The 56,853-nt window shown below is 72.0% G+C and carries 49 protein-coding genes and 1 pseudogene (2 of these 50 cut by a window edge); 23 read left to right on the top strand and 27 right to left on the bottom strand.

Features of this window, described 5'->3' with window-relative positions; all coding sequences use genetic code 11:
• Positions 1-956, top strand: the 3' portion of a protein-coding gene (xseA, locus tag ACFYR0_RS16835) for an exodeoxyribonuclease VII large subunit (protein ID WP_389327712.1). 283 nt of this gene lie to the left of the window's left edge; 956 of the gene's 1,239 nt are visible here — the last part of the coding sequence; its start codon lies beyond the left edge, outside the window; it ends in the stop codon at positions 954-956.
• Positions 957-1,006: 50 nt separating this feature from the next.
• The gene (locus ACFYR0_RS16830; RefSeq protein WP_389327709.1) at positions 1,007-1,246 is read left to right on the top strand and encodes an exodeoxyribonuclease VII small subunit; all 240 of its coding nucleotides are present in this window, start codon (positions 1,007-1,009) and stop codon (positions 1,244-1,246) included.
• A 258-nt stretch (positions 1,247-1,504) separates the two neighbouring features.
• Here ACFYR0_RS16830 and ACFYR0_RS16825 read toward each other — a convergent pair whose 3' ends face one another.
• On the bottom strand, positions 1,505-2,029 hold the full coding sequence (locus ACFYR0_RS16825) for a DUF4245 domain-containing protein (protein ID WP_389327706.1): 525 nt from the start codon (positions 2,027-2,029) through the stop codon (positions 1,505-1,507).
• Positions 2,030-2,157: 128 nt separating this feature from the next.
• Here ACFYR0_RS16825 and glpX point away from each other — a divergent pair, with 128 nt between their 5' ends.
• On the top strand, positions 2,158-3,192 hold the full coding sequence (gene glpX, locus ACFYR0_RS16820; protein ID WP_386383044.1) for a class II fructose-bisphosphatase: 1,035 nt from the start codon (positions 2,158-2,160) through the stop codon (positions 3,190-3,192).
• 270 nt (positions 3,193-3,462) lie between these two features.
• On the opposite strand, the gene ACFYR0_RS16815 is transcribed toward glpX, so the two are convergent.
• A complete protein-coding gene (locus tag ACFYR0_RS16815; RefSeq protein WP_386383041.1) occupies positions 3,463-3,840 on the bottom strand; it encodes a WhiB family transcriptional regulator in 378 nt (125 codons plus the stop codon).
• A 114-nt stretch (positions 3,841-3,954) separates the two neighbouring features.
• The gene (locus ACFYR0_RS16810; protein ID WP_389327703.1) at positions 3,955-4,647 is read right to left on the bottom strand and encodes a DUF1707 domain-containing protein; all 693 of its coding nucleotides are present in this window, start codon (positions 4,645-4,647) and stop codon (positions 3,955-3,957) included.
• A gap of 145 nt (positions 4,648-4,792) precedes the next feature.
• Here ACFYR0_RS16810 and ACFYR0_RS16805 point away from each other — a divergent pair, with 145 nt between their 5' ends.
• The 4 genes from ACFYR0_RS16805 to ACFYR0_RS16790 all read left to right on the top strand — a co-directional run bounded on the left by ACFYR0_RS16805 (position 4,793) and on the right by ACFYR0_RS16790 (position 11,326).
• Positions 4,793-6,457: a fumarate hydratase gene (locus ACFYR0_RS16805; RefSeq protein ID WP_389327700.1), complete on the top strand. Its 1,665-nt coding sequence runs from the start codon at positions 4,793-4,795 to the stop codon at positions 6,455-6,457.
• A 351-nt stretch (positions 6,458-6,808) separates the two neighbouring features.
• Positions 6,809-8,206, top strand: a complete 1,398-nt coding sequence (locus ACFYR0_RS16800; protein WP_389327696.1) for a class II fumarate hydratase — start codon at positions 6,809-6,811, stop codon at positions 8,204-8,206.
• 82 nt (positions 8,207-8,288) lie between these two features.
• Entirely contained in the window at positions 8,289-8,981 is a 693-nt protein-coding gene (locus ACFYR0_RS16795; protein WP_389327693.1) for a DUF402 domain-containing protein, read from the top strand.
• A 278-nt stretch (positions 8,982-9,259) separates the two neighbouring features.
• Positions 9,260-11,326, top strand: a complete 2,067-nt coding sequence (locus tag ACFYR0_RS16790; RefSeq protein ID WP_389327690.1) for a SpoIIE family protein phosphatase — start codon at positions 9,260-9,262, stop codon at positions 11,324-11,326.
• A 425-nt stretch (positions 11,327-11,751) separates the two neighbouring features.
• On the opposite strand, the gene ACFYR0_RS16785 is transcribed toward ACFYR0_RS16790, so the two are convergent.
• Complete coding sequence (locus tag ACFYR0_RS16785) at positions 11,752-14,046, bottom strand: transglycosylase domain-containing protein (protein WP_389327688.1); 2,295 nt, start codon at positions 14,044-14,046, stop codon at positions 11,752-11,754.
• 246 nt (positions 14,047-14,292) lie between these two features.
• On the opposite strand from ACFYR0_RS16785, the gene ACFYR0_RS16780 reads away from it, so the two are divergent.
• From ACFYR0_RS16780 to ACFYR0_RS16760, 5 genes are all read left to right on the top strand, one after another.
• Positions 14,293-15,216, top strand: a complete 924-nt coding sequence (locus tag ACFYR0_RS16780; RefSeq protein ID WP_389327685.1) for an SPFH domain-containing protein — start codon at positions 14,293-14,295, stop codon at positions 15,214-15,216.
• Positions 15,213-15,449 (top strand): hypothetical protein, encoded by a 237-nt coding sequence (locus tag ACFYR0_RS16775; RefSeq protein WP_389327682.1) that lies wholly within the window; start codon positions 15,213-15,215, stop codon positions 15,447-15,449. Before ACFYR0_RS16780 ends, ACFYR0_RS16775 begins: the two co-directional genes overlap by 4 nt.
• Before the next feature lie 105 nt (positions 15,450-15,554).
• Complete coding sequence (locus tag ACFYR0_RS16770; RefSeq protein WP_389327679.1) at positions 15,555-16,079, top strand: PadR family transcriptional regulator; 525 nt, start codon at positions 15,555-15,557, stop codon at positions 16,077-16,079.
• Complete coding sequence (locus ACFYR0_RS16765) at positions 16,076-16,765, top strand: ABC transporter ATP-binding protein (RefSeq protein ID WP_386383015.1); 690 nt, start codon at positions 16,076-16,078, stop codon at positions 16,763-16,765. The genes ACFYR0_RS16770 and ACFYR0_RS16765 overlap by 4 nt, the downstream gene beginning before the upstream one ends.
• Entirely contained in the window at positions 16,762-19,089 is a 2,328-nt protein-coding gene (locus ACFYR0_RS16760; RefSeq protein ID WP_389327676.1) for an ABC transporter permease, read from the top strand. The genes ACFYR0_RS16765 and ACFYR0_RS16760 overlap by 4 nt, the downstream gene beginning before the upstream one ends.
• Positions 19,090-19,426: 337 nt before the next feature.
• On the opposite strand, the gene ACFYR0_RS16755 is transcribed toward ACFYR0_RS16760, so the two are convergent.
• Positions 19,427-20,383 (bottom strand): LysR substrate-binding domain-containing protein, encoded by a 957-nt coding sequence (locus ACFYR0_RS16755; protein WP_389327673.1) that lies wholly within the window; start codon positions 20,381-20,383, stop codon positions 19,427-19,429.
• Between the two features lie 135 nt (positions 20,384-20,518).
• Here ACFYR0_RS16755 and ACFYR0_RS16750 point away from each other — a divergent pair, with 135 nt between their 5' ends.
• Positions 20,519-21,073: a peroxiredoxin gene (locus ACFYR0_RS16750; protein WP_389327670.1), complete on the top strand. Its 555-nt coding sequence runs from the start codon at positions 20,519-20,521 to the stop codon at positions 21,071-21,073.
• Positions 21,074-21,076: 3 nt separating this feature from the next.
• Positions 21,077-21,610, top strand: a complete 534-nt coding sequence (locus ACFYR0_RS16745; protein WP_389327667.1) for an alkyl hydroperoxide reductase — start codon at positions 21,077-21,079, stop codon at positions 21,608-21,610.
• 23 nt (positions 21,611-21,633) lie between these two features.
• On the opposite strand, the gene ACFYR0_RS16740 is transcribed toward ACFYR0_RS16745, so the two are convergent.
• The 5 genes from ACFYR0_RS16740 to ACFYR0_RS16720 all read right to left on the bottom strand — a co-directional run bounded on the left by ACFYR0_RS16740 (position 21,634) and on the right by ACFYR0_RS16720 (position 28,636).
• On the bottom strand, positions 21,634-22,965 hold the full coding sequence (locus ACFYR0_RS16740; protein ID WP_389327664.1) for an AI-2E family transporter: 1,332 nt from the start codon (positions 22,963-22,965) through the stop codon (positions 21,634-21,636).
• 124 nt (positions 22,966-23,089) lie between these two features.
• Positions 23,090-23,788 (bottom strand): transglycosylase SLT domain-containing protein, encoded by a 699-nt coding sequence (locus ACFYR0_RS16735; RefSeq protein ID WP_389327661.1) that lies wholly within the window; start codon positions 23,786-23,788, stop codon positions 23,090-23,092.
• Positions 23,789-24,195: 407 nt separating this feature from the next.
• Entirely contained in the window at positions 24,196-25,521 is a 1,326-nt protein-coding gene (locus ACFYR0_RS16730) for a PhoH family protein (RefSeq protein ID WP_389327658.1), read from the bottom strand.
• Positions 25,522-25,934: 413 nt separating this feature from the next.
• Positions 25,935-26,708 (bottom strand): isoprenyl transferase, encoded by a 774-nt coding sequence (locus tag ACFYR0_RS16725; RefSeq protein WP_389327655.1) that lies wholly within the window; start codon positions 26,706-26,708, stop codon positions 25,935-25,937.
• 1,055 nt (positions 26,709-27,763) lie between these two features.
• Complete coding sequence (locus ACFYR0_RS16720) at positions 27,764-28,636, bottom strand: LLM class flavin-dependent oxidoreductase (protein WP_389327652.1); 873 nt, start codon at positions 28,634-28,636, stop codon at positions 27,764-27,766.
• A gap of 82 nt (positions 28,637-28,718) precedes the next feature.
• Between ACFYR0_RS16720 and ACFYR0_RS16715 the strand changes: the two genes are divergently transcribed.
• Entirely contained in the window at positions 28,719-29,114 is a 396-nt protein-coding gene (locus ACFYR0_RS16715) for a DUF192 domain-containing protein (RefSeq protein ID WP_389327649.1), read from the top strand.
• A gap of 69 nt (positions 29,115-29,183) precedes the next feature.
• Here ACFYR0_RS16715 and ACFYR0_RS16710 read toward each other — a convergent pair.
• Together ACFYR0_RS16710 and aroA are read right to left on the bottom strand one after the other, a co-directional pair.
• A pseudogene (locus ACFYR0_RS16710) lies at positions 29,184-29,423 on the bottom strand (N-acetyltransferase); the annotation flags it as partial.
• Positions 29,420-30,661: a 3-phosphoshikimate 1-carboxyvinyltransferase gene (gene aroA, locus ACFYR0_RS16705; RefSeq protein WP_389327646.1), complete on the bottom strand. Its 1,242-nt coding sequence runs from the start codon at positions 30,659-30,661 to the stop codon at positions 29,420-29,422. The gene aroA and the pseudogene ACFYR0_RS16710, both read right to left, overlap by 4 nt.
• 683 nt (positions 30,662-31,344) lie before the next feature.
• Between aroA and ACFYR0_RS16700 the strand changes: the two genes are divergently transcribed.
• Complete coding sequence (locus tag ACFYR0_RS16700) at positions 31,345-33,171, top strand: glycoside hydrolase family 3 protein (protein WP_389327643.1); 1,827 nt, start codon at positions 31,345-31,347, stop codon at positions 33,169-33,171.
• Positions 33,172-33,544: 373 nt separating this feature from the next.
• Here the strand turns inward: ACFYR0_RS16700 and ACFYR0_RS16695 are convergent, their stop codons facing one another.
• From ACFYR0_RS16695 to ACFYR0_RS16680, 4 genes are all read right to left on the bottom strand, one after another.
• Positions 33,545-34,960, bottom strand: coding sequence for a S28 family serine protease (locus tag ACFYR0_RS16695; RefSeq protein ID WP_389327640.1), 1,416 nt, complete (start codon positions 34,958-34,960; stop codon positions 33,545-33,547).
• Between the two features lie 117 nt (positions 34,961-35,077).
• On the bottom strand, positions 35,078-35,470 hold the full coding sequence (locus ACFYR0_RS16690; protein ID WP_389327637.1) for a hypothetical protein: 393 nt from the start codon (positions 35,468-35,470) through the stop codon (positions 35,078-35,080).
• 130 nt (positions 35,471-35,600) lie between these two features.
• Positions 35,601-39,314 carry an ABC transporter ATP-binding protein gene (locus ACFYR0_RS16685; RefSeq protein ID WP_389327634.1) on the bottom strand — a complete coding sequence of 1,238 codons (3,714 nt, stop codon included), beginning with the start codon at positions 39,312-39,314 and terminating at the stop codon, positions 35,601-35,603.
• Between the two features lie 246 nt (positions 39,315-39,560).
• The gene (locus tag ACFYR0_RS16680) at positions 39,561-40,403 is read right to left on the bottom strand and encodes a serine hydrolase (protein WP_389327631.1); all 843 of its coding nucleotides are present in this window, start codon (positions 40,401-40,403) and stop codon (positions 39,561-39,563) included.
• 187 nt (positions 40,404-40,590) lie between these two features.
• On the opposite strand from ACFYR0_RS16680, the gene ACFYR0_RS16675 reads away from it, so the two are divergent.
• Both ACFYR0_RS16675 and ACFYR0_RS16670 read left to right on the top strand, forming a co-directional pair.
• Entirely contained in the window at positions 40,591-41,394 is an 804-nt protein-coding gene (locus ACFYR0_RS16675) for an endonuclease I family protein (protein ID WP_389327628.1), read from the top strand.
• 212 nt (positions 41,395-41,606) lie between these two features.
• Positions 41,607-42,197 carry a hypothetical protein gene (locus tag ACFYR0_RS16670; RefSeq protein ID WP_389327625.1) on the top strand — a complete coding sequence of 197 codons (591 nt, stop codon included), beginning with the start codon at positions 41,607-41,609 and terminating at the stop codon, positions 42,195-42,197.
• Between the two features lie 19 nt (positions 42,198-42,216).
• On the opposite strand, the gene ACFYR0_RS16665 is transcribed toward ACFYR0_RS16670, so the two are convergent.
• Positions 42,217-42,579, bottom strand: coding sequence for a hypothetical protein (locus tag ACFYR0_RS16665; protein WP_389327622.1), 363 nt, complete (start codon positions 42,577-42,579; stop codon positions 42,217-42,219).
• Positions 42,580-42,912: 333 nt separating this feature from the next.
• On the opposite strand from ACFYR0_RS16665, the gene ACFYR0_RS16660 reads away from it, so the two are divergent.
• On the top strand, positions 42,913-43,707 hold the full coding sequence (locus ACFYR0_RS16660; RefSeq protein WP_389327619.1) for a Scr1 family TA system antitoxin-like transcriptional regulator: 795 nt from the start codon (positions 42,913-42,915) through the stop codon (positions 43,705-43,707).
• Positions 43,700-43,927 (top strand): DUF397 domain-containing protein, encoded by a 228-nt coding sequence (locus ACFYR0_RS16655; protein ID WP_389327616.1) that lies wholly within the window; start codon positions 43,700-43,702, stop codon positions 43,925-43,927. The genes ACFYR0_RS16660 and ACFYR0_RS16655 overlap by 8 nt, the downstream gene beginning before the upstream one ends.
• On the opposite strand, the gene ACFYR0_RS16650 is transcribed toward ACFYR0_RS16655, so the two are convergent.
• From ACFYR0_RS16650 to speB, 3 genes are all read right to left on the bottom strand, one after another.
• Complete coding sequence (locus ACFYR0_RS16650) at positions 43,911-44,351, bottom strand: hypothetical protein (protein ID WP_389327613.1); 441 nt, start codon at positions 44,349-44,351, stop codon at positions 43,911-43,913. The two genes, ACFYR0_RS16655 and ACFYR0_RS16650, sit on opposite strands and share 17 nt — an antisense overlap.
• 120 nt (positions 44,352-44,471) lie before the next feature.
• Positions 44,472-46,157, bottom strand: a complete 1,686-nt coding sequence (locus ACFYR0_RS16645; protein WP_389327610.1) for a thiamine pyrophosphate-binding protein — start codon at positions 46,155-46,157, stop codon at positions 44,472-44,474.
• Positions 46,154-47,122 (bottom strand): agmatinase, encoded by a 969-nt coding sequence (gene speB / locus ACFYR0_RS16640; protein ID WP_389327608.1) that lies wholly within the window; start codon positions 47,120-47,122, stop codon positions 46,154-46,156. Before speB ends, ACFYR0_RS16645 begins: the two co-directional genes overlap by 4 nt.
• Positions 47,123-47,357: 235 nt before the next feature.
• Here speB and ACFYR0_RS16635 point away from each other — a divergent pair, with 235 nt between their 5' ends.
• Complete coding sequence (locus ACFYR0_RS16635; RefSeq protein ID WP_389327605.1) at positions 47,358-48,818, top strand: PucR family transcriptional regulator ligand-binding domain-containing protein; 1,461 nt, start codon at positions 47,358-47,360, stop codon at positions 48,816-48,818.
• Positions 48,819-48,909: 91 nt separating this feature from the next.
• Positions 48,910-49,698 (top strand): phosphatase, encoded by a 789-nt coding sequence (locus ACFYR0_RS16630; RefSeq protein WP_389327602.1) that lies wholly within the window; start codon positions 48,910-48,912, stop codon positions 49,696-49,698.
• 26 nt (positions 49,699-49,724) lie between these two features.
• On the opposite strand, the gene ACFYR0_RS16625 is transcribed toward ACFYR0_RS16630, so the two are convergent.
• The 7 genes from ACFYR0_RS16625 to ACFYR0_RS16595 form a co-directional block, all read right to left on the bottom strand.
• On the bottom strand, positions 49,725-50,549 hold the full coding sequence (locus ACFYR0_RS16625; protein WP_389327599.1) for an NAD(P)H-binding protein: 825 nt from the start codon (positions 50,547-50,549) through the stop codon (positions 49,725-49,727).
• On the bottom strand, positions 50,546-51,448 hold the full coding sequence (locus ACFYR0_RS16620; protein WP_389327596.1) for an alpha/beta hydrolase: 903 nt from the start codon (positions 51,446-51,448) through the stop codon (positions 50,546-50,548). The genes ACFYR0_RS16625 and ACFYR0_RS16620 overlap by 4 nt, the downstream gene beginning before the upstream one ends.
• 58 nt (positions 51,449-51,506) lie before the next feature.
• Positions 51,507-51,911 carry a nuclear transport factor 2 family protein gene (locus ACFYR0_RS16615; RefSeq protein ID WP_389327593.1) on the bottom strand — a complete coding sequence of 135 codons (405 nt, stop codon included), beginning with the start codon at positions 51,909-51,911 and terminating at the stop codon, positions 51,507-51,509.
• 562 nt (positions 51,912-52,473) lie between these two features.
• On the bottom strand, positions 52,474-53,406 hold the full coding sequence (locus ACFYR0_RS16610) for a LuxR C-terminal-related transcriptional regulator (RefSeq protein ID WP_389327591.1): 933 nt from the start codon (positions 53,404-53,406) through the stop codon (positions 52,474-52,476).
• Between the two features lie 55 nt (positions 53,407-53,461).
• Positions 53,462-54,337 (bottom strand): acyl-CoA thioesterase, encoded by an 876-nt coding sequence (locus ACFYR0_RS16605; RefSeq protein WP_389327589.1) that lies wholly within the window; start codon positions 54,335-54,337, stop codon positions 53,462-53,464.
• 35 nt (positions 54,338-54,372) lie between these two features.
• Positions 54,373-55,530, bottom strand: a complete 1,158-nt coding sequence (locus tag ACFYR0_RS16600; RefSeq protein ID WP_389327586.1) for an acyl-CoA dehydrogenase family protein — start codon at positions 55,528-55,530, stop codon at positions 54,373-54,375.
• Positions 55,531-55,696: 166 nt separating this feature from the next.
• Positions 55,697-56,311 carry a TetR/AcrR family transcriptional regulator gene (locus tag ACFYR0_RS16595; RefSeq protein WP_389327583.1) on the bottom strand — a complete coding sequence of 205 codons (615 nt, stop codon included), beginning with the start codon at positions 56,309-56,311 and terminating at the stop codon, positions 55,697-55,699.
• A gap of 88 nt (positions 56,312-56,399) precedes the next feature.
• On the opposite strand from ACFYR0_RS16595, the gene ACFYR0_RS16590 reads away from it, so the two are divergent.
• On the top strand, positions 56,400-56,853 hold the 5' end (the start) of the coding sequence (locus ACFYR0_RS16590) for a carboxyl transferase domain-containing protein (RefSeq protein ID WP_389327580.1). It continues 1,163 nt past the right edge of the window; 454 of the gene's 1,617 nt are visible here — the first part of the coding sequence; the start codon lies at positions 56,400-56,402; its stop codon lies off the right edge, out of view.

The raw sequence follows: 56,853 nt of genomic DNA, 5'->3' as shown, positions 1-56,853 counted from the left end.
GGGGGCAGCTCTCCCTGCGGGCCGCCGAGATCCGGCCCGTGGGGGTCGGCGAGCTGCTCGCGCGGCTGGAGCAGCTGAAGAAGGCGCTCGCGGGCGAGGGACTGTTCGCGCCGGAGCGCAAGAAGCCGCTGCCGTTCCTGCCTCAGCTGATCGGCCTCGTCTGCGGGCGGGCCTCGGCCGCCGAGCGGGACGTGCTGGAGAACGCCCGGCGCCGCTGGCCCGCCGTGCGCTTCGAGGTGCGCAACGTCCCCGTGCAGGGCGTGCACGCGGTGCCGCAGGTCGTGCAGGCCGTCAAGGAGCTCGACGCGCTCGACGAGGTCGACGTGATCATCGTCGCGCGCGGCGGCGGCAGCGTGGAGGACCTGCTGCCGTTTTCCGACGAGCAGCTCGTGCGGGCGGTCGCGGAGTGCCGTACGCCGGTGGTGTCCGCGATCGGCCACGAGCCGGACAACCCGCTGCTGGACCACGTCGCCGACCTGCGGGCCTCCACGCCCACCGACGCGGCCAAGAAGGTCGTGCCGGACGTCGGCGAGGAGCTGGAGCGGGTGCGGCAGCTGCGCGACCGGGCGCGGCGCTGTGTGGAGGCGTACCTCGCGCGCGAGGAGCGCGGGCTCGCCCACGCGCTGGCCCGGCCCTCGATAGAGGACCCGCACCGCATGGTCGACGAGCGGGCCGCGCAGGTGTCGTCGCTGGCGGAACGCTCCCGGCGCTGCCTCGGGCATCTGCTGGACCGCGCCGACTCGGAGCTGACGCACACCCACGCGCGCGTGGTGGCGCTCTCCCCCGCCGCGACGCTCAAGCGCGGGTACGCCGTGCTCCAGCGGGCCGACGGTCACGCGGTCCGCGCCGCGGGCGAGGTCACGGCCGGTGAGGCGCTGCGCGCGCGGGTGGCCGAGGGCGGGTTCTCCGTGCGGGTCGAGGAACCCGTGCGTGTCGAGGGAAGCGAAGAGGTCTGACGGGTGCGCGAGGTCCCGGAGGACGTGGCGATGATGTCTAGGGTGGGCGGATGACCGGCAAGGTGGATGAGGCGCTCGGGTACGAGCAGGCGCGCGACGAGCTGATCGAGGTCGTACGCCGGCTGGAGGCGGGCGGTACGACGCTGGAGGAGTCCCTGGCGCTGTGGGAGCGCGGCGAGGAGCTCGCGAAGGTGTGCCGACGCTGGCTGGAGGGCGCGCGGGCGCGGCTGGACGCGGCGCTGGCGGGGGAGGACGCGGCGGACGGGGACGCGGCGGGGGACGAGGAGTAGGGCGCCCTCGCGTCGGCCGCCTCCCGGGGGCTCTCGCGCCGGGTGCCCCTCCCCGAGGGGGCGCGGACGCGTACGCGGGTCCGAAGAGTGTGGGGTGGGCGCCCTCGCGTCGGCCGCCTCCGGGGCGCTCTCACGCCGGGTGCCCGTCCCTGAGGGGTGCGCGTACGCGTAACGCGGGTCCTTAGGGTGTGCGGGCGCGTGAGAAAGGCCCCCGGCGTGGTGCCGGGGGCCTGTGCCACGTCTTCCGTGGGGTCGTGCTCAGGCCAGCTTCAGGGCCTGGGCCATCTCCTTCAGGCGGTCGAAGGAGGCCGTACCGGTCACCAGCGTCGTGGCGCCGTCCTCGCCCCGCAGGACCAGCGCGTCGTAGCGGCCGCCGGTGTAGCGGGTCCAGGTGCGGCCGTCGATCTGCTCGGTGGTCGCCGTCTCCTTGGCGCTCTGGCTGGCCTCCTCGATGAACACGACCGGCCGCGCGGTGGACTGCTCGACCGCCACGTACTCGCCGTCGGGGTCCTGGAAGCCCAGGTGCCAGGCGTCGGACTCGGTGCCCTGGAAGCGCACGGAGGTGGCCTTCCAGGCGTTCGGCAGGCCCTCGGGAGCCGCCACGCCGTACGGGGCCGCGCGGCGGGCCGTCAGCAGTTCCACCCGGTAGTCGACGCGCTTGATGTCGGGTTCGCCGTCGTCGTTCGGGATGAACATGTAGACGAACAACGCCGCGAGGACGATGAGGCCCAGGGAGAGGATCATGTCCCGGGCCGACTTCTGCTTGCCGTAGGTGCCTGCCACGCCCCCTATGGTCGCAGGTGGCCCCGGCGCTCATCCGTGGGGCCCCCTGCTCAGTTTGTCGTCCTGGCGATAGAGTCGTCGTCCAGAACCCTCATCCGGCCGTCGTCGTATCAGAAAGGTGCGCTCCGATGACCGAGCATCATCAATTGCCGTCCGAGCTGGACGTTCCCTCCGAAGCCCCCGATCGCAACCTCGCCCTGGAGCTGGTCCGGGTGACCGAGGCCGCCGCGATGGCCGCCGGCCGCTGGGTGGGACGCGGCGACAAGAACGGCGCCGACGGTGCCGCGGTGCGCGCCATGCGCACCCTCGTCTCGACCGTGTCGATGAACGGCGTGGTCGTCATCGGCGAGGGCGAGAAGGACGAGGCGCCGATGCTCTTCAACGGCGAGCGCGTCGGTGACGGCACGGGCCCCGAGGTCGACATCGCCGTCGACCCGATCGACGGGACCACGCTGACCGCCAAGGGCATGCCCAACGCGATCGCCGTCCTCGCCGCCACCGAGCGCGGGGCGATGTTCGACCCGTCCGCCGTGTTCTACATGGACAAGCTGGTCACCGGCCCCGAGGCCGCCGACTTCGTCGACATCAACGCGCCCGTGTCGGTGAACATCCGCCGGGTCGCGAAGGCGAAGCGGTCCGCGCCGGAGGACGTGACCGTCGTCATCCTCGACCGGCCCCGCCACGAGGGGATCATCAACGAGATCCGGGAGACCGGTGCGCGGATCAAGCTGATCTCCGACGGTGACGTGGCCGGCTCCATCCTCGCGCTGCGCGAGGGCACGGGCGTGGACATGCTGCTCGGCATCGGCGGCACGCCGGAGGGCATCATCTCCGCCTGTGCGGTGAAGTGTCTGGGCGGCACGATCCAGGGGAAGCTGTGGCCCAAGGACGACGAGGAGCGGCAGCGGGCGATCGACGCCGGGCACGATCTCGACCGGGTGCTGACCACGGAGGATCTGGTGACCGGGGAGAACGTGTTCTTCGTGGCCACGGGGATCACCGACGGTGAGTTGCTGCGGGGTGTGCGGTACCGGTCGGAGACGGCCACGACCGACTCGATCGTGATGCGGTCGAAGTCCGGGACGGTTCGGCGGATCGACTCCGAGCATCGGCTCAGCAAGCTGCGTGCCTATAGCGCGATCGACTTCGATCGGGCGAAGTGACCGCGGTGGGGCTGTGACGCGGTGAGGCCGTAGCGCTTGCCCGTTGTGGGCGGGTGCGGGTCGTGGGGGTAGTTCGCGCGGCTCCCCGCGCCCCTGGAGCGCCGGTCCCTTGTTCGCGCAGTTCCCCGCGCCCCTTGCAGGGCGGTGGCCCCGCCCGTGGCGTTGCTGGAGCTGAGTGGAGTGGGTCGCGCGGTTCCCGCGTCCCCTCGGAGGCGGTGGTGGGAGGGGCGTCCCCTGTGCGGAGGGGGCGCCCCTTCTTGCGCGGGTGGGTCAGCCGGCCTGGGCTATGCGGGCGGCTGCCCTGGTGGCCTTCTTGAGCTCCATGTCGCGGCGGCGGCGCCGGGCGAGGACGACGCGGCGCTCGGCGGCCGTGAGGCCTCCCCAGACGCCGTAGGGCTCGGGCTGGAGCAGGGCGTGCTCGCGGCACTCGACCATGACGGGGCAGCGGGCGCACACGCGCTTGGCGGCCTCCTCGCGCGACAGCCGGGCGGCGGTGGGCTCCTTGGAGGGGGCGAAGAACAGGCCGGCCTCGTCGCGCCGGCACACCGCCTCGGTGTGCCAGGGTGCGTCTTGGTCCCTGTCCCGCGCTGGCATCCGCTGGTCCGGAACGGCAGCTACCTGTCGGGACGAATGCGGCGTTTGCAGCACGGTCTACTCCTGACGACGGCTTCGCGAGCGAGAGACGATGCAGCAAGGTCTACCCGCTGTACGCGTGCCTATGCGGGCAGTTGGCAACCGCCGGAGCCGACTGGTCCACCCCCGTCAATGACCGAGATGTCTGCGCAAACTCTTTTCGGCCTTGTGCTGGACGCGATCGATGATGTCCGCGACGGTCTTCCCCCGGCGAGGGCGCGCCTCCACGTTGCCGAGCACCGCCCAGCCGTCCACGAACACCACCGGCGCCTCGGGGTCGGTCGCGTCCAGCGGGGCCACCTCGAAGTTGCCGAGGACACCGCCGCCGGTGCCGCGCAGCGAGACGTTCTCCGGGACACGGACCTCGACGTTGCCGAAGACCGACCACGCCTTGATGACCACCTGCTGGTACTCGAACAGGGCCTCGCTCAGGTCGATCTCGACACTGCCGAAGATCGCGTACGCGTGGATACGGCGGCCCGCGCGCCAGCGGCCCTTGCGCACGGCGCTCGCGAACACCGCGACCACGTTCTCGTCCGGGTCGATCGGGATCGCGCCGGCCGTCGGGCGGTGGGGCGCGGTGTACGGGGCGGACGGGCGCGGGGCGTGGGCCGCGGGCAGATCGCGTATGAGGACCTCCAGCTCGCCGACCGTACGGGCGGCCAGGGCGCCCTCGACGCGCTCGGCGTGCTCGTCGGCGGTCAGCCGGCCCTCGGCCAGGGCCTCGCGCAGGATGTCGGCGATCCGGTCACGGTCCGCGTCGGAGGCGCGCAGCTCGGCCGCGGGTGCGGCGGCGGGGGCGGTCTGCTTCTGAAGGTCCACGACAACAGCGTACCGAAACACGATAGATCGCGACACCCCCGACTGAGCCTTACCTCACAGGTTCACCGTCAGCGGCAGGTTCTACGCTGGGTAGGCTCGCCAGCGTCGGCGGGCGGCCGTCCGTCAGAGTGAGGAATGGGCTGAGATGCCTGAGTTCGCGTACACCGATCTGCTCCCCCTGGGAGAGGACACCACCCCCTACCGGCTGGTGACGTCCGAGGGTGTCTCCACCTTCGAGGCCGACGGGCGGACGTTCCTCAAGGTGGAGCCCGAGGCGCTGCGCAAGCTGGCCGAGGAGGCCATCCACGACATCCAGCACTACCTGCGCCCGGCCCACCTCGCCCAGCTCCGCCGGATCATCGACGACCCGGAGGCGTCCGCCAACGACAAGTTCGTCGCGCTGGACCTGCTGAAGAACGCCAACATCGCGGCCGCGGGCGTGCTCCCGATGTGCCAGGACACCGGCACCGCGATCGTCATGGGCAAGCGCGGCCAGAACGTGCTCACCGAGGGCGGCGACGAGGAGGCCCTGTCGCGGGGCATCTACGACGCCTACACCCGGCTGAACCTGCGCTACTCGCAGATGGCTCCGCTCACCATGTGGGAGGAGAGGAACACCGGCTCCAACCTCCCGGCGCAGATCGAGCTGTACGCCACCGACGGCGGCGCCTACAAGTTCCTCTTCATGGCCAAGGGCGGCGGCTCCGCCAACAAGTCGTTCCTGTACCAGGAGACGAAGGCCGTCCTGAACGAGGCCTCCATGATGAAGTTCCTGGAGGAGAAGATCCGTTCGCTCGGTACGGCCGCCTGCCCGCCGTACCACCTGGCGATCGTGGTCGGCGGTACGTCCGCGGAGTACGCGCTCAAGACCGCCAAGTACGCCTCCGCGCACTACCTCGACGAGGCGCCCGCCGAGGGCTCCGAGCTGGGCCACGGCTTCCGGGACAAGGAGCTGGAGGAGAAGGTCTTCGAGCTCACCCAGAAGATCGGCATCGGCGCGCAGTTCGGCGGCAAGTACTTCTGCCACGACGTGCGGGTGATCCGGCTGCCGCGGCACGGGGCGTCCTGCCCGGTCGCCATCGCGGTGTCCTGCTCCGCCGACCGCCAGGCCGTCGCGAAGATCACCGCCGAGGGTGTGTTCCTGGAGCAGCTGGAGACGGACCCGGCGCGGTTCCTGCCGGACACGACGGACGAGCACCTCGAGGAGGGCGACGTCGTCCGTATCGACCTCAACCAGCCGATGGACGACATCCTCGCGGAGCTGACCAAGTACCCGGTCAAGACGCGGCTGTCGCTCTCCGGGCCGCTCGTGGTGGCGCGGGACATCGCGCACGCGAAGATCAAGGAGCGGCTGGACGCGGGTGAGGGGATGCCGCAGTACCTCAAGGACCACCCGGTGTACTACGCCGGTCCGGCGAAGACGCCCGAGGGGTACGCGTCCGGGTCGTTCGGTCCCACGACCGCCGGGCGGATGGACTCCTACGTGGAGCAGTTCCAGGCCGCCGGGGGATCCAGGGTGATGCTCGCGAAGGGGAACCGGAGCAAGCAGGTCACCGACGCGTGCGGGGCGCACGGGGGGTTCTATCTCGGGTCGATCGGGGGGCCCGCGGCGCGGCTCGCGCAGGACTGCATCAAGAAGGTCGAGGTCGTCGAGTACGAGGAGCTCGGCATGGAGGCGGTGTGGAAGATCGAGGTGGAGGACTTCCCCGCGTTCATCGTCGTCGACGACAAGGGGAACGACTTCTTCCAGGATCCGGCGCCTGCGCCGACGTTCACGTCGATTCCCGTGCGGGGGCCTGGGCTGGGCTGACGTCCGTGGGGGCGGGGGGCCTCTTTTCTCGCCCCCGTCGCCCCTTCCCGTCCCGTCCTCAGGGGGCTTCGCCCCCTTGCCCCCGGGAGCTTTTCCCGCCCACCGCCCGACGCGGTCCGTCAGGGGCACCTGCTCGAAAAGCGGCCACGTCCGAAGCGGGTGGGTGCGCGGGCGGAGTGCGGAAGGGGCCGGGCGGGGGCGGCTCGAGAAGCGGTCGCCGTCCGCGGAGCGGGGCGGGCGGGGGGCCGCTCGAAAAGCGGGCGCCGTCCGAAGTCGACCGGGTGGGGAAGATCGCTTCTTGGGGAACACCTGTCACGTCCTGGGTGCTGTGACTGGTGGAGGTGATCGGCTGTGGCCGACGGAGAGCAGGGGTATCGGGTCGAGCACGACTCGATGGGTGAGGTGCGGGTGCCCGCGGGTGCGAAGTGGCGGGCGCAGACGCAGCGGGCGGTCGAGAACTTCCCGGTGTCCGGGCAGCGGATCGAGCGGGCGCACATCGAGGCCCTCGCACGGATCAAGGGCGCCGCGGCCAAGGTCAACGCCCGGCTGGGCGTGCTCGACGAGGACATCGCCCGGGCGGTGCAGGAGGCCGCCGCGGAGGTCGCCGAGGGGCGCTGGGACGAGCACTTCCCGGTGGACGTCTTCCAGACCGGCTCGGGGACGTCGTCCAACATGAACACCAACGAGGTCGTCGCCACGCTGGCGAGCGAGCGGCTGGGCCGGCCCGTGCACCCCAACGACCACGTCAACGCCTCGCAGTCGTCCAACGACGTCTTCCCCTCCTCGATCCACATCGCCGCCACCGCGGCCGTCACCCGCGACCTGATCCCCGCGCTGGACCATCTCGCCGCCGCGCTCGGACGCAAGGCCGAGGAGTTCGCCGACGTGGTGAAGTCGGGCCGTACGCATCTGATGGACGCGACTCCCGTGACGCTGGGCCAGGAGTTCGGCGGGTACGCCGCCCAGGTGCGCTACGGCGTCGAACGGCTGCGGTCCTCCCTCCCCCGGCTCGCCGAACTGCCGCTCGGCGGTACGGCCGTCGGCACCGGTATCAACACCCCGCCCGGGTTCTCCGCGGCCGTCATCGAGGAGGTCGCGCTCGCCACGGGGCTGCCGCTGACGGAGGCGCGCGACCACTTCGAGGCGCAGGGCGCGCGGGACGCGATCGTCGAGACCAGCGGGCAGCTGCGGACCGTCGCGGTGGGACTGACGAAGATCGCCAACGATCTGCGGTGGATGGCGTCGGGGCCGCGCACCGGCCTCGCCGAGATCGCCCTGCCCGACCTCCAGCCCGGCTCCTCGATCATGCCCGGCAAGGTCAACCCGGTGATCCCGGAGGCGGTGCTGATGGTCGCCGCCCAGGTCACCGGCAACGACACCACCGTCGCCACGGCCGGTGCCGCCGGGAACTTCGAGCTCAACGTGATGCTCCCCGTCATCGCCAAGAACGTGCTGGAGTCGATCCGGCTGCTGGCCAACGTCTCACGGCTGCTGGCCGACCGGACCGTCGACGGCATCACCGCCGACCGCGAACGGGCCCGGGAGTACGCCGAGTCCTCGCCGTCCGTGGTCACCCCGCTCAACAAGTACATCGGCTACGAGGAGGCGGCCAAGGTCGCCAAACGGGCGCTCACCGAACGCACGACGATCCGTACGGTCGTGCTGGAGGGCGGGTACATCGAGCGCGGGGACCTCACGCTCGAACAGCTCGACGAGGCGCTGGACGTGCTGCGGATGACCCGCCCCTGACGCATGGCGCGTACAGGTAACCGACGTGTGAACCGTGCCGGGTGCCGGGGCGTCGTACCCGTGTGACGCCTAATATCTGTGCATGGCAGACGGCGGAGCGATGAGACGCGAGACGGCGGACGGTTCGACGGCCCCCTGGGCGCCCGGGAGCCGGATCCTGTGGCGCTACCGGGAGAACGGCGGCACGGGGTTCCACATCGCGCGCCCCGTCACCGTCGTACGCGACGACGCCGAACTGCTCGCCGTGTGGCTCGCGCCCGGCACCGAGTGTGTGAAGCCGGTGCTGGCCGACGGCACGCCCGTGCACCTGGAGCCGCTCGCCTCGCGCTACACCAAGCCGCGCGCGGTGCTGCGCGACCGCTGGTTCGGCACGGGCGTGCTGAAGCTGGCCCGGCCCGGCCTGCCCTGGTCGGTGTGGCTGTTCTGGGAGCCGGGCTGGCTGTTCAAGAACTGGTACGTCAACCTCGAGGAACCGCTGTCCCGTTGGGAGGGCGGCGTGGACTCCGAGGACCATTTCCTGGACATCGTCGTGGACCCGGACCGCAAGTGGCACTGGCGGGACGAGGACGAGTTCGCACAGGCCCAGCGGGACGGGCTGGTGGACGCGGGCCTGGCCGGACGGGTGCGGGACGCGGGCCGGTCCGCGGTGGAGGCGATCGAGGCCTGGGGACCGCCGTTCGCGGACGGCTGGCAGGACTGGCGCCCGAACGCGTCCTGGGCGGTACCGTCTCTGCCGGACGACTGGGACCGTACGCCCGCGCACGTGTCCTCATGAGACCCTTGATGCGCCCCCGGGCACGAAACGTAGGATCGTCCTCCGCAAGGGCGCATGGAGGCAACTCCCGGAGCGCACGGCTAGTCTGACCGGATGTCACCGAGGGGCGGCAGTGTGAGCGAGGGGAACCAGGACACCACCCGTGCGGGCCTCGGCCGGTCCGTCGGTGACACAGGAGAAGTCTCTGACCTCGCGGGAACTCCGTTCCTGGGGCACGTATTCCGGGTATCGAGATTTCTGCGGGACGAACTGCACGCGCGGCGCGCAGCCCCGGACGGATGGATTTCATACGCGTGACGGAGAACCCCACCTCCTATGAACGCCCGCAGGCGGGCGTCGACCCCGCGGATGCGCGCGGGGCGCTCCTGCATACCCAGGCACAGGCCCGGACGCCCGGTTCGGCCTTACCGGCACAGGCCCGGGCGGGCGAGACTCCGCAGGGCACCCCGGTGACCCCGGGCGGCTCCACCGACCCCGAGCACTCCCAGCCGGCCGTCGCGGAGACCGACACGCACCGTCCCCGCCCCACGCCCGAGGCGATCCCCGCCCAGCCCGGCCAGGAGGGCACCGCGCGCGGCGGCCCGGGCGGGCAGGAGCGGCGCAGCGGCCAGGGCGTGCCCGGCAGCCGTCCCACGCCCATGCGGCGGGACGGGGACCGACTGCGTTTCGTGGGCGCGGCGACCCGGCGGATCGCCCGGGGCATCGACCTGGACGAGATCGTGATGGGGCTGTGCCGGGCGACGGTGCCGACCTTCGCGGACGCGATCCTGGTCTATCTGCGCGATCCGCTGCCGGTCGGCGACGAGCGGCCCACCGGCCCGGTCGTGCTGCGGCTGCGGCGCACCGACCGGATCCCGGAGGAACGGGACACCGACGGCGGTTTCATCGCCGCGCAGCCCGCGGAACCGGCGGAACTGTCCACGGTCATGTCCGAGTTGTGCGAGGTGCGGCCGGGCGGCGCGCTGGCCGAGGTGCTGCGCGGGGTGCGGCCGGTGTTCGCCGACGCGCCCGCGGCGCGGGCCGCGCTGCCCGAGCTCCTCGGTGACGCGGCCGAGTCGGTCGTGCCCGGCGGCCGCCGGGCGATCCTCGCCCCGCTGCGCGGCCGGCGCCGGGTGATCGGGGCGGCCGTGTTCCTGCGCCGGCCGGAGCGGATCCCGTTCGAGACGGACGATCTGCTGGTCGCGGCGCAGCTCGCCACGCACAGCGCGCTCGGCATCGACAAGGCGGTGCTGTACGGCCGTGAGGCGTACATCGCCGACGAGTTGCAGCGCACGATGCTGCCGGAGCATCTGCCCCGGCCTACGGGTGTGCGGCTGGCGTCGCGCTATCTGCCGGCGGCCGAGACGGCACGGGTGGGCGGCGACTGGTACGACGCGATCCCGCTGCCGGGGTCGCGGGTGGCGCTGGTCGTCGGTGACGTCATGGGGCATTCCATGACGTCCGCGGCGATCATGGGCCAGCTGCGGACCACCGCCCAGACCCTCGCGGGGCTGGATCTGCCGCCGCAGGAGGTGCTGCACCATCTCGACGAGCAGGCGCAGCGGCTGGGCACGGACCGTATGGCGACCTGCCTGTACGCCGTGTACGACCCGGTCACGCACCGGATCACCATCGCCAACGCCGGGCATCCGCCGCCGGTCCTGCTGCATCTGGGCGGCCGGGCCGAGGTGCTGCGGGTGCCGCCGGGCGCGCCGATCGGTGTGGGTGGGGTCGACTTCGAGGCGGTCGAGCTGGACGCGCCCGCCGGGGCGACGCTGCTGCTGTACACCGACGGGCTGGTGGAGTCCCGGCTGCGGGACGTGTGGACCGGCATAGAGCAGTTGCGGGAGCGGCTGGCCGCTACCGCGCAGCTGACGGGGCCGGACCATCCGCCGCCGCTGGAGGCGCTGTGCGACGAGGTGCTCGACATGCTCGGGCCCGGGGACCGGGACGACGACATCGCGCTGCTCGCGGCGCGGTTCGACGGGATCGCGCCGAGTGACGTGGCGTCGTGGCTGCTGGAGCCGGAGGACTCGGCGCCGGGGCGGGCGCGGCGGCTGGCGCGCAGCGCGTTGGCCCGCTGGGAGCTCGACGAACTGAGTGACTCGGTGGAGTTGCTGGTCAGTGAGGTCGTGACCAACGCGGTGCGGTATGCCTCCCGGCCGGTGACCCTGCGGTTGCTGCGCACCGATGTGCTGCGGTGCGAGGTGGTCGACGACGTGCCTCAGTTGCCGCGGCTGCGGCAGGCTCGGGCGACGGACGAGGGGGGTCGGGGGCTGTATCTGGTCAACAGGCTTGCCCGGCGGTGGGGGGCGACGCGGTTGAGTGCGGGGAAGGTCGTGTGGTTCGAGTTGAACCTCGCGTGACGGTGCCTTGCCGGCGGGGTGGCGGGGTTGTCGGTCGGGTGGCGGGGTTGTCGGTCGGGTGGCGGGGTTGTCGGTCGGGTGCGGCTTGGTCGTGGCTGGTCGCGCAGTTCCCCGCGCCCCTGAATGCAGGGCGGTCGCCTGCGCGGCGGAGTTGTAGATAGGCACGGCGGGGTGGCGGGGTTGTCGGTGGGGTGCGGCTTGGTCGTGGCTTGTCGCGCAGTTCCCCGCGCCCCTGAAAAAGCAGAGCGGTCGCGCCCGCGCGGCGGAGCCGCGAATGGACACAGTCCCGCGCCCCTGAAAAAGCAGGGCGGTCGCGCCCGCGCGGCGGAGCCGCGGATGGAGACGGTCCCGCGCATCTGAAGCAGGGCGGTCGCGTCGCAGGTGTGGGAGAGGCCCGGCGCTTTTCGTGCCGGGCCTCTTTGTTGCTACTGGCGGGGGTCCAGGCCCGCCGGGTCGACCGGGGGGGCGGTCGTTTCCTCGGGCGGGGGTGTTGTCGTCGGGGTCGAGGTCGGTTCCTCGGTGGTGGGGGGTGGGGTCGTGGGGGTCTGGGTGGGGGGCTGGGTGGTGGGGGCCCGGGTGGTGGGGGCCTGGGTGGTCGGCTCCCGCGTGGGGGACGCCGACGGGGACTCCGAGGCGGACGCGGACGGGCTCGGGGTCCAGGTCGGCTCGACGGCGGCACCCTGGTCCGTCTCGAGGTCGAAGTCGGTGACCTCGGTCATGACGCCGAAGGTGTAGGCGGCCCAGATCTGGGCGGGGAAGCCACCGCCGTTGACGCGGTCCTCGCCGGCGGCGTCGTACATCGGGACCTGCTTGTGCGGGGGCTTGTCGTCCTCGCCGAACAGGCCGACGGAGGTGACCAGGTTCGGGGTGAAGCCGGTGAACCAGGCCGACTTGTTGTTGTCGGAGGTGCCGGTCTTGCCCGCGACCTGCTGGCCGTCGCGCATGGGGTTCTCGCGCACCGAGCGGCGGGCCGTACCGTCGTCGACCACGCCGGTCAGGACGGAGGTGACGCCGTCGGCGGCCTCGCGGCTGATGACCTCCTCGCCGATCGCGTCGGGGATCCGGACCGTGCGGCCCTGCTTCTCCGCCGACTTCAGGATCGTCGGGGTGACCTGCTTGCCGTGGTGGGCGAGGGTGGCGTAGATACCGGCCATCTCCAGCGGGCTCGCGCCCATGGAGCCGAGGGTCTGGGCGGGTACGGCCTGCATGTCCTCGGTGTCCATGCCGAGCTTCTCGGCGGTCTCCATCACCGTCTTCATGCCGACGTCGATGCCCATCTGGGCGAACACCGAGTTCACGGACTTGTTCATGGCGGTCTGGACGGAGATGTCGCCGTAGTCCCGCTCGTCCTCGTTCGGCGGGGCGAAGCCGACCTCGGTGCCGCCGTCCACGACCGGGCGGCGGCTGTCGCCGTCGTAGACCGTGCTCGCGGTGATCGGGTCGCCGTCCTGGGTCTCGGCGCCCTCCTCGAAGGCGGCGGCCAGGATGACCGGCTTGAAGGTGGAGGCGGGCTGGTAGTCCCGGCGGGTGGCGTTGCTGAAGTAGTGCTTGAAGTAGTCCCGTCCGCCGTAGAGGGCGACGATCCTGCCGGTCCTCGGGTCGACCGAGACCGCGCCGGCCTGGACGTCGGCGTCGACGGCGCGTTCCCTGGGGTCCAGCTTGCTGATCAGCTCGCTCTTGACGGCCTTCTCCAGCGCCGCCTGCTTCTTGGGGTCGATGTTCAGGGTGATGGTCCAGCCCTGTCCCTCGACCTGGGCCGCGGCCTCGGAGCGGGTGATGCCCTCCTCGGCCATCAGCCGGTCCTCCAGCTGCCGGTTGGCGAGCGCGACGAGGTAGCCCTTCTGGCCCTCCATGCCGGGGGCGCCCTTGGGCTCCTTCGGCACCTCGAACTCCATCGAGGCGCGCTCGCCGGAGTCGAGCCACTCCTCCTCGACCATGTTGTCCAGGACGTAGTTCCAGCGGTTCTTCACCAGGGTCTTGCTGGTGTCCGAGGCGACCGCCCAGTCGTACTGGCTGGGTGCCTGGAGCAGCGCGGCGAGATAGGCGCCCTGCTCGACGCTGAGGTCCTCGGCGTCGACGCGGTAGTACGCCTGGGCGGCGGCCTGGATGCCGTAGGCGCCGCGGCCGTAGTAGCTGGTGTTGATGTAGCCCGCGAGGATGTCGTCCTTGGACAGCTGGCGGTCGACCTTGAGCGAGATCACCACTTCCTTGAGCTTGCGGGTGACCGTCTGCTCCTGGCTCAGGTAGTAGTTCTTGACGTACTGCTGGGTGATCGTCGAGCCGCCCTGCTTGCCGCGGCCCAGCACCGTGTTCAGCACACCGCGGGCGGTGCCCTTCAGGTCGACGCCGGAGTCCTGGTAGAAGGACTTGTTCTCGGCGGCGACGAACGCCTTCTGGACGGGCTCGGGGACCTTGGAGAGGTCCACGATCTCGCGGTTGACCTCGCCGTCGCGGGCCAGGATGGTGCCGTTGCTGAGCTTGTAGACGTTGCTCTGGCGCTGGGCGGCCGGGTTGCCCTTGGGCACGTCGACGACCAGGTACAGCACGATGAACGAGCCGATGCCGAGCAGGCACAGGCCCAGGAACGTGCCGAGGATCTTCTTCCAGGTGAAGAACCGGCGTATGCCGCTGGGGCGGTCGGCCGCCCGTGACGAGCGGCGCCCCGGCGCCGCGCGGCGGCCACCGCGCTGTCGCGCTCGTCTCTCTTCCGCGCGTCCCATCAGTACGTCTGCTCCGCTTCGCTCTCGGGTGTCACACACGTGTCTCGGCTCAGGTCAGCTCAGAAAGCTAACACCGATGTATGTGACCAAGTCCGTTCGATTCGGGTCTTTCCGGACGTGACAATCAGCACCCGTCCCATGGGAACCGACGTGCGAAACGGCCCGAGGGTTGCCGTGTCGGGGAAAAGTGTTATCACTTAGATAGATGCATGATAAGCAGCGCCGCACGAGAACGGGGGACCCCTCATGTCCGCACACTCCGCAGACGTACCCGCCATGCCCGAGGCCCGGGTGAGCGAGGTCGCCGCGCACAGCATCGGCGGCGGGCTCGCGCTGCTGCTCGGGCTGGCGGGCCTGCTCGGCGGCGCGGGCCTGATCGTCGCCGGGGCGACCCTCGCGAGCTCGGCCGCCGAGGCCGCCCTGGCGGTCACCGGGTCCCTGGTCGGCGTCGCCGCGCTGCTCGCCCTGTGCGGGCTGAACATGGTCGCGCCGGGCGAGGCCCGGGTGGTCCAGCTCTTCGGCCGCTACCGGGGCACCATCCGCCAGGACGGCCTGCGCTGGGTGAACCCCCTCACCTCCCGCACGAAGATCTCCACGCGTGTACGCAACCACGAGACGGCCGTACTGAAGGTCAACGACGCCTACGGCAACCCGATCGAGCTGGCGGCGGTCGTGGTCTGGCGGGTCGAGGACACCGCCCAGGCCAGCTTCGAGGTGGACGACTACATCGAGTTCGTCTCCACGCAGACCGAGGCGGCCGTACGGCACATCGCCATCGAGTACCCCTACGACGCGCACGAGGAGGACGGCCTGTCGCTGCGCGGGAACGCCGAGGAGATCACCGAGAAGCTGATGACCGAGCTGTACGCGCGCGTGGACGCGGCCGGTGTGCAGATCATCGAGTCGCGCTTCACCCACCTCGCGTACGCTCCCGAGATCGCCTCCGCGATGCTCCAGCGGCAGCAGGCCGGGGCGGTCGTCGCGGCCCGGCGGCAGATCGTGGACGGGGCGGTCGGCATGGTCGAGGCGGCCCTCGCACGGCTGGAGGAGCGGGACGTCGTGGATCTGGACCCGGAACGGAAGGCGGCGATGGTGTCGAACCTGTTGGTGGTGCTGTGCGGGGACCGCGCGCCCCAGCCCGTGCTCAACACCGGGACGCTCTACCAGTGAGTGCCGCCGAGGGCTCGCCCCCGCAGCGCCGGCCGCGGCAGCAGCGCAAGCAGGTGCTGCTGCGGCTGGACCCGGCCGTCTACGACGCGCTGGCCCGCTGGGCATCCGACGAACTGCGGTCCGCCAACGCGCAGATCGAGTTCCTGCTGCGGCGGGCCCTGGCGGAGGCCGGGCGCCTGCCCGGCGACGCCGGTCCGCTCCCCCGGCGCGGCCGACCGCCCGGCCCCCAGTAGCAGAACCGTGACAAACGGCCCCCACCAGGGCCGACACACACCGCGCCGCCGGGTGCGCACCGTGCGTATACACACGGCGTATACACGATGTGTACAGTGCCTTTCATGTCCATCGGTCACACACTCCTCGGACTCCTGGAGTCCGGCCCGCGCCACGGCTACGACCTCAAGCGCGCGTTCGACGAGAAGTTCGGTCACGACCGGCCGCTGCACTACGGCCAGGTCTACTCGACGATGTCCCGGCTGCTGAAGAACGGCCTGGTCGAGGTCGACGGCATCGAGGCCGGCGACGGCCCCGAGCGCAAGCGGTACGCGATCACCGACGCCGGCGTCACGGATGTGGCGCAGTGGCTCGCGACTCCCGAGAAGCCGGAGCCCTACCTCCAGTCGACCCTCTACACCAAGATCGTCCTCGCGCTGCTCACCCACCGCGACGCCGCCGAGATCCTCGACACCCAGCGGGCCGAGCACCTGCGGATGATGCGCCGGCTGACGGAGCGCAAGCGCGGCGGCGACCTGGCGGACCAGCTGATCTGCGACCACGCGCTGTTCCATCTGGAGGCCGATCTGCGCTGGCTGGAGCTGACCGCCGCGCGGCTCGGCAGGCTCGCCGAGGCGGTGACCGCATGACCGCCCCCGCCGGCTCCCTGCTCGTCGCCCAGGACCTGCGCAAGGCCTACGGCCCGACGACCGCCCTGGACGGCGCCGGGTTCTCCATCCACCCGGGCGAGGTCGTCGCCGTGATGGGCCCCTCCGGGTCCGGCAAGTCGACGCTGCTGCACTGCCTCGCCGGGATCGTCACCCCCGACTCCGGCTCGATCGTCTACGACGGCCGCGAGATGGCGGCCATGAACGACGCCGAGCGCAGCCGACTGCGCCGCTCGGAGTTCGGTTTCGTCTTCCAGTTCGGGCAGTTGGTGCCCGAACTGACCTGCGCGGAGAACGTGGCACTGCCGCTGCGCCTGAACGGCGTGTCCCGCAAGGAGGCCCACCGCGCGGCCCTCACCTGGATGCAGCGCCTGGAGGTCGACGACCTGGCCGGGAAGCGGCCCGGCGAGGTCTCCGGCGGCCAGGGCCAGCGCGTCGCCGTGGCCCGGTCGCTGGTCACCGGCCCGCGCGTGCTGTTCGCCGACGAGCCGACCGGCGCGCTGGACTCCCTCAACGGTGAGCGCGTGATGGAGCTCCTCACGGACGCGGCCCGGTCCACCAACGCCGCCGTCGTCCTGGTCACCCACGAGGCCCGGGTCGCCGCCTACTCCGACCGCGAGATCGTCGTACGCGACGGCAGGTCGCGGGACATGGAGCGGATCGCGTGAACGCGGGACAGTGGGCCAGGGACCTGGCCCTGGGGGTCCGGTTCGCCTTCACCGGCGGACGGGAGGGGTGGATACGCACCCTGCTGACGGCCGTGGGCGTCGGGCTCGGGGTGGCGGTGCTGCTGCTCACCACGTCCGTCCCGAACGCGCTGTCGGCACGCGAGGAACGGGGCGACGCCCGCTTGGACTACGCCTTCGGGCAGACCGAGGATCCGAAGAAGGCCGACGACACCCTGCTGGTGTGGCGGGACGAGACGTCCTTCCGGGACCAGGACATCCGCGGGCGGGTGCTGGAGCCGGAGGGGCCGCGCGCGCCGCTGCCGCCGGGGCTGGAGAAGTTCCCCGGCGTGGGCGAAATGGTCGTCTCCCCCGCCCTGAAGCGGCTGCTGGAGTCCGACGAGGGCAGGCTGCTGCGGGAGCGGATGCCTCAGCGGATCACCGGCACGATCGGCGACGCCGGCCTCGTCGGCCCGACCGAACTCGCCTACTACCAGGGCGGCAAGGGGCTCGCCGAGCGGCTGGAACTCGGCGCCTCGCGCATCGACCACTTCGGTGACGACCTGGAGCACACCGAGCGGATGGACCCGGTGCTGCTTCTGCTGATCCTGGTCGTCGTGGTGGTGCTGCTGATGCCGGTCGGCGTCTTCATCGCCACGGCCGTGCGGTTCGGCGGCGAGCGGCGCGACCGGCGCCTCGCGGCACTGCGGCTGGTCGGTTCCGACAGCGCGATGACCCGGCGGACGGCCGGGGGCGAGGCGATGGCGGGGGCCCTGCTCGGACTGGGCTTCGGCGCCGTGTTCTTCCTGCTCGGCCGGCAATGGGCCGGTTCGTGGGAGCTGTTCGGGGTCAGTGTCTTCCCCGAGTACCTCTCTCCCTCGCCGATGCTCGCCCTGCTGGTCGTCGTCGCCGTACCGGCCGCGGCCGTGCTGGTCACGCAGTTCGCGCTGCGCGGTGTGGTGATCGAGCCGCTCGGCGTGGTGCGCACCGCCAAGCCCTCGCGGCGCCGGCTGCTGTGGCGGCTGCTGCTGCCGCTGGCCGGGCTGGCGATGCTCTACCCGATGATCGGCCAGGGCCGCGAGGACGGCGAGTTCAACCAGTACCTCGTCACCGGCGGTGTGCTGTTCCTGCTGATCGGGGTGACGGCACTGCTGCCCTGGGTGGTCGAGGCGGTCGTCGCCCGGCTCGGCACGGGTGCCGTGTCCTGGCAGCTCGCCGTGCGCCGGCTCCAGTTGAGCAGCGGGACCGCGGCCCGGATGGTGAACGGCATCGCGGTGGCGGTCGCCGGGGCGATCGCGCTCCAGATGCTCTTCGCGGGCGTCGAGAGCGACTACACCGAGAGCACCGGCAAGGACGTGAGCCGGGTGCAGATGCAGACGGCCGTGCCCGAGGGGATCACCGTCGAGGCCGCCCGCGCGCGGTTCGAGGCGACGAAGGGTGTGGCGCGGGTCTACGGCTTCACCGAGGGGTACGTCGACGAGCAGGGCGGCAGCGGCGAGCGGATCATCCCCGTGACGATCGGCGACTGTGCGTCCCTGCGCGAGCTGGCGAAGCTGCCCTCCTGCCGGGGCGGCGACACGTTCGTCGCGCGCGGCGGTGAATACGACTCCGCCACGGCCGCCCTCGCCCGGAAGGGGAAGGCGCTCCGCTTCGAGGACGACGAGGAGGGCACGGTCCCGTCCGTCTGGCGTGTGCCGCAGGACATCAAGGAGGCCCGTGCGATCGAGGACCCCACCGGTTTCGTGCGCGGCGGGCTGCTGCTGACGCCCGGGGCGGCTCTGCCCCCTGAGGTCGCGACCGCGCTGTCCGGGCAGCTCTATCTGCGGCTCGACGAGTCCGTGCCCGACGCGCGGGAGCATGTGCGCAACACCGCCGCCCGGATCGATCCGTACACCACGCCGATGACGTGGGTGGACGTCGAGGAGAACAATCGCTTCGCCGCGATCCGTACGGGGTTGTTCGTGGGTGCGGCGTGTGTGCTCGCGCTGATCGGGGTGAGTCTGCTGGTCTCGCAGCTGGAGCAGTTGCGCGAGCGGCGCAAGCTGTTGTCGGCGCTGGTTGCCTTCGGCACGCGGCGGCGTACGTTGAGTCTGTCCGTGCTGTGGCAGACGGCTCTTCCCGTGGCGCTGGGGCTCGCGCTGGCCTCGCTGGTGGGGCTGACGCTCGGGGCGGTGCTGTTGCGGATGACGGATACGACGGTTCGGGTGGACTGGGTGAGTGTGCTGTCGATGGCGGGGATCGGGGCGGGGGTTGTCGCCGCGGTGACGCTCCTCAGTCTGCCTCCGCTTCTCCGCCTCCTCCGCCCGGACGGCCTCCGCACGGAGTAGTCCCACCGGGGGTCTGTTCGCGCAGTTCCCCGCGCCCCTCACCGGGCCGGTGGGCGGGTGCCGGCGCGTCGTGGCTGGTCGCGCAGTTCCCCGCGCCCCCAAGAAGCGGCGCACCAGCCCGGCCCCTCAAGATCCCGAGGAACGTCGCCAAACCCCCCAGGGGCGCGGGGAACTGCGCGAACAACCCCCACCGGCCCGCGCCAAAACACCCGCCGCACCACCCACCCCCCAAGGGGCGCGGGGAACTGCGCGAACAGCCCCCACCGGCCCGCGGCAAACACCCGCCGCACCACGCACCGCCCACCCGCAGGGCGGGGGAAAGCCGGCGTACCCCCGGCTAGGGCGTCGGCAGGACTCGTACCGGCAGTGGTAGCAAGGCATCCCGCAAAGCCGCCGCGAGCTCGCCGTACTCGGCGCCCCGAGCCGCCCCCGCCCGCATGGCCAGTGCGATACGCCGCGTAGGCGCGGGCTCGGTGAAGGACGCCGTCAGCAACTGGTTGCTCCGGCTCGTCTCGACCCGCACCGCCGTACGCGGCAGCAGCGTGCACCCCAGCCCGCCCGCCACCAACTGCACCAGCGTGGACAGCCCGGCCGCCGTGGTCGTGACGTCGGCGTCCTCGCGCCCGGCCTCCCGGCAGATGTCGAGGGCCTGGTCCCGCAGACAGTGTCCCTCGTCGAGCAGCAGCAGATTCAGCTCCTTGAGGGCCTCGCGCGGCACCCCCTCCCGGCCGCCGAGCCCGTGCCCGAGGGGCGTGACGAGCACGAAGTCCTCGTCGAACAGCGGAAGTTCCGTGACCCCCGGCATCCCGAGCGGCACGGCGAGCAGCAGCAGGTCGAGCCGCCCGCTGCCCAGCCCCTCGACGAGGCTCGCGGTCTGCTCCTCGTGGACCTGGAGGTCGAGGTCGGGATACCGGTCGTGGACCAGCCGCAGCACCGTCGGCAGCAGATAGGGCGCGACGGTGGGGATGACCCCGAGGCGCAGCACCCCGGTGAAGGGGGCGCGTACCGCCTCGGCCTCCTCCAGGAGCGCGCCGACCTCGGCGAGGACGGCCTTGGCCCGGACCGCGAGGCGCTCCCCGGCGGGGGTGAGCAGCACCTTGCGCGTCGTACGCTCGACGAGGGCGACCCCGAGGATCTCCTCCAGCGCGGAGACGGCTCCGGACAGGGCGGGCTGGCTCATGCCGATCGCCGCGGCCGCGTCCCGGAAGTGCAGATGCTCCGCCACCGCGGCGAAGGCCCGCAGCTGGGACAGGCTCGGCTGACGCCTCTTGGTTCCAGCGGCACTCACCGTCACTGATAACCACCTCCGATCAACAGGTCTCAGTGTAGCTATTTCCCGAATCAATGCTCGCTGTGCCAACATCATCGGCGTCCAACCCATGGGAGACAGCCCTCACGAGGGGACGTCTCCCCGCTGCAAGGAGAGCTAGTGCTCACTGTCGGTGACAAGTTCCCCGAGTTCGAACTGACCGCCTGCGTCTCGCTGGAGAAGGGCAAGGAGTTCGAGACGATCAACCACAAGACCTACGAGGGCAAGTGGAAGATCGTCTTCGCCTGGCCCAAGGACTTCACCTTCGTGTGCCCGACCGAGATCGCCGCCTTCGGCAAGCTGAACGAGGAGTTCGCCGACCGCGACGCCCAGGTCCTCGGCTTCTCCGGTGACTCGGAGTTCGTCCACCACGCCTGGCGCAAGGACCACGACGACCTGCGCGACCTGCCGTTCCCGATGATGGCGGACTCCAGGCACGAGCTCATGCGCGACCTCGGCATCGAGGGCGAGGACGGCTTCGCCAAGCGCGCCGTCTTCATCGTCGACCAGAACAACGAGATCCAGTTCTCCATGGTGACCGCCGGCTCCGTCGGCCGTAACCCCAAGGAGGTCCTGCGGGTCCTGGACGCCCTCCAGACGGACGAGCTCTGCCCGTGCAACTGGACCAAGGGCGAGAACACCCTCGACCCGGTCGCGCTGCTGGCCGGTGAGTGAGGCATGTCCCTCGACTCCCTCAAGTCCCGCATACCGGACTACGCCAAGGACCTGAAGCTCAACCTGGGCTCGGTCATCGGCAACTCCGACCTGCCCGCCCAGCAGTTGTGGGGCGCGGTGCTGGCCACCGCCATCGCCTCGCGCTCCGCGATCGTGCTGCGCGAGCTGGAGCCGGAGGCGAAGGCGAACCTGACGCCCGAGGCGTACCAGGCCGCCAAGGCCGCCGCCGCGATCATGGCGATGAACAACGTCTTCTACCGCACGCGCCACCTGCTCTCGGACCACGAGTACGGGAACCTGCGCGCGGGTCTGCGGATGAACGTCATCGGCAACCCCGGCGTCGACAAGGTCGACTTCGAGCTGTGGTCCTTCGCCGTCTCGGCCGTCAACGGCTGCGGCATGTGCCTGGACTCGCACGAGCAGGTGCTGCGCAAGGCGGGCCTGGAGCGCGAGGTCGTCCAGGAGGCCTTCAAGATCGCCTCGGTGGTCCAGGCCGTGGGCGTCACGCTCGACGCGGAAGCGGTCCTCGCCGGATAGACCGGCCGCTCCCCGGGCCCCGTTCACCCCTGCGGGTGGGCGGGGCCTTCGGCCGTCCGGGTGCCGGGCGCCTCGACGGGGGCCGCGTCCATCACGGTCGCGCCCCGGGGGTCGGGCGCCGTACGCAGCGCGGGTTCCTGGGCGTACGCCCGCAGATATCCGACGACCGTGTTGGTCACCGCCACCAGCGGCACCGCCACCACCGCTCCCCCGATCCCGGCCACCATGCCTCCCGCGGCCACGGACAGCACCACGGCCAGCGGGTGCACCCGCACCGCCCGGCCCAGGATGAACGGCTGGAGGATGTGGCCCTCGATCTGCTGCACGGCCAGCACCACCACCAGCGTCATCACGGCCGTGAACACGCCCTGCGTCACCAGCGCCACCACCACCGCGAGCGCGCCGGAGACGACCGCGCCGACCAGCGGGATGAAGGCGAACAGGAAGATGAACACCGCCAGCGGCACGGCCATCGGCACATCGAGGAAGTAGATGCCGAGGCCGATGAAGATGGCGTCGATCAGGGCGACGATCACCGTGCCGCGCACATACGCCGTCAGCGTCCGCCAGGCCCGCGGGCCCGCCCCGGCCACGCCCGGCCGGGCCGCCGCCGGAACCAGCTTCAGCGTCCACTCCCAGATGCGCCGGCCGTCGTAGAGCAGGAAGAGGGTCGAGAAGACGGCCAGCAGGATGCCGGTCAGCGCCTCGACCACGACCGTGACGCCCTCCAGGCCGGCCGAGGTGATCTGGTCGGTGTTGGCGCCGATCGCCTCGCGCAGGTTCTTGGCGATCTCGTTGATCTGCTTGTCGGTGACATGGAACGGGCTGTCCAGCAGCCAGCGGCGCAACTCGTCGATGCCGTCCTGGACCTGGTCGGAGAGGTCGTCGATGTTCTCCATGACCTGCCAGGTGACGAACCACCCGATCAGTCCCATGATGACGAAGCCGAGGATCGCGGTCAGCGCGGTGGCGAGCCCCCGCGGCACCCGGCGCCGGCGCAGCCAGGCCACGCTCGGCTGGAGCAGGGCGGTCATCAGCAGCGAGGCGACGAAGGCCAGCACGACCAGCTGCACGGCGCTGATGACCCGCATGAGCACCCAGACGGTGCCCGCCAGGACCAGCAGCCGCCAGCCCGCCTCGGCGGCGACCCTGACCCCCCAGGGCACGGCGTGCGCGGGGTCGGGCCGGGGTGCCGGTGCGACCGGGGTGCGGTCGGGGACCTCGGCCGGGGCGGGCCGGTCGGGCACGGGCTCGTCGTGCTCGTGCTCGACCTCGGCCCGGCGCTCGTCCAACCGCGCCCCCATCTCGGTCAGTCCGGCCCCGAACCGGCCGAGCCACCCTGGCACTCGCGACATGATCCGCCTTCTTCCCCCGTCTCGCCCCACCACTCCCCCCTGGAGCCGTCGTGAGAGACCGTACATGCCGACAGCCCCTCACCGTTAGGACGGCAAGGGGCTGGTGCGGGTTGAGGCGGCAGGCTCAGTACCAGTGGTTGGCCTGCCAGAACGACCAGGCGCCGCACGGGCTGCCGTAGCGGTCGTCCATGTAGCTCAGACCCCACTTGATCTGCGTCGCGGGGTTCGTCTGCCAGTCGGCACCCGCGGAGATCATCTTGGAGCCGGGCAGGGCCTGGAAGAGACCGTAGGCACCGGAGGACGGGTTGACCGCCTGGTAGTTCCAGCTCGACTCGTGGTCCACGATGTTGCTGAAGCAGGTCCACTGGTCGCTCGGCACCATCTGGCGGGCCATGGCCTGGATCTGCGACACGCTGTACGAGCTCTGGACGGAGAAGGTGGAGGCGTCACGGGTGGCGCTTCGGCTCGCGGCGGCCTTCTCGGCCTCCTCGCGCTCCTTGGCCTCCTCGGCCGCCTTCACGGCGGCCTCCTTCTTCGCCACGGCGGTGTCGGCCGCGGCCTTGCGAGCCGCTTCCTCCGCGTCCTTCTTCGCGGTCACATCCGCGGCGATGGCCTGGGCGTCGGCCTGCTGCGTCAGCGACGCGGTCTGCACCTGGGCATGTTGGCCAGCGGGTATGTCCGCGAGGAGCGTGGCGTCGGCCGCCGTCGCCTCGGCGTCGTTTGTCTGCGCGGTGCTGCCCGTGGCAACGCCGACGACGCTTCCGACTGCGGTGACCGCGGTGGCCGAGGCCACTGCGAATCCCCGGACCGAGATCCGGCTCACACGGTTTCCTTCCAGCATCGCCCGCCTCGGTGACCCTGGCGGACGCAATCGTGCCCCTGAACGCTGGCCTCCCCACTAACCGGGTCACGGGAGGCACGGGCCCGGTGGGCAACTCCCCGCTGGGGAGCGCCGCGTGGTGCTCGGGCGGCATACGGCGACGCTATGGAGTTGGCGTTGCTGCTTCGGTCGTCCCGTACCGCTGGGGGTACGGATACAGGTGTGCCGTATGCGGGGCCTGACAGGAGTGAGACTCTGCCGTAACCGAAGTACGCGAGGCAATTCCGGGTTGCGTGTGAAAGCTCACATCCCTTTCGGCCCAGGCGTTTTCATGGAAAGCCCACATACGAAGGCGCCGCCCCGCTAGGCTCTCGGCCTTTACGGGACGGCGCCAAACGCCTTCAGGGACCTCAGATTTGGCCGTCTTCCAGCATCTCCGTCACGAGTGCGGCGATCTGGGACCTTTCGGACCTGGTCAGGGTGACGTGCGCGAAGAGCGGATGGCCCTTCAGTTTCTCCACCACGGCGACCACACCGTCATATCGGCCGACGCGCAGATTGTCCCTTTGCGCCACATCGTGGGTCAGCACCACCCGTGAATTCGCCCCGATACGGGACAGAACCGTCAGCAGGACGTTCCTCTCCAGCGACTGGGCCTCGTCCACGATCACGAAGGCGTCGTGCAGCGAGCGGCCGCGGATATGGGTGAGCGGGAGCACCTCCAGCATCCCCCGGGCGGTGACCTCCTCGATGACGTCCCGGGAGGTGACCGCCGACAGCGTGTCGAAGACGGCCTGCGCCCACGGGCTCATCTTCTCGGCCTCGGTGCCCGGCAGATAGCCCAGTTCCTGCCCGCCGACCGCGTAGAGCGGGCGGAAGACCATCACCTTCTGGTGCTGGCGCCGCTCCAGCACGGCCTCCAAGCCCGCGCACAGCGCCAGTGCCGACTTGCCCGTGCCGGCCCGGCCGCCCATCGACATGATGCCGACGTCCGGGTCGAGCAGCAGGTCCAGCGCGATGCGCTGCTCGGCGCTGCGGCCCTTGATGCCGAACACCTCGCGGTCGCCGCGCACCAGACGGACGTTGCCGTCGGCCGTCACCCGGCCGAGCGCCTTGCCGCGCTCGGACTGGATGGTCAGGCCGGTGTGCACCGGCAGGTCCGCGGCCTCCGGGACGTACACGTGTCCGTCCTCGAACAGGATGTCCACCTGCTCGCCCGGGAGCACCAGTTCGGACATTCCGGTCCATCCGGAGTTCTCCGTGATGGCCAGTTCGGCCCGGTACTCCTCGGCCACCAGACCGACGGAGGACGCCTTGATCCTCAGCGGCAGGTCCTTCGACACCACGGTGACGTCGAACCCCTCGGCCTGCAGATTGCGGGCGACCGCGAGGATGCGGGAGTCGTTGTCCCCCAGGCGGTAGCCGCTCGGCAGAACGCTGGGGTCCGAGTGATTGAGCTCGACACGGATCGTGCCGCCGAGTTCCCCGATCGGGATGGGGGCGTCGAGACGGCCGTGCCGGACCCGGTAGTCGTCCAGCAGGCGCAGTGCCTGGCGGGCGAAATAGCCGAGTTCGGGATGGTGCCGCTTGGCCTCGAGCTCCGTGACCACCACGATGGGGAGCACGACCTCGTGCTCGTCGAAGCGGGTCAGGGCGTTCGGGTCGGCCAGCAGGACGCTGGTGTCGAGAACATAGGTGCGCCGGTCTGACGTGCGGCGCTTTGCGCTGGTCACCACGGAAGGACGTACCCCCTCGGATGAGGTCGGGGAGCGACGAGGTGGAAGCTGGGCCGGGAGGGCGGGAGATACCCGACCGGTCGACGACCCTTGTGCGCCGCGGGCCGAGAACCGGCCCTCCGCGGCTGCTTCCGCGCGGCGACCGCGCGGTGGGGCTGGTGCAAAGGGCCTCCCGGGCGGACGGCTCCGTGCCGTCCGCTGAGAACCGACACCCGTGGTTCGGGTGTCGACCTGCTTGGCTTATGCCCTCGAACACCCGCCGCCATGCCAGGGCCCGTGACGGCGGACCGGTGAACTCCTTGTGACGCGTGGTGCGATCGCACCCGCGGTCATCTCCCCGCGGTCCGCACGCCGGCGGCCGCGCCGTCCTCACGCGCGCGGCTGAGAACGTCCGGTCGCGCGACCGGACGTTCTCAGCCGCCGTAACGCCGGTGGCGTGCCGCGTAGTCGCGCAGGGCCCGCAGGAAGTCGACCTTGCGGAAGGCCGGCCAGAAGACGTCGCAGAAGTAGTACTCCGAGTGAGCCGTCTGCCAGAGCATGAAACCCGACAGCCGCTGTTCGCCACTGGTGCGGATGACGAGGTCGGGGTCGGGCTGGTCCCCGGTGTAGAGGTGGCGTCCGATCATGTCGACGGTGACGGTCTCGGCGATCTCCTCCAGGGAGGCGCCCTTGTCCTGTGCGTCGAGGAGCATCGAGCGGACCGCGTCGGCGATCTCCTGGCGGCCGCCGTAGCCGATGGCGACGTTGACCGTTATGCCGTCGACGTGACGGGTGGCCTCCTCGGCCTCCTTGAGGGTGTGCTGCATCCCGGGGGGCAGCAGGTCGAGCGTGCCGACGTGGTGCACACGCCAGCGGCCGTCCGCGCCGAGGGTGCGCACGACGTCCTCGATGATGCCGAGAAGGGGGACCAGTTCTTCCTTGGGGCGGTCGAAGTTGTCGGTCGACAGCAGCCAGAGGGTGACGTTCCTGACGTCCGTCTCGGAGCACCAGCCGAGGAATTCCTCGATCTTCTCGGCGCCCGCGCGGTGGCCGTGCACGGTGGTGGAGCCGGCGGCCTTCGCCCAGCGGCGGTTGCCGTCCATGATCACGCCGATGTGCTGGGGCACCTGAGCGTGGTCCAGGTGGCCCTCCACCCGGCGTGCGTACAGCCTGACGAGCAGGCCGCGCAGCTTGTCGCGCAGGTTCACGTGATGTTCAGCCCCTCCTGTGCGGATGTGGTCCCCGCGGGGCGCAGCCTACCGCTGCTAGAGGATTGCTAGAGCCGGTGGGGTGGGCGCCTTCCGTGGAGGCTTCCGTACGCCCTCGTCGCGCCGCCGGGCGCGGTTCCCGCACGGGCCCCGGGGCCACCGCCGGGCGCGGGTCCGTGCGGGGGCAGAAAAACGGGCCGGTCCGTGGGGGGGGAGACGGACCGGCCCGAGGGGGGGTTTCCACCATAACCCTTTGTAAGTGATGCTGCGTGCATCGGCGTGCCGTAATTACTCTCCGAATTCGGATGACGACGGCCCGATGGCCGTGGAACGCCCGGTTCAGCGGCTGTTCATGGCCGGAACACGGTGCGGGCGCCGGGTGCGGCGGGGTCCCCCCGGCGGGCTAACCGGGGATGAACACGCACTTGACGCGCAGGAAGGCAGGGCACCGCGCAGCCCCCTCCACTGCGCGGTACCGCCCGCGCAGCTTTGCTCACGCGAATTACCTTGGTCTGAACTTACGCCAGATCGGTGATCCTTAGCGACCCGATCACGGTAACGATGTGGAAAAGCTGTGAACACTGAGGCGGAAGAGGTGTAGGAGAAGGCCCTGGCGGACAGACTCCGTCCTCTTCACGGCCTGACGTCGTTCGTACGACGCCTTAGAAGATCAGCTGGGACGCGGCAGGGAACGGCGGCCCGGACGGCAGTTCCTGGCCAATCCCGTGCCGGCCGGTACGGCGCTCGCCGATGTCGTCGCCACGATGCCCGCGGCGCATGCCCAGGTGCTGTCCGCGGCCGGGCTGTCGGTGGGACTGCGGGCCGCACGCGTGAGCGGGCGGGGAGGGGGCGGCGGGCCAGTCCTTCGGTCTGCGGACCTCGAACAGCGGCGTCTCAGTCCTTCGGTCTGCGACCTCGAACAGCGGCGTCTCAGTCCTTCGGTCTGCGACCTCGAACAGCGGCGGGCCAGTCCTCCGCGGTCTGCGGACCTCGAAGGCCCGGCCCCTTCGGGCGACGGCGGGAGGGTGACGACGGGCCACAAGGCCCTTCCGGCCCTAGGAAACGAGGGGACGTACGCCCTCCGCGACGAACCGCACGAACCCCTCCATGTCCTTCTCCTCGGCCGTCGGCTGGAGGATCACCGTGTCGGCGCCCGCGTCCGCGAGCCGTCGTACGGCGTCCGCGACGGCCTCGGCGTCGCCCGCGGCACCGAGGCCGGGGACGTCGGCGACGCGCTCGGCGGTCAGTTCGGCGTGCAGCCGCCCGGCGGCACCGGGGCCGGTGGCGGTGACGAGGTAGACGACGAGGCGGTGCGGGCCGGTGCGGCCGGCCGCCGCGCGGCCCTCGTCGACGAGGCGCCGGGCCGCGCGCACGCCCTCCGGGGACGTCCCGGCGTGCAGGATCGTGCCGTCGGCGGCCTCGCCGGACAGTCGCAGGGTGCGGGGTCCGGTGCCGCCGCAGAGCACCTCGGCCGGTTCCCGGGGAGGCCAGTCGAGGGCCACGTCGTCGAGGCGGACGTAGCGGCCCTCGCGGGTGACCCGCTCGCCGCCCAGCAGTGCCCGCAGCGCGTCGAGGTGCTCGCGCAGCAGGGTCAGCGGGGACGCGGCCCGTACGCCGACCTGGCCCATCCAGTCCTGGACGCCGTGCCCGACGCCGAGCACGGCACGGCCCGGGAACATCCGGTGCAGGGAGGCGGCCTCCATGGCGGTCACGGCCACGTTCCGCAGCGGCACCGGCAGCAGTCCGACGCCGACCCTCAGGCGCTCGCTCCAGGCCAGCGCGGCGGCGGCCGTGGAGATACCGCCCTCCAGGAAGCAGTCCTCCCACAGCCACAGCTGCTCCAGACCGGTCCCCTCCGCGACCCGGACCACCTCGCGCAGACGCTCGGGCGGCAGCTGAGGACGGAAGACGGCACCCAGTTCGGTCATGGAACCTTCCTATCCGGGGGCCGGGGCGAGGACAACTCCTTTACGGTCGTGGCGAGTACGAGGCGCGAGGGAGGCTCGGCGGATGGCCGCGGGACGACGCTGGCGGGACGGGCGGGCACGCCTGACGGTGGAGGCGGAGCGGCCGGTGACGCTGCCGCTGGAGGTGGCCGCGTCCTACCGTGCCCGCGCGAAGGGGCTGCTGGGCAGGGACGGCATCGAGGGCGCGCTGCTGCTCTCCCCCGCGAGCGGTATCCACACCTTCGGCATGCGCATCCCCATCGACGTCGCCTACCTGGACCGCCGGCTGCGGGTCCTGGCCGTGCGCACGATGCCCCCGGGCCGGCTGGGCCTGCCCCGGCCACGGGCCCGCCACGTCCTGGAGGCGGAGGCGGGCGCGATGGCGGGGTGGGGGCTGCGGGCGGGGACGGTGGTACGGGTGGAGGAGGAGGGGCCGGTGTCCGACGACAGGGTGGGGTGAGGCCGGTCGGAACGGGCGGGCCGCCCTCTCGGCACCCGGCGGACTCGGGCCGGCCCGCCCCTGTCAGGTCAACGCCCGGCCGGTGTCCAGGGAGATCTGGGCGTACGGGGCCAGCAGGCCGTTCGCGGCCCGGGCCAGCTGGGTGTCGATGTACCCGGCGACCTCGTCGGCCCTCGGCGCCCAGGTGCAGGCGTAGCCGCCGCGGTTCTCCTCCGCGGCGGCGGCCAGACCGGCCGCGTGACGGTGCTCCAGCGGCTCCAGACGTACCAGGGCGCCCTCGAGGACCGGACCGGCCGGCGTGAAGGTCATTCCAGCTCCAGACCCCTTGTCAGTTCCTCGAACGCCTCGTGGAAGCCGGGGAAAGTCTTGCGCACGCACCCGGGGTCGTCGAACGAGATTCCCGGCACGCGCAGGCCCGCCACCGCGAAGGCCATGACGATGCGGTGGTCGCCGTAGGTGGCGATCTCGGTGCCGGTGAGGCGTTCGGCGGGGCGGATCTCGATCCAGTCCTCGCCGGTGGCCACGTCAGCGCCGAGCGCCCGCAGGTTCCGCGCACAGGCCTCCAGGCGGTCGCACTCCTTCACGCGGGTGTTGGCGACGTCCTCGATGCGGACCGGGCCGTCGGCGAAGGGGGCGACGGCGGCGAGGGTGGGCATGGTGTCGGAGATGTCGCGCATGTTGACCGTGAGGCCGTGCAACGCGCCGGTGCCGCGCACGGTCGTCGCGTCGGGGCCGACCGTCACCCGCGCGCCCATCCTCTCCAGCACCTCCACGAACCGCAGGTCGCCCTGGAGCGCGCTCTTGCCGAGGCCGGGGACGGTGACCTCGCCGCCGGTGAGGGCGGCCGCCGCGAAGAAGTAGCTGGACGTGGAGGCGTCGGGCTCCACGTCGTAGGTGGTGGCGCCGTAGCCGCCCGGCTCGACCGTGAACACCCCGCCCTCGCGCCGCACCCGCGCGCCGAAGGCCCGCATCATCGCCATGGTGATCTCGACGTACGGCACGGAGACCAGGTCGGTGACGCGGATGCGCAGCCCCGTGCGGGTCAGGGGGCCGAGCAGCAGCAGGGCGGTGAGGTACTGGCTGGACTGGCCGGCGTCCAGGACGACTTCGCCGCCCTCCACGCCCGAGGCGTGCACGGTGAGCGGGTGGTGGCCCTCGTGCTCCTCGTGGCGCAGGTCCACGCCGAGGTCGCGCAGGGCGCGGGTGAGGGGCAGCAGGGGGCGGCGGCGCATCTGGGCGGAGGCGTCGAAGCGGAAGGTGCCGTGGCCGGCGGCGGCCAGGGTCGGCAGGAAGCGGGCGGTGGTGGCGCCGTCGCGGCAGTAGACGTCGGCCTCGGGGACGGCGGGGCCCTCGGGGCGGCCGTCGATCTGCCAGCTGTCCGGGGTGCGGCCGACCCGGTAGCCGAGGCGCGCCAGGCCCTCGGCGAAGCCTTCGGTGTCGTCCGAGCGCAGGGGGCGTACGAGGGTGGTGACTCCGTCGGCGGCGGCGGCGAGGAAGAGGGCGCGGGCGGTGATGGACTTGGAACCGGGGATGTCGGCTACAGGCATGGGGTCATGATCTGCCGACGGCTGCCTCGGGGGCGGGGGCGTCCACGGGGTGGACCGGGTTGGTCGCGCCCACGCGGCGCGGCGGTTTCGCGCCGCGTGGGCGGGCTTGGTCCGCCGTCCGGAGGGTGCGTGACCTGCCGTCGGGCGGCTGCGGGCTGGTTGTGGCTGGTCGCGCAGTTCCCCGCGCCCCTTTGGGCGGTGTCTGTCCGGCGCGTCGGGAGCACCGGGCCGAGCGCCGCGTGACCTGCCGTCAGGCGGCTGTCAGCCGGTTGTGGCTGGTCGCGCCCGCGCGGCGGGGCCGCGGATCGAAACAGCCCCGCGCCCCTTGGGGCGGTGCCAGGCCCCGGCGGCTTCATGATCCGTCGGCCAGCGACTGCGTGACCTGCCGTCAGCTGGCCGCGGGCCGGTCGTGGCTGGTCGCGCCCGCGCGGCGGAGCCGCGGATCGATACAGCCCCGCGCCCCTTTTGGGCGGTGTCTGCCCGGCGCGTCTGGAGCACCGGGCCGACCGGGGCGTGACCTGCCGTCAGGCGGCTGCGGGCCGGGCGCGGTGCGGGGCGGGGCGTTGGGGTGGGGCCGGGGCCGTTGTTGTGGGTTCCCTTGACCGGCAGAAACTTCCAGGATATTGGTGACTCCTCGGAAGTTTCCTTCAGCGGACCACCGCAGCCCTCCGGAAGGAGTGCACGTGCACGACACCAGCACGGGAAGCACCGCGAAACCCTCCAGACGTTCGGTCCTCGCCGCGGGCGCGGGCATCACCGCGGCCCTCACGGTCGGCACGGACGCGGTCGCCGACGAGGCGTTCGGCCCGGCGAGGCTGCGGGCCCTGATCGCCCGGATGACGGTGGAGGAGAAGGTCGGCCAGCTGTTCGTCTCCCGGGTCCACGGCCACTCCGCCACCGCCCCCGACCAGGCCGACGTCGACGCCAACGTCAGGGACTTCGGCGTCGGCACGGCCGCCGAGGTGATCGCCAAGTACCGCCTGGGCGGCGTCATCTACTTCGTGTGGGCGCACAACACCCGTGACCCGCGCCAGATCGCGGACCTGTCCAACGGCCTCCAGCGCGCCTCCCTCGGCCTCCCGCGCGGTCTGCCGCTGCTGATCTCCACCGACCAGGAGCACGGCATCGTCTGCCGGATCGGCGGTCCCGCCACGCTGTTCCCCGGCGCGATGGCGATCGGCGCGGGCGGCTCGCGCACCGACGCGCGCACCCTCGGCCGGATCGCGGGCCGGGAGCTGCGCGCGATGGGTGTCCGGCAGGACTACTCGCCGGTCGCCGACGTGAACGTCAACCCGGCCAACCCGGTGATCGGCGTACGGTCGTTCGGCGCCGACCCGGCCGCGGTGTCCCGGCTGGCGGCCGCCGAGGTGGCCGGCTACCAGCACTCCGGGGTCGCGGCGACGGCCAAGCACTTCCCCGGGCACGGCGACACCGAGGTCGACAGCCACTACGGCTTCCCGACCATCACGCACACCCGTGAGCAGTGGGAGGCGCTGGACGCCCCGCCCTTCCGGGCCGCGATCGAGGCGGGCATCGACTCGATCATGACCGCGCACATCCTGGTCCCCGCGCTGGACGACTCCGGCGACCCGGCCACCCTCTCCCGCCCGATCCTCACCGGCATCCTGCGCGAACAGCTCGGCTACGACGGGGTCGTGGTCACCGACGCGCTCGACATGGCCGGGGTACGGCAGAAGTACGGCGACGACCGCGTACCGGTGCTGGCGCTGAAGGCGGGCGTGGACCAGCTGCTCAACCCGCCCCGGCTGGACGTGGCGTGGAACGCGGTGCTGAAGGCCGTCCAGGACGGCGAGCTCACCGAGGAGCGGCTGGACGAGTCGATCCTGCGGGTGCTGCGGCTCAAGGCGCGGCTCGGACTGCTCACCGAGCCCTACGTCAGCCCCTCCGGCGTCGGCCGCGCGGTCGGCACCGAGGCCCATCTGGCGAGCGCCGACCGTATCGCCGAGCGCACCACGACCCTGCTGGTCAACGAGGGCGGTCTGCTGCCCCTGTCCCCCGGCTCGCACGGCAGGGTCCTCGTGCTCGGCGCCGACCCGGCCTCGCCCTCCGGCACCACCGGCCCGCCGACCCGTGTCCTCGCCGCCGCGCTCACCGGACTGGGTTTCACGGCCACGGCCCTGTCCACCGGCACGGCGCCCTCGGCCGCGGTGATCGACAGCGCGGTCGCGGCGGCCGCGGAGGCGGACGCGGTGGTGGTCGGCACGTACAACGTCACGGCGACCAGCACCCAGAAGACCCTGGTGGAACGCCTGTTGGCAACGGGTAGGCCGGTGGTGGCGGTCGCCGTCCGCAACCCCTACGACGTGTCCCGGCTGCCGGGCGTGCGCGCGTATCTGGCGACCTACTCCTGGACCGACGTCGAACTGCGCGCCGCCGCGCGGGTGATCGCCGGAGCGGTGGCACCGCGCGGAACCCTGCCCGTCCCGGTACAGCGCGCCGACGACCCGGCCCAGGTCCTGTACCCGATCGGCCACGGGCTGACGTACTAGGGCGCACAGAGCGTAGGCCCCGTATCTCGCGCCCCCGTCGCACCACCCGCACCGGGTGTGGACCGCCCTGCGCGTCTGGCGTGCGCCCGTCCTCGCGGGCCACGCTGGGCGGGGGTGGGCGTATGCGGGGACGACGTGTCGCGGGGCCGTGGTGCGTGCTGGCGGGGGTGGCGGTCCTTCCCAGGTCACCGAGGCGGTACGGCACCGGGCCGACCGCCCCACGACGACCACGCTGTACGTCCGGCTGGGCGGGAGGTCGCCGGCGGGCTGCGCGCGGCGGATGTGACCGTCGCGTTCACGGCCGCCCGGGAAGACCGAACGGCGGGCCCCGCAGGACCCGCCGTCGGCTCATCGTGCAGAAGGACACGGCCCGTTACGGCCGAAGCCCCCGTTCCGGCATGCGCCGGTCCAGCTTCGCGTCGAAGGACGCCAGCGGCTTCGCCTCGGCCACGGTGGTGGCGGAGAGGCCGGCCCACTTGAGGATGCTCGCCGTGGCGAGGTTCCTCTGGTCCTCGGTCAGGCCCGACACCCGGGCGCCGTGGTTGGCGCCGGGGGCGGTGAAGACGTAGGAGTCACGGGCGCCCTTGCCGAGGCGGAAGGGCTCCGCTCCCCAGGGGTCGTTCTCGCCGTAGACGAAGAGCATGTGGTTCGCGTTGTGGCGGACCCAGGTGTCGACGTCCCGCATGGCCCAGGGCTGGAAGGACATGGGGATGTCGCGCGGCACGAAGTTGCGCGGCGGCTGGTAGCCGTAGCGGACGTACCGCTTCTCGATGTGCGGGAAGTCGATCGTCGGCGCGCCGAGCTGGGTGCCCGCCTGGTAGTAGTACGGCGTGTACGGCGCCAGGCCCTGGTCGGCGTAGAAGGAGAAGCCGGAGATCGTGTCGATGGAGTTCCAGATCTCGTCGTCGGTGGCGTTGGCCGCGTCCGCCGGGATCGTGTCGCAGTCGGAGAGCAGGCTGTACTGCCAGAAGCCCCAGACGTAGTCGAGGACGACGGCCTCGTAGGCGCGGTCCAGGCTGCCGACGGTGTCGAAGGTGTAGCCGTTCTCGGCGGCGTACGCCTCGTACTTCTTCTCCAGCGGCTCACGGCGTACCAGCGCCTCGCGCTGCACCGCGTTCAGCCGGTCGCGGCACTCCTTCGTGCCGACGGAGGCGAAGAAGCGGTCGTAGGCGGAGTCCTCCTTGTTGACCACGTCGTTGGGGGCGACGTAGGCGACGACACCGTCCATGTCACGCGGGTAGAAGCGCTCGTAGTACGTGGCGGTCATACCGCCCTTGGAGCCGCCGGTGGAGATCCACTTGCGGTCGTAGAGCGGCTTGAGCGCCTTGAAGATGCGGTGCTGGTCGCTGGCGGCCTGCCAGATGTCCAGCTTGCTCCAGTCGGCCGGGGCGGGCCGGGACGGGGTGAAGTAGCGGTACTCCATGGAGACCTGGTTGCCGTCCACGATCTGGGTCGGCTCGCGGCGGCTGGGCGTCGTGGAGACGTTGTAGCCGCCGGTGTAGAAGACGGTCGGACGGCTGACGTCCTTGTGCAGCACGGTGATCCGCTGCTGGAACGTGCCCGCCCTCGGGTTCCGGTGGTCGACCGGCTGGGTGTAGTTGAGGACGAAGAAGCGGTAGCCGGTGTAGGGCTTCTCCTCGATCAGGCTCATGCCCGGGATGGACAGGAGCTGGTCCTTGACGTCGCCGGTTCCGGTGGCCTCCGGCTGGGCAGCGGTGGCCGCCCCGGCCGTGCTCAGCGTGCCGATGAACACAGCGAGCGCGAGCAGCCATCTGAGCGCCTTGCGCATGCACCCTCCCTGGGAAACATATGTGCGCCGGAAGCTATCGGAGCAACACGGTTCACACCAGGGGATGTTGAGCGGGGAGGTGCGTAAAAAGGCCATATAACGACAGGACTTGACCGGTCAGCAGAGGATCCATCCGGAACTCACCGAGGCGCCGCCCCGCGAGCCCCTGACGCGGACGCAGCGGTGTCCGGCGTAGGTGTCCACCGGGCCGATGCTGCGCGAGCGCAGGTCACCCAGTCGGGCGGCACGCAGTCCGCGCGCCTGGACGCTGACGGTCATCCAGCGCTGCGGGCCGGGGCGCTTGGCGCGGGTGACCGCGCACACCAGGCCGCCGCTCTTGTAGACGTGCACGGCACCGGTGGAGAAGGACAGCGTGCGCACCTTGCGTCCGGGGCAGTTCTCCGCGGAGGCCGCCTGGGCCGCGCCCGGCGCGCCGAGCGCGAGCAGTCCGGACGCGGTCAGCACGGCCATGCCGACGGCGAACCGCCGTCGAATCGCGCTCGTGTCCACTGTCGCCCCTCCAGCATCACGGTCCTCACCGTACTGATGTACGGACGCGGGACGTGTGCCGGATGGTTGCACGGGCCCGGGAGCCGGCGGTCACCGGCCCCCGGAGCACTGGGGCGCCCGAGCCCCCGGCTCAGCTCGTCGCGGGGACCGGCTCACCCACGAACGTCGCCCACAGCGCGGCGTAGCGGCCGCCGAGGGCGAGCAGTTCCTCGTGGGTGCCGTCCTCGGTGACCCGGCCGTGGTCCATCACCACGACCCGGTCGGCCCGCGCGGCGGTCGTCAGCCGGTGCGCGACGACGAGGGTGGTACGGCGGCCCGCGAGCCGGTCGGTCGCCTGGTTGACCTGCGCCTCGGTGGCCAGGTCCAGCGCGGCGGTCGCCTCGTCGAGCAGCAGGACGTCCGGGTCGACCAGTTCGGCGCGCGCCAGGGCGATCAGCTGCCGCTGTCCGGCGGAGAGGTTGCGGCCGCGCTCGGCCACCTCGTGGAGGTAGCCGTTCTCCAGCGTGGCGATCATCTCGTGCGCGCCGACCGCGCGGGCGGCCGCCTCCACCTCGGCGTCGCTCGCTCCGGGGCGGCCGTAGGCGATGGCGTCGCGCACGGTGCCGGGGAACAGATACGCCTCCTGCGGCACCACGCCGAGCCGGTGCCGGTACGCCGTGAGGTCCAGGCCGCGCAGGTCGGCGCCGTCGACGGTGACCCGGCCGCCGGTCGGGTCGTAGAACCGCGCGACCAGCTTGACCAGCGTCGACTTGCCCGCGCCGGTCTCGCCGACGAAGGCGACCGTCTGCCCGGCCGGGATGCGCAGGTCGATGCCGGTGAGCGCCTCCTCCGGCTCGTCGGCGGAACCGTACGCGAAGTGCACGTCCTCGAAGGCGATCTCGCCCCGCAGCGAGCGCACCTCGCGCGGCGCGTCGGCGGCCCCGGTGGAGGTCGGCTCCTGCAGCAGCTCCTGGATGCGGCCGAGGGAGACGGCGGCCTGCTGGTAGCCGTCGAAGACCTGGGAGAGCTGCTGGACGGGGGCGAAGAACAGGTCGATGTAGAGCAGGTACGCCACCAGCGCGCCCGTGGTCAGCGTGGCCTCGGCGACCCGCCCGGACCCGGCGATCAGCACGGCGGCCGCGGCGCCGGAGGACAGCAGCTGCACGAACGGGAAGTACACCGAGATCAGCCACTGGCCGTGCACACGCGCCCGGCGGTAGCTGTCGCTGCGCTCGGCGAAGTGCCGGGCGCCGTCCCGCTCGCGCCGGAAGGCCTGCACGATCCGCAGCCCGGCCACTGTCTCCTGGAGCTCGGCGTTGACCACCGACACCCGCTCACGGGCCAGCTCGTACGCCTTCACGCTCGCGCGGCGGAAGTAGTACGTGGCGACGATCAGCAGTGGCAGGCTCGCGAAGACGACGAGGGCGAGCTCGAGGTCGATCACCAGCAGGGCGACCATGATGCCGAAGAAGGTGACGAGCGAGACGAACGCGGTGACCAGGCCGGTCTGGAGGAACGTCGACAGGGCGTCCACGTCGGTGGTCATCCGGGTCATGATCCGGCCGGTCAGCTCGCGCTCGTAGTAGTCGAGCCCGAGCCGCTGGAGCTGGGCGAAGATCTTCAGCCGCAGCGCGTAGAGCACCCGCTCGCCGGTGCGGCCGGTCATCCGGGTCTCGGCGGTCTGCGCGGCCCACTGGGCCAGCACGGCGACCAGTCCGAGCAGGGAGGCGGCCCACACCGCGCCGAGCGCCGCCTCGCTGACGCCGCTGTCGATGCCGTGCCGGATCAGTACCGGCAGCAGCAGTCCGAGCCCCGCGTCCATGGCGACGAGGGCGAGGCTGATCAGCAGCGGCGGCCCGAAGCCGCGCAGCAGCCGGCGCAGGCCGTAGTGGTCCTCGGCGCTCACCGCGCGGGCCTCGTCGACCTCCGGGGTGTCGGTGGCCGGGGGCAGCGCGTCGACCTGGGCGAGCAGCTCGGGCGTGGCCGGGGTGCCGGCCAGGGCGGCGTCGCGGGGTTCGCGTTCGCCGGCCCACAGCCTCGGGGTGATGCCGCGCTCGGCGTCGAACTCGGCGTCCAGCTCGTCCCGCACGGAGGTGTCCTCGGCGGGCTCGACGGGCCTGGTGTGGCCCGGGGAGACTCCGCCGAGCTCGTCGGGGTCGGTGAGCAGCCGGCGGTAGAGCGCCGAGCGCTCCTGGAGTTCCTCGTGGGTGCCGAGGTCGGCGAGGCGGCCGCCGTCGAGGACGGCGATGCGGTCGGCGAGGTTCAGGGTGGAGCGGCGGTGGGCGATCAGCAGGGTGGTGCGGCCCTCCATGACCTCGCGCAGCGCCTCGTGGATCTCGTGCTCCACGCGGGCGTCCACGGCCGAGGTGGCGTCGTCCAGGACGAGCAGCCGGGGGTCGGTGAGGATCGCCCGGGCGAGTGCGACGCGCTGGCGCTGGCCGCCGGAGAGGGTGAGGCCGTGCTCGCCGACCTTGGTGTCGTAACCGGCGGGCAGCTCGGCGATGAAACGGTCCGCCTGGGCGGTGCGGGCGGCCTGCTCGATCTGCTCGTCGGTGGCGTCGGGGCGGCCGTAGGCGATGTTGTTGCGGACGGTGTCGGAGAAGAGGAAGGAGTCCTCGGGGACCAGGCCGATCGCGGCCCGCAGGGAGTCCTGGGTCAGCTCGCGCACATCGTGCCCGCCGATCAGGACGGCGCCGTGGGTGACGTCGTAGAAGCGCGGCAGGAGCAGGGAGACGGTGGACTTGCCGGAGCCGGAGGAGCCGACGACGGCGAGGGTCTCGCCGGGGCGGATCTCGAAGGAGAGCCCCTTGAGAACCGGGCGCTCGTCGTCGTAGCCGAACGAGACGTCGTCGAACTCGACGGTCGCGGGCGCGTCGGCGGGCAGTTCCCTGGTGCCGTCCTTGATCGACGGCTCGGTGTCGATCAGCTCCAGGACCCGCTCGCTGCCGGCGCGGGCCTGCTGGGCGACGGTGAGCACCATCGCGAGCATGCGGACCGGGCCGACGAGCTGGGCGAGGTAGGTGGAGAAGGCGACGAAGGTGCCGAGGGTGATGTTGCCGCGCACGGCCAGCCAGCCGCCGAGGGCCAGCATGGCGACCTGGCCGAGGGCGGGGACGGCCTGGAGGGCCGGGGTGTAGCGGCTGTTCAGCCGGACGGTGCGCAGCCGCCCGGCGAACAGCCTGCGCCCGACCTCGCGCAGCTTGCCGGTCTCCTGGTCCTCCTGGCCGAAGCCCTTGACCACGCGGACGCCGCTGACGGCGCCGTCGACCACGCCCGCGACGGCGGCGGCCTGGGCCTGGGCGTACCAGGTGGCGGGGTGCAGCCTGGCGCGGCTGCGCCGGGCGATCCACCACAGGGCGGGCGCGACGGCGATCGCGACGAGGGTGAGCGGGAGGGACAGCCAGGCCATCACGACCAGGGAGACGGCGAACAGCGCGAAGTTGCCGATCGTCATGGGCAGCATGAAGAGCAGGCCCTGGATCAGCTGGAGGTCGCTGGTGGCGCGGCCGACGACCTGCCCGGTCGACAGCTCGTCCTGGCGGCGGCCGTCGAGCCGGGTGATCGTCCCGAACATGTCCGTGCGCAGGTCGTGCTGGACGTCGAGCGCGAGCCGGCCGCCGTAGTAGCGGCGGACGTAGGTGAGGGCGTAGACGATCACGGCCGCGCCGACGAGGCCTCCGGCCCAGGGCGCCATGTCCCGGGTCCGGTCCCCGATGACGTCGTCGATGATCACCTTGGTGATCAGCGGCACGATCGCCATCACGGCCATGCCCAGCAGGGAGGACGCCAGGGCCAGGATCACGTCCCTCGGATACCGCCAGGCGTATCCCGCCAGTCTCCGTGCCCATCCCCGTTGCGCGTCCACGCCGGTGCCCTCCAGTCGTCCTGATCTACCGGAAGGCACCAACGCCCGGGAAAGCGGATTTCATCCCTCCGCAACAATCGGCCTCCCGGCCCTTGCGGCGGGTGAGGTGCCGGAGGCGGTCGGAGGTGTGCCGCCCGCTGGCGACGGCGGGCCCCTCGGGCCCTGCGGCAGACGGACAGATGGCGGCAGCCGGGGCCGCGGACGGCGGCCGGAGGCGGGGGCTCCGGCCGGGGCGGGCCGCCGGGGTCAGCTCGCGTGCAGGTCGCGGTGGACGACCTTGGCGATGCTCTGGATGCTGCCGATGCCGTAGTCCATCGAGCTGTTGCCGTGGGTGAGGACACTGATGAAGTAGTCGTGCCCGTTGCCCTTGAAGGCGCCGATGCTGTGCACCCGCCAGCCGTAGCTGGCACGCGACAGCCAGCCGTTCTTCAGGGCCTTGGTGACCGTGGACGGGGCGCCGTACGGGGTGCCCCAGCGCTGCGAGGACACGACCTCGCGCATCAGCTTCAGGGCGTAGGCGCGGCGGGCGTCGCTGAGGACGGTGGCGCTGGTGCCGGTGAGCAGCTTCAGCAGCCTCTGCTCGTCGGTGACGGTGATCTGGGTCAGTCCCCAGTAGCCGTCGGCGCCCGGGACGGTGTGGGTCATGCCGGCGGCGGTCAGGAAGCTCTTGATCCTCGTGACGCCGAGCTGCTTCCACAGGGTGGTCGTTGAGGCGTTGTCCGACTTGGTGATCATGTCTCTGGCCAGCGTCATCTCGCGCTCGGTGAGCCCGCGGCCCTGCTTCTGCGTGTCGTACAGCAGGGCGGCGAGGACGGTGGCCTTGACGACGCTCGCCGAGTCGTAGCGCATGGTCGGGCGCAGTGTGCAGACGGTCCTGGTGCTGCGGTCGTACACGCCGACCGCGATCGTGCCGCCGCGGGCGTTGACGGCCGCCTGGATGTCCTTCCTCAGCTTGTCGGCGAGGCCCGCCTTGGCGGACGTACAGCTGACCGTCGGGGTGGCGGCCCCGGCGGGCGCGGCGGCGACGGGTATCAGTACGCCCGCGCCCAGGGCGACGACAAGCGCTTTCGTGCGTCTGCGGTGAGTCATGCCCAGATGACTCGCGGGTTCAACGAATAGTTGTACGACGCCTACGCACTGTTGTGCGAAGCCGGTGAGGCCGACCCGGAGATTCCCACCATGTCATGCATGCGTCATCATGCGTTCATCCAACTGAGCGCATGTCCATGTCACCCTCCGGATGCCGCTCAATCAACTCGCGTAGATCGGACCCCACATGCCGACGTCACGTGTTCGCCGCCGGAAGCCGGTGGCGCTCGCCACCGCCGCGCTCCTGGCCGGCCTGACCGCCTCCGCCCTCACCGCGACCCCCGCCGCGGCGACGACCACCGCGTACGACTCGACGTACTACAAGAACGCGATCGGCAAGACCGGTACGAGCCTGAAGTCGTCGCTGAACACCATCATCAGCAGCCAGACCAAGCTGTCGTACTCGGCGCTCTGGGAGGCCCTGAAGGTCACCGACCAGGACCCCGGCAACAGCAGCAACGTGAAGCTGCTCTACTCGGGCATATCCCGCAGCAAGTCGCTCAACGGCGGCAACACCGGCAACTGGAACCGTGAGCACGTGTGGGCCCAGTCCCACGGCGACTTCGGCACCTCCGCCGGGCCCGGCACGGACCTGCACCACATCCGGCCGGAGGACGTCACCGTCAACGCCCGGCGCGGCAACCTGGACTTCGACAACGGCGGCAGCAGCTTCACCAACAGCGGCGGCAGCCTGATGGACTCCGACTCCTTCGAGCCGCGCGACGCGGTCAAGGGCGACGTGGCCCGCATGATCCTCTACATGGCCGTCCGCTACGAGGGCACCGACGGCTGGCCCAACCTGGAGCCCAAGGACGCGGTGAACACCGGTGGCACGCCGTACCACGGCCGCCTCTCCGTCCTGAAGGCCTGGAACGACGAGGACCCGCCGGACGCCTTCGAGGAGCGCCGCAACCAGGTCATCTACGACACGTACCAGCACAACCGGAACCCGTTCATCGACCACCCGGAGTGGGTCGAGGCGATCTGGTAGGACACGAACCGACCTGCCGCCTCGCCAAGCTGACGGCCACTGGCACCGGCACTTCGGCGGCGACTCCGCGACCTCCACGGCGAGGTCGGCCGGGGACTACGTCGACGTGCGCCGAGCCGTCGGCCGGGCGCGATCCGGCAGGCCCGGTACGCACTTGAGCCGCCCCCGGCGCGGGCATGATGGCCCCGACGACGGCTGGACGGGGGCGGCTCATGAGCGGGGATTCGCGGTTCAGACGGAGAGTGGGGTTCTGGCTGGAGGACTGGCTGGATCTCGGTGAAGCGCTCGCCGAACTCTTCACGTCCCGACGCGGATTGGTGGTCATCGGCGACCTGGCCCTGCTGCTGTGCGCCGTACTCGGACTCGTCCACTTCTGGTCCCGTCCCGTGACGCTCGCCGGGTACGCCGTCCTCCAGGCGGCGTGCCTGGCCTGCCAGGCGGTGGCCCTGTTCCCGGTCGCGTGGCCGGGTCGCGGGGCCACCCGCGGCGACGTCAAGGAGATCTCGGAGACCCACGAGGGCGCGACCCTCATGCTGGTGTGCGGCACCTGGATCTTCTGGTACATCCCCGCCCTGCCGATCCTGACCCACGTCACGGGCGACGTCGACAGCCACCCGGTCGTCGCCGACATGGCTTCGGGATTCGCCCTGATGATGGCCTGCGTGCCGGGCCTGATGGCGGGGGTCGCCCTGTCCCACCGGGCCGGCCTACGGGTGGCCGGCGACAGTCCGGGCCCGCCGGGCGCCTCCGACGGGCCGGACTTCGGGGACGTGGACACGGGGGGCGGGGATTTCGGCGACTGAGGCCGCGAGGCCCCGGGCGTCAGGGCGGTGGCGCCTCGATGCCGACGTCGGCGTCATCCTGACGGTCAGGCCCGAGGTCGAGGTCGAGCTCGTCATGATGACCGCGGGCAGGCTCGGGCAGGCGGGCGCCCCGGCTCTCGGCGACCCGCCGGACGTCCGTCAGCGCCTCGTGCATGCGGGCGAGCATGTAGCGGAGCTGGTCGGGGGTCGCCCGGCGATCGGCCAGCAGGTCGGCGGCGTGGCCGAGCAGATCACCGGCCATCCCGAGCTGCACGGACTCGATGGTGTCCGCCACGCGCGAGAGATAGCCGGTCCCGTCGGTGACGAGATAACAGGGCTTGCCCTCCGTCCCGGCCCAGGGCAGCAGGCGCGCGTCGCTCACCTGGTCACCTCGGCACGGGGCCAGCCGCACGAGCCCATCCCGATGCCGGGCACGGCCCGCACCGGCTGCGGAGGCCGGAAACCGGTGTGAAGGACGGTCGGCCCGGCGGCCCTGCGGCGGCGCCACCGCTTCAGCCACGGACGGAACAGAACGGCGATACGGTGACCCATGTCGTCGACCCCTAGGGAAAGTTGATGACCACGCCCCCGGACCGGTCGGACGGTCGCGGGGGTCTTCGCTTTGTGTAGCGATCCACTCACAGAGTGAGAGGTGCCGGGTTAGCCTCGCCAGGGGGTCGGATGTGACCAGGCATTTGTCACAAGGGAGTTGGCCATGACCAACACGTACGGTGACTGGCTCAGGCAGCAGCGCGAGACGGCGGGGCTGACGCAGCAGCAGCTCGCCGACATGGCGGTCATGACGCGTTCGCACATCGCGCACATCGAGGCGGGCCGCCGGGTGCCGTCCCGCGAGGACGCGCGGCGGCTGGATGGGGCGCTGAACACGGGGGATGTGTTGAGCAGCTTTCTGCCGCAGGACCAGGCAGCCGTGGAGGACTACTTCGAGTCCGCCCGACAGCTCGAACAACAGGCAACGGCGATCCGCGAGTTCGCACCCACCTTCGTGCCCGGCATCTTGCAGACGCACGGGTACGCGCGGGCCCTCCTGAGCGTCGGATACCCCCCGGCGAGTGAAAGGGAATGTGACAGGCTCGTTGTCACACGCCTCGAGCGCTCGAAAATCCTCAGCGACCCGGTGACGCCCGTGGTGTGGGCACTGCTGGACGAGGCCGTTCTACGACGCCCTGTCGGCGGCCCGGAGGTCATGGCCGAGCAGCTCATGCACATCGTCCGCCTCGGCGAGGCCGGACGGGTACGCACCCACGTCATGCCGTACCGCGTGGGCGCATACCAGGTCCTGAACAGCATGCTGACGCTGATGTGGTTCGAGGACCAGCCGCCGGTGGCCTACTCCGAGGGCCTCCAGATCGGTAAGGTCCACGACTCCCCCGCCATCGTCGAACGCCTCCAGGGCGCCTACCATCTCGCATTGAGCGACGCGTTGCCGCTGCAAGAGTCACTCGCCCTGCTGAAGGCGACAGCGAAGGACTACGGACACCATGACTGAGCACACAATCCCGAGTGCGGCCATATTGAGCGGTTGGCGCAAGTCGTCCTACAGCGGCACCGAAGCGAACAGCTGCCTCGAAGTCCTGGACGGCTACCACTCCGGCATCCCCGTCCGCGACTCCAAGCACCCCCACGGCCCGGCGCTGGTCTTCTCCCCCGCCGACTGGGCGAGCTTCGTCGCGGCGGTGAAGGACAGCGCGTTCAGCTCGGGCGCGTAGCAGTGCTGCGGTGCTCCGCGACGGCGATCAGGGCGAGCGTCACCGCGATCACCGCGCAGCCCGTCATCACGGGCGTGACGAAGCCGGGAACGGCCGCCGCGTAGGAACCACCCGACGACAGACGGCAGTCGAGGGCGGGTGGCAGATAGGACACGCGGTACTCGTTCACCTGCCCGTACAGCGACGGGTTCGCGTCCAGGCAGGCCTGGGCGGTGCCGCTCTCGTCGAGGAAGAGCGAGACCAGGCCCCAGACGTAGGCGATCGCGGCGAGCGCTCCGGTAAGTGCGGCGCCACGGCGCGCCACGACTGCCGGGCCGCCCCCGCCGATCGCCGAGAAGCCGTATCCGACGAGACCGAAGGCGGTCACGGCGCCGACGACGACGCCGATCAGCAGGGGCAGGAAGGAGGGATACGAGGCGGTCATGGCACCACCTCACCCGCCGACGAGCTGCGGGACAAGGTTTCCGGTCGGCGCAAGTCCTCCTACCGACTCCCTGGAGCCCGATCCACGACTTCGGAGCACAGCCCCGTGGGGATCGACTGCTCAGCCCAGATGCGTAGGCGCGAACATCCGCAGCACGGCGGGGAGTACGACCACCGACGGCCCCGGCGCGGTCAGGGCCTTCGACAGGTCGGCCTCCAGGGTCTCGGGGGTGGTGCGGACGCCCGGTACGCCGAAGGACTCCGCCAGGGCGACGAAGTCGGGACGGGACAGTTCCGTGCCCGTCGCCTCGCCGAAGGAGTCCGTCATGTACTCGCGCAGGATGCCGTAGCCCCCGTCGTCGACGATCAGCCAGGTCACCGGCAGCTCGTGCTGCTTCGCGGTCGCCAGCTCGGCGATCGAGTACAGGGCGCCGCCGTCGCCGGAGACGGCGAGGACCGGGCGGGTGGGATCGGCGACCGCCGCGCCGAGGGCCGCGGGGAAGCCGTAGCCGAGGCCGCCCGCGCCCTGGGCGGAGTGCATCAGGTTGGGGCCCTTGGCGTCGAAGGCGGACCAGGCCCAGTACGCCAGGATCGTCATGTCCCAGAAGGACGGGGAGTCTGCGGGGAGGGCCCGGCGTACGGACGCCAGCAGCTCCTGCTCCAGGGTGAGTTCCTGGGCGGCGATGCGGTCGCGGACCTTCGTCAGGACCGTGCGGACCCGCTCCGGGGCCGTGGGGTCCTCCCGGCGCGACACCGTCTCCAGCAGGGCCTGGAGCGCGAGGCGCGCGTCCGCGTGGATGCCGAGCGCCGGGTGGTTGGACTCCAGCTTGCCGAGGTCGGCCTCGATCTGGACGACCCGGCCGCGGGGCCTGAACGTGTGGTAGTTCGAGGAGAGTTCGCCGAGGCCCGAGCCGACCACCAGCAGGACGTCCGCGTCCTCCAGGAAGTCCGTGGTGTGGCGGTCCTCGATCCAGGACTGGAGGGACAGCGGGTGGGTCCAGGGGAAGGCGCCCTTGCCGCCGGGCGTGGTGACGACCGGAGCCTGGAGGGTCTCCGCCAGTCTCCTCAGCTTGCCCGAGGCGTCCGCGCGTACCACTCCGCCGCCCGCGATGACCGCGGGACGCTCGGCGGTGGAGAGCCAGTGGGCGGCGAGGGCGGTGAGTTCGGGGCGCGGCGGGAGTTCCTCGGGGAAGGCGTCGCCGCCCGTGACGACCGGGATCGCGGTCGGGCCCAGCAGGACGTCCTGCGGGATCTCCACCCACACCGGGCCGTGCGGGGCGGTCAGCGCCGACTTCCAGGCGGCCTCGATCGCGGAGGGAATCTGCGACTGGGTGCGGACCGTGTGGACCGACTTGACCACGCCCCGGAACGAGGCGGCCTGGTCGGGGAGTTCGTGGAGGTAGCCGTGACGGCCGCCGCCGAGGCCCGCCGTCGGGATCTGGCTGCTGATCGCGAGGACCGGGGCCGAGGCCGCCGCCGCCTCCTGGAGGGCTGCCAGGGACGTCAGCGCGCCGGGACCGGTCGACAGCAGCAGGGGCGCCGCCTCGCCCGTGACCCTGCCGTACGCGTCCGCCGCGAAGCCCGCGTTGTTCTCGATCCTCAGGCCCACATAGCGCAGGGACGAGCGGCGCAGCGCGTCGAACATCCCCAGCGCGTGCTGCCCGGGCAGGCCGAACACGGTGGTCGCACCGAGTCCGGCCAGTGTCTCCACGACCAGGTCTCCGCCGCGCCGGCCGGGCGGCGGGTTCAGCGCGGCCTCGGTCTGGGCGGCCGTCGGGCGGAGAACCAGGTCGTGGTCGTGAGTCACTTCGAGCGAGCCTCGGCAATCTGGCGGGACATGATGGTGGTCAGTTCGTAGGCCGTGTGCGAGGCCGCCACCGACGTGATCTCCGCGTGGTCGTACGCGGGGGCCACCTCGACGACGTCCGCGGAGACCAGGTTGCACGATGCCAGACCGCGCAGGATCTCCAGAAGCTCGCGGGAGGTCATTCCGCCGGCCTCCGGCGTGCCCGTGCCGGGCGCGTGGGCCGGGTCGAGGCAGTCGATGTCGATGGAGATGTACAGCGGGCGGTCGCCGATGCGCTGGCGCAGCTGGTCGGCGACCTCGTCGGCGCCGCGGCGGTAGATGTCGGCGGAGGTGACGATGCCGAAGCCCATCTTCTCGTCGTCCGTGAGGTCCTGCTTGCCGTACAGCGGGCCGCGGGTGCCGACGTGGGAGAGCGCCTCGGTGTCGAGGATGCCCTCCTCCACCGCGCGGCGGAACGGCGTGCCGTGGGTGTACTCGGCGCCGAAGTAGGTGTCCCAGGTGTCCAGGTGGGCGTCGAAGTGCAGCAGGGCGACCGGGCCGTGCTTCTTCGCCATCGAACGCAGCAGGGGCAGCGCGATGGTGTGGTCACCGCCGAGGGTCATCAGGCGGGCGCCGGTGCCGAGCAGGTCGTCGGCGGCGGCCTCGATGGTCTCCACGGCCTCGTGGATGTTGAACGGGTTCACGGCGATGTCGCCGCCGTCCGCTACCTGGGCGAGGGCGAAGGGGGAGGCGTCCTGCGCCGGGTTGTAGGGGCGCAGCAGCCGGGAGGCCTCGCGGATGGCGTTGCCGCCGAAGCGGGCGCCGGGCCGGTACGAGACGCCGGAGTCGAACGGCACGCCCACCACGGCGACGTCGGCGGTGCCGACCTCGTCCAGGCGGGGCAGCCGCGCGAAGGTCGCGGGACCGGCGTACCGCGGGATGCGCGAGGAGTCGACGGGGCCGCGGGGCGTCTCGCTGCTGCTCATGGTCAGATGCCTTCTTTCCTGCGCTTCATACGCTTACCTGCGCTTCATACGCGTACCTGCGCTTCATGCGCTTCCTCGCGTATGTACTGCTTTCATACGACTCTACGGGGCTCGCCGACCCGGTCCCACCGTGGCCGCGGCCGCCCGCGCGCGATCGACAGTAGGTGGCAGGGCGGCGGCTGCGAAGAGTACGTTTCATCCATTCGAGCCGTACGGGATGGAGGAAACGCACACCATGCCGGAGCCGGCCGTCCCGCCCACGCCACCCGTGCCCCTCACCGCCCTGCTGGCCCGTGAGGACCTGGGTCTGCGCCAGATCGCCGGGCCCTCGGAGCCGGGTGCCGTCGTCCACTGGGCGCACACCTCGGAGATGGCCGACCCGTACCCGTATCTGCTGGGCGGGGAGCTGCTGCTGACGGCGGGCGTGCACGTCCCGGCGGCCGCGGACCCCGGGGACTACTTCGACGCGTATGTGTCCCGGATCGTCGCCGCGGGCGGCGCGGCCCTCGGCTTCGGGCTGGTGCCCGTGCACGACACCGTGCCGCGGGCCCTGGTCGCGGCCTGCGACCGGTACGGGCTGCCGCTGCTGGAGGTGCCGCCGCGGACCACGTTCTCCGGGATCGCGCGGGCCGTGTGGCAGCTGATGGCGCGGGCCCGCACGGCCGAGCTGCGCCGGGTCACCGAGGCCCAGCAGTCCCTGGCGGCCGCCGCGGCCCGCCCCGACCCGGTGCCGTCGGTGCTGCGGCAGCTCGCCCGGCGGGTCGCGGGGCGGGCGGTGCTCCTCGGCCCGGAGGGCACGGAGATCGCCTCGGCCGGGCGGGCGCCGGGGCCCGGTACGGACGCGGCCCTGGCGGAGCTGGCCGGGACGCTCCTCGCGCGCTCCTCCGCGAGCGCCAGCGACACCTTCGCCGGGGCCCACCTGACCGCTTACGCGCTCGGCGCCGAGCCCGGGTTCGTGCTCGCCGTGGCGGCGCCCCGGCGTGATCCCGGAGACCACACCATCGCCTCGGTCGCCGCCGTGCTGCTCACGCTGCTGACCGGCGAGCAGCAGAGCGGCACGGGCGCGGCCCGCTCCTCCGCCCTCGTCCGGCTGCTGCTGGGCGCCGCGCCCGGCGAGGTGGCGGGGCTGCTCGGCGGCGGGCCGTGGCGGGTGGCGCACGCCCGCCCGGAGGGGCCCGGCGCGGTCGACCCGGTGGCCGCGTCCGCGCTCGGGGCGGCGCTGGGCTCCCCGCTGGTGGACCTGGGCGAGGAGGTCGTCCGGGTACTGCTGCCCGCCGGGCGTGAGCCCGGACCGCAGCCGGGGTGGACGCTCGGGGTGAGCGCCGCCGTCGGGCCGGCCGAGTGGCAGGCCGCCGACACCCAGGCCGCCCGCGCCCTGGCCCGCGCCCGCGCCACCCGGGAGGCCCTGGTCCGGCACGGCACCCGCGGCGGGCTGGCCGGCCTGGTGCCCCGGGCGGACGCCGAGAGCTGGGCGGCCACGCTGCTCGCCCCGCTCGCGGACAGCCCGGCCCTGGTGGAGACACTGCGCACCTGGCTGTCCCTGCACGGCAGTTGGGACCGCACGGCGGTCGCCCTGTCCGTGCACCGCAACACCGTGCGCCAGCGCGTCGGGCGGTGCGCGGCCCTGCTCGGCACGGACCTGGACGACCCCGACGTGCGGATGGAGCTGTGGTTCGCGCTGCGGCAGGAGCACTGATGTGACAGGGGTGTCACAGGGCGAAGTGACGCATGTCCCAGCGTGCGGGACGGCCGGGACCGGCGGGGAGGTCTGCCTCACAATGGGGACCATGCCGATACCCGGGACTCCCAGCCGCGACGAGCTCGTCGAACACCTCGTCAGAACCCGTATCGCGGGCGATGTCGCCACCCCGCGCGAGAACAACCTCTCCCACTACCGCCAGCTCGCCAACGGCGTCCGCAACTTCTGGCTCGGCCTGGAGCTGGGCGACCGCTGGACCGACGAGCAGGACGTGCTCGCGGTGATGGCGGAGCGCTGCGGCGTCAACGACGACCCCGAGTACCGCTACGGCCAGGACACCATCGACCCGGAGCTGACCGTCGACGCCCTGGACCGGCTGGCGGCGCGGCTGCGCAAGGCGGCCGAGGACCGTCAGCGCGTGCTGTTCGCCACCGGTCACCCGGGCGGTCTGCTCGACGTCCACCGCGCGACCGCCGCCGCCCTGCGCGCGGCGGGCTGCGAGATCGTCGTCATCCCCGACGGGCTCCAGACCGACGAGGGCTACGTCATGCAGTTCGCGGACGTAGCCGTGCTGGAGCACGGTGCCACGCTCTGGCACACCCACTCCGGCGAACCCATGCGCGCCATCCTGACCGCCCTGGAGCGCGAGGGCCGTCCGCTGCCCGACCTGGTGGTCGCCGACCACGGCTGGGCGGGCTACGCCGGTCAGCACGGCGTCGACTCCGTCGGCTACGCCGACTGCAACGACCCGGCCCTCTTCCTCGCCGAGTCCGAGGGCACCGTCCAGGTGACGGTGCCGCTCGACGACCATGTGGTCAGTCCGCGCTACTACGACCCGATGACGGCGTACCTGCTGGCGGCGGCGGGCCTGGACTGACCTCCGGGGCCCGCCGTCCCGGGGCCCTAGGCGAAGTCCGCCCGGTGCGCGGCGGCCCACTGCGTGAAGCTCCGCGGCGGGGCGCCGGTCACCTTCTCCACGGTCGGGTACACCTGGGACTCGTCCAGGGTGCCGTCGGCGTAGAAGCCGAAGAAGGCGTGGATGTACGCCTCCGGCACCCCGGCGGCCGCCATGTCCGCCCGGCCCTCCTCGTCCGACAGGGCGTGGAAGCGCAGATCGCGGCCGAGCGCCTCGGCGAGCAGGGCCAGCCGCTCGGCGGGCAGCAGCGGCTCGGGACCGCTGAGCGGATGGACGCGCTCCTCGTGCCCGGGGTCGAGCAGGGCCCGCACGGCCACGGCCGCGATGTCGTACGGGTCGACGGAGGCCACCGGGACCGTGCCGAAGGAGTCGCGGACGACGTCGCCCGCGCGCAGTTGCGGCAGCCAGCGCAGCGCGTTGGACATGAACGCGTTGGGCCGCAGGAACGTCCAGGCCAGCCCGGACTCCCGGACCGCGGTCTCGGAGGCGATCATGTACTCCGAGACGGCGTTGCGGGTGTCGGTGGCGACGGTGGCGAGGCTGGACAGCAGCACCACCCGCTCCACCCCGGCCCGCCTCATCCGGGCCAGCAGACCGGGCATGTCCTGGTAGCCGGGCAGCAGGAAGACGCCCCGTACGCCGTCGAGGGCGGGTTCGAGGGACTCGGGCCGGTTCAGGTCGCCGACGGCCTGCCCGCCCGGCAGGCCCTCGACCGGGCGGCGCACGAGCGGGCGAACCGGCTCCCCGGCGCGGGCGAGGGCGCGGACGACCTCGCCGCCGACGTTTCCGGTGGCTCCGGTGACGAGAATCAACGCAGGGTCCTTCCGAAGTGCGCGGCCACGGCGTCGACGGCGATCGTGACCTGGGGTTCCCGGTCGTAGAAGTCGAACTGGGTGCCCTCGGTCCACAGGATGTCCCGGGGCCCGGCGAGGCCCGCGTGGAAGCGGCGCGCCCCCTCGGGGATCGCGGCGTCCTCGCTGTGCACCAGCAGGGTGGGCCGGTCGATCCGGGGGGCGAGGGCGATCGAGTCGTACGTGAGCCAGTCCTGCCAGGCCATCACGGCGAACCGGTTGGGCCAGGCGGGGATGCCGCCGCGCCCGGGGTTGAGGTAGAAGTCGATGTCGTACGGCATGGCCGCCCGCTCGTCGGTGGCGGAGACTACGGGCACGTACTCGGTCTCGCCGGTGTCGTCGTGGCGGACGCGGGCCTCCTGGCCGGCCTTGATCTTCTCGGCGACGGCCTCCGCGCCGCCGTACGCGGCCTCGCAGACCGCCGCGTCGTGCAGCCACGGGGCCACCAGGGCCAGGGCACCGACCCTGGGGTCCTGGGCCGTGGTGTCGGCCATGTACATGGCCGCCGCGCAGATGCCGAGGGCGCCCAGCCGGCCGCCGTCGACCCGCGGGTGGCCGGCCAGGAAGGTCAGCGCGTGGCGGATGTCGCGGACCTTGCGTGCCGGGTTCTCCACGTCCCTGGGCTCGCCCCCGGACTCGCCGAAGCCGGTGAAGTCGAAGGACAGGGCCGCGTAGCCGCGCCCGGCCAGTCGCTCGGCGTAGCGGTCGGCCATGAGCTCCTTGACGCTGGTCCAGGTCCCGGCGACCACGACCGCGGGCAGCGGGCCGCCGTCACCGCCTTCGGTGCCCTCGGGCAGGAACAGGTTGCCGGTCAGGGTGACGCCCTCGCTGTCGAAGGTGACCCTGTTCTTGCGTGTCATGCGTACTCCAGGGTGGCTCGCGTGATCGGTCCGTCGGTGCTGCCGAAGTGGCCCCGCCTCATCGCTCCCCGTCGCTCCACAGCGCGGTCATCACCACGGCGGTGATGCGCCAGCCGGCGCCGGTGCGGGCCAGGTCGAAGCGGTAGGTGCCGTGCAGTGTCCACACGGAGGTGTCGGGCTTGCGGTGCGAGGCCTGGAACGCGGCCGTGCACACGGCGGTGTCGCCGTCGAGCGTGACCAGGTGGTTCGTGAGGAGGTGGTGGGTCGCGGTGTACACCCCGAGCGCGTCCCGCCAGCCCTCGGCGATCTGCCCAGGGGCGAGGGTGACGGGCTCGCCTCCGTCGAGGCTCGTGTAGTCCAGGGTCACCTTGTCCGCGAACACCCCGGGCAGCAGCCCCCACTCACGCCGGTCGGCGTGCCAGGCCATGCGGGTACAGGTGTCGATGACGTCGAAACGATCCATACGGATCATGCTGTCGCCCCAGCCCCGCGCCGAGGGAGAGGCACAGGATGCAACTTCGGGTGCAGGAACCTGCACGGGTGCCTCCGGCGGCGGGGGGGGGTGAGCCGACGCCGCGTGCAGCGGGCGCCCGCACGGGTCCGCGAGGGACCCGCCGGACCGGGCACCCGCGGGTGGCGCACGGGGCCCGGCCCCACCGGACCAGGACTCCGCGCCGGGCACGCGGGGGCGTGTACCGGGACACCTCACAGGCCCGCGAGGACCCGCCGGACCGGGCACCCGCAGATGCCCGTACAGGGACCGCGAGGCCCCGCCGGACCAGGACCCCGCGCCGGGCTCTACCGGGCTGCCGGGCTGCCAGGAAGGGGGCGACGCCCGGGACGCCGGTGGAACGCCAGGAACGAGGGCGCGCACCGGGCACGCGCATGACCCCGCGGTGAGCGAGAACCCGACCCGGGGAGGCGGGTGCGCCCCGCCAGGCGCGCAGGTCCGCGACCGGAACACGGGTGCCGCGTCGGGCCCCGGGACCCGCGCCGCACGCGGACCCGCCCCGGAACCGCTCGGCTCACAGCCAGCCGCGCTCCGTCGCCCGTACCGCCGCCTGGAAGCGGGTGTTCGCGCCCAGGCGGGTCATGAGGTCGGCGACGTGGGCGCGGAACTTGCGGACGGAGATGTTCAGGGAACGGGCCGCCGCCTCGTCGGTGCGGTGTGTGGTGAGGGAGTGCAGGACCTGCTGCTCGATGGGGGTGAGGGGCTGGTCGTCCAGGTCGCGGGCCCGGTTCCACAGGCCCTCGAACACGTCGTCGAGCAGGGCGACCAGGCCGGGCTGGCGGATCTGCACGGCACCGGTCCCGGGGCTGCCCGTCGGGTCGGCCTGGACGAAGGCGACGGCGTGGTTGACGACCGCCAGACGGCGCAGGCGCTCGGTGGCCACCCGGTGCAGATCGCCCAGGGCGTGCATGCGCCGGGCGTGGTCCAGCTGCTCGGGGTAGATCAGGGCGTGGGCGGAGAACACGGTGCGGCTGCGCAGGCCGCGGGCCAGCAGCCGGGCGAAGGGCTCGGACCGGTGGCCCGGCTCCGCGTCGTGGGCGAGAACCTTGACGCGGGCGAACTCACCGGGCTCGGCGGCCAGCAGCGCACGGATGCGCCGGGTGACCTCCCGCCCGTCCGCCAGATGCTCGACCATCTGCACCCGCCGCCCGCTGCGCTGCTCCTCGGCCAGTTCGGTGAGCACGTCCCAGACCGCGTTGAGCTCGGTGAACTGGCGCTGGGCGTGCTCCAGCCGCCGTCGTACCAGCGCGTCGACCGCGAGCGCCGGGGCGACGGCGGTCAGCTCGCCCTCCAGCAGTCCCAGCGCGCCGAGCTCGGCGGCCGTGCGCCGCACGTCGGGCACGCCGAGCTCCGCCGCGGCGGTGTACGGGTCGGCACCCGGGTTGCGTAACAGATAGCGGTACAGGCGTTCCTGCTTGTCGGTCAGGCCCAGGCCGACCAGGCTCATCGTCCCCTCCCCACAGTGGATACGGGGAACGCCGGGCCCGCCTCCGCGCATTCCGTCAGCGGGGGACCCGGACGACGCCCTCCTGGATCACCGACACCGCGAGCCGGCCGTCCTGGGTGTAGATGCGGGCCTGGCCGAGGCCGCGGCCGCCCGACGCCGAGGGCGACTCCTGGTCGTACAGCAGCCACTCGTCGGCGCGGAAGGGCCGGTGGAACCACATGGCGTGGTCGAGGGAGGCCCCGACCACGTCGCCGACCGCCCAGCCGCCGCGGCCGTGCGCGAGCAGGACCGAGTCGAGCAGGGTCATGTCGGAGACGTACGTGGCGAGGACGATGTGCAGCAGCGGGCCGTCGACGGGGCCGTCGAGCTTGCCGTTGGTGCGGAACCACACCTGGGAGTGCGGCTCGCGCGGCTCCCCGTACTGCCCGTAGGGCGGCTCCTCGACGTAACGCAGGTCGATGGCCTCGCGCGCGGCGAGGAAGTGCTCGACGACCCGGGGGTCGAGGTGGTCGTAGCCGCGGAAGCGTTCCTGCGAGGTGGGCAGTGCCGCCGGGTCGGGCGCGGGCGGCATGGGCGCCTGGTGGTCCATGCCCTCCTCGTGCTCCTGGAAGGACGCGGAGAGCGAGAAGATCGGCCTGCCGTGCTGGACCGCGACCACCCGGCGGGTGGTGAAGGAGCGGCCGTCGCGGATGCGCTCGACGTTGTAGACGATGGGCGCGCCCGGGTCGCCCATGCGCAGGAAGTACGCGTGGAGCGAGTGGGGCGGCCGGTCGGCCGGGACCGTGCGCCCGGCGGCGACCAGCGCCTGGGCCGCGACCTGGCCGCCGAAGACCCTGGGGACGACGGCGGACCGGGACTGGCCGCGGAAGATGTTCTCCTCGATCTGCTCGAGGTCGAGCAGATCGAGGAGATCCTGGAGTGCCTGGCTCATGAAGTCAGTTGTATACGCCAGTGGTTGCCGGGGCCTTACAGGCCCATGTCCTTGGCGATGATCGTCTTCATGATCTCGCTGGTGCCGCCGTAGATGCGGTTGACGCGGTTGTCCGCGTACAGGCGGGCGATCGGGTACTCGTTCATGAACCCGTAGCCGCCGTGCAGCTGGAGGCAGCGGTCGATCACGCGGTGGGCGACCTCGGTGCAGAACAGCTTCGCGGAGGCGGCCTCGGCGGGGGTCAGCTCACCCGCGTCGAGGGCCTCCGTCGCGCGGTCGGCGACGGCCTCGGCCGCGTCCACCTCGGCCTGGCAGGCGGCGAGCTCGAACTTGGTGTTCTGGAAGGCGGCGACCGGCTGGCCGAAGACGACGCGCTCCTGGACGTACTGCTTGGCGAACCGGACCGCGGCCTTGGCCTGCGCGTAGGCGCCGAAGGCGATGCCCCAGCGCTCGGAGGCGAGGTTGTGGCCGAGGTAGTAGAAGCCCTTGTTCTCCTCGCCGAGGAGGTCCTCGACCGGGACCTTGACGTCGACGAAGGCCAGCTCGGCGGTGTCGGAGGTCTTCAGGCCCAGCTTGTCGAGCTTGCGGCCGACGGAGTAGCCCTCGGCCTTGGTGTCCACCACGAAGAGGGAGATGCCGTGGCGGCGGTCCTCCTTGGTGGGCGCGGAGGTGCGGGCGCAGACGATCATGCGGTCGGCGTGGACGCCACCGGTGATGAAGGTCTTGGCGCCGTTGAGGACGTAGTGCGTGCCGTCCTCGGAGAGCCTGGCGGTGGTCTTCATGCCCGCGAGGTCGGAGCCGGTGCCCGGCTCGGTCATCGCGATGGCCCACATCTCCTCGCCGGAGACGAACTTCGGCAGGAAGCGCTTCTTCTGCTCGTCGTTGGCGAGCAGCTTGATGTAGGGCAGGCCGAGCAGCACGTGCACGCCGGAGCCGCCGAAGTTGACGCCCGCGCGGGCGGTCTCCTCGTACAGGACGGCCTCGAACTTGTACGAGTCGATGCCGGCGCCGCCGTACTCCTCGTCGACGCGGATGCCGAAGACGCCGAGCTCGGCGAGCTTGTAGTAGAAGTCGCGCGGCGCCTGGCCGGCGGCGAACCACTCGTCGTAGACCGGGACGACCTCGGCCTCGATGAAGGCCCGCAGGGTCTCCCGGAACGCCTCGTGGTCCTCGTTGAACACCGTACGACGCACGCCGCCGCCCTCCTCTGCGCCTGGACGGCGCCGCTCTCGCCTACCTGGTAGCCAGCCGCCGGGGTCCGCGCACGATGGTCGCGGCACCCTGATGGCTAAGCGCTTGCTCAGACACCGTACCGGCCGGTAGGGAGGGGCGTCCAGGGATGCCGCCCCGTAATGCTCGTCACGCCGGCCCCTCCGCGGGCCCTCCCGCGGACGCCGCGAAGGCCCCGCGCGCCATCCGGTGCAGCAGCTCCGCCGTCGCGCCCCGGCCGGGGAGGGAGCCCGGACGGCCGAGGTGGGGGGTGGAGTTCAGCAGGCCGAAGACCGAGTGGACGGCGGAGCGGGCGGTGGGCTCGGCGAGGCCCGGGTAGCAGGTCCGGACCACCTCGACCCACAGCTCGACGTACTGCCGCTGGAGCTGGCGCACCAGCTTGCGGTCGCTGTCGCGCAGGCGGTCCAGCTCGCGGTCGTGCAGGGTGATGAGAGGCCGGTCGTCGAGGGCGAAGTCGATATGGCCCTCGATGAGCGAGTCCAGCAGTTCCGGCCCCGGCATGCCGTCGGCCTCGGCCACCCGGAGCTCGGCGCCGGTCAGCAGCCGGCCGCTGATCCCCACCAGCAGCTCCGCGAGCATCGCGTCCTTGCCCGGGAAGTGGCGGTAGAGCCCGGGGCCGCTGATGCCGACCGCGGCGCCTATCTCGTCCACGCCGACACCGTGGAAGCCGCGCTCGGCGAACAGCCGGGCGGCCTCCTTGAGGATCTGCTCACGGCGGGTGGGGGCGTCGGTTCTGGTGGCCATGCGGGCAATTCTAGACAGGGGGGTTAGCGGTCGTTAACCTGTTGGAAATGCGTTAACGCTCATTAACAAGGTGAGGGGATCCGCAAGGATGGATGAGGCACCGGAGCTTCACAGCGCGGCCGACCCCGCGTCGGAGGCCTTTCGGGCCAACGAGGAGGCCCACCGGGCGCTCGTCGGGGAACTGCGCGGCAAACTGACCGCCGCCCGCCTCGGCGGCGGCGAGAAGGCACGGGCGCGGCACACCGCGCGCGGCAAACTGCTGCCGCGCGACCGGGTGGACACCCTGCTCGACGCCGGTTCGCCGTTCCTGGAACTGGCTCCCCTCGCGGCCGACGGGATGTACGAGGGCCAGGCCCCCGCGGCCGGCGTGATCGCCGGCATCGGCCGGGTCTCGGGACGCGAGTGCGTGGTCGTCGCCAACGACGCCACGGTCAAGGGCGGCACCTACTACCCGATGACCGTGAAGAAGCATCTGCGCGCCCAGGAGGTGGCCCTGGAGAACCGCCTGCCGTGCGTCTACCTGGTCGACTCCGGCGGCGCCT

It is taken from the genome of Streptomyces sp. NPDC005017 (assembly GCF_042873115.1).
In the GTDB taxonomy this organism is placed as follows: domain Bacteria; phylum Actinomycetota; class Actinomycetes; order Streptomycetales; family Streptomycetaceae; genus Streptomyces.
This window is presented reverse-complemented; position numbering and strand designations above follow the sequence as displayed.

Coding starts and splice junctions, on each gene's coding strand:
- ACFYR0_RS16830 (WP_389327709.1), top strand. CDS start 1,007: ATGACCGGCAAGGTGGATGAGGCGCTCGGGTACGAGCAGGCGCGCGAC.
- glpX (WP_386383044.1), top strand. CDS start 2,158: ATGACCGAGCATCATCAATTGCCGTCCGAGCTGGACGTTCCCTCCGAA.
- ACFYR0_RS16805 (WP_389327700.1), top strand. CDS start 4,793: ATGCCTGAGTTCGCGTACACCGATCTGCTCCCCCTGGGAGAGGACACC.
- ACFYR0_RS16795 (WP_389327693.1), top strand. CDS start 8,289: ATGGCAGACGGCGGAGCGATGAGACGCGAGACGGCGGACGGTTCGACG.
- ACFYR0_RS16790 (WP_389327690.1), top strand. CDS start 9,260: ATGGATTTCATACGCGTGACGGAGAACCCCACCTCCTATGAACGCCCG.
- ACFYR0_RS16785 (WP_389327688.1), bottom strand. CDS start 14,046: ATGGGACGCGCGGAAGAGAGACGAGCGCGACAGCGCGGTGGCCGCCGC.
- ACFYR0_RS16780 (WP_389327685.1), top strand. CDS start 14,293: ATGTCCGCACACTCCGCAGACGTACCCGCCATGCCCGAGGCCCGGGTG.
- ACFYR0_RS16770 (WP_389327679.1), top strand. CDS start 15,555: ATGTCCATCGGTCACACACTCCTCGGACTCCTGGAGTCCGGCCCGCGC.
- ACFYR0_RS16765 (WP_386383015.1), top strand. CDS start 16,076: ATGACCGCCCCCGCCGGCTCCCTGCTCGTCGCCCAGGACCTGCGCAAG.
- ACFYR0_RS16745 (WP_389327667.1), top strand. CDS start 21,077: ATGTCCCTCGACTCCCTCAAGTCCCGCATACCGGACTACGCCAAGGAC.
- ACFYR0_RS16740 (WP_389327664.1), bottom strand. CDS start 22,965: ATGTCGCGAGTGCCAGGGTGGCTCGGCCGGTTCGGGGCCGGACTGACC.
- ACFYR0_RS16720 (WP_389327652.1), bottom strand. CDS start 28,636: ATGACCGAACTGGGTGCCGTCTTCCGTCCTCAGCTGCCGCCCGAGCGT.
- ACFYR0_RS16715 (WP_389327649.1), top strand. CDS start 28,719: ATGGCCGCGGGACGACGCTGGCGGGACGGGCGGGCACGCCTGACGGTG.
- aroA (WP_389327646.1), bottom strand. CDS start 30,661: ATGCCTGTAGCCGACATCCCCGGTTCCAAGTCCATCACCGCCCGCGCC.
- ACFYR0_RS16695 (WP_389327640.1), bottom strand. CDS start 34,960: ATGCGCAAGGCGCTCAGATGGCTGCTCGCGCTCGCTGTGTTCATCGGC.
- ACFYR0_RS16680 (WP_389327631.1), bottom strand. CDS start 40,403: ATGACTCACCGCAGACGCACGAAAGCGCTTGTCGTCGCCCTGGGCGCG.
- ACFYR0_RS16675 (WP_389327628.1), top strand. CDS start 40,591: ATGCCGACGTCACGTGTTCGCCGCCGGAAGCCGGTGGCGCTCGCCACC.
- ACFYR0_RS16670 (WP_389327625.1), top strand. CDS start 41,607: ATGAGCGGGGATTCGCGGTTCAGACGGAGAGTGGGGTTCTGGCTGGAG.
- ACFYR0_RS16660 (WP_389327619.1), top strand. CDS start 42,913: ATGACCAACACGTACGGTGACTGGCTCAGGCAGCAGCGCGAGACGGCG.
- ACFYR0_RS16655 (WP_389327616.1), top strand. CDS start 43,700: ATGACTGAGCACACAATCCCGAGTGCGGCCATATTGAGCGGTTGGCGC.
- ACFYR0_RS16650 (WP_389327613.1), bottom strand. CDS start 44,351: ATGACCGCCTCGTATCCCTCCTTCCTGCCCCTGCTGATCGGCGTCGTC.
- speB (WP_389327608.1), bottom strand. CDS start 47,122: ATGAGCAGCAGCGAGACGCCCCGCGGCCCCGTCGACTCCTCGCGCATC.
- ACFYR0_RS16635 (WP_389327605.1), top strand. CDS start 47,358: ATGCCGGAGCCGGCCGTCCCGCCCACGCCACCCGTGCCCCTCACCGCC.
- ACFYR0_RS16630 (WP_389327602.1), top strand. CDS start 48,910: ATGCCGATACCCGGGACTCCCAGCCGCGACGAGCTCGTCGAACACCTC.
- ACFYR0_RS16620 (WP_389327596.1), bottom strand. CDS start 51,448: ATGACACGCAAGAACAGGGTCACCTTCGACAGCGAGGGCGTCACCCTG.
- ACFYR0_RS16615 (WP_389327593.1), bottom strand. CDS start 51,911: ATGGATCGTTTCGACGTCATCGACACCTGTACCCGCATGGCCTGGCAC.
- ACFYR0_RS16610 (WP_389327591.1), bottom strand. CDS start 53,406: ATGAGCCTGGTCGGCCTGGGCCTGACCGACAAGCAGGAACGCCTGTAC.
- ACFYR0_RS16605 (WP_389327589.1), bottom strand. CDS start 54,337: ATGAGCCAGGCACTCCAGGATCTCCTCGATCTGCTCGACCTCGAGCAG.
- ACFYR0_RS16595 (WP_389327583.1), bottom strand. CDS start 56,311: ATGGCCACCAGAACCGACGCCCCCACCCGCCGTGAGCAGATCCTCAAG.